Genomic DNA, 40,995 nt, shown 5'->3' on the forward strand with positions numbered 1-40,995 from the left:
CTCACGCGCGCCGTCCAGCGACGCTGAGACACCGTTCACCACAACCGTGAAATCCGTCGGCGCTGTTTTCTTGTCCACGACTTTCGCTTTGGCGCGGAAATATTGACCATCAAAAACCACACGATCGGACGAAGGGGTTACCAAACCACAGGACGCAACAAGTGCAGTCGCGGCGCAAACCACCACTGCCCGACCACAGGTTCTGATCCGGCGCGATTTCCCGGTGGCGTGATGAGTAAGTCCGAACATCAAAACGCAGCCACCATTGCCATAATCCCCAGGATGAACATGCATGCCCATCCGACAACATAAAGAACGCTCCGCAACCCTGAATTCGGTTTGCCAATTCCCTTGATGTGGATGACCAGCATCACCAATCGTGCCAACAGTGCGACCGAGGCCAGCAGATTTACCCAAAACGGACTGACCGCCATAAAGATGGCCGCAAAAGTTACCGCCACAAATGCCGGAAGGGTCTCTGTTCCATTCAGATATGCTCGGTTCAGACGATAGGTTTTGTCAGCATAGTCCTGCTCGGGCGTGGATCCAGGAGCCAACCCTTTTCCTTGCTTTGCCAGCGCAGTGAAGGGGGCGAGAAACAACACGACCAAGGTGAAAATCATCAGCGAAACAATCGCATGACCATATTCTGCAAATACATCCATAAGGTCTACTCCGCAGCCATTGCACCAAGGCGGCCCGACTTCTGGGCCTTGATACGGTCTTCGATCTCGTCCCGGAAATTACGGATCAGGCCCTGAATGGGCCAGGCCGCAGCATCGCCAAGCGCGCAGATCGTGTGCCCTTCGACCTGTTTGGTTACGTCAAACAGCATGTCGATCTCTTCCAGTTCGGCCTCGCCACGCACCAGACGGTCCATCACGCGCATCATCCAGCCGGTGCCTTCGCGACAGGGCGTACACTGACCACAGCTTTCGTGCTTGTAGAACTTGGACAGCCGCCAGATCGCCTTGATGATATCGGTGGACTTATCCATCACGATCACCGCGGCCGTCCCGAGGCCCGAGCCCAGATCGTTGCGCAGGTAATCAAAATCCATGATCGCGTCGCGCATGTTCTCGCCGCGCACACAAGGAACAGACGAGCCACCCGGAATCACCGCCAGCAGATTGTCCCAGCCGCCGCGAATGCCGCCACAATGGGTCTCGATCAGTTCCTCGAACGAGATCGACATCGCCTCTTCAACCACACAGGGGTTGTTCACATGGCCCGAGATCGCAAACAGTTTGGTGCCCGCGTTGTTCTGACGGCCAAAACCCGAAAACCAATCCGCGCCCCGGCGCAGGATGGTGGGCACAACAGCGATGGACTCCACATTGTTCACCGTGGTCGGGCAGCCATAAAGCCCCGCCCCCGCCGGGAACGGAGGTTTCATCCGCGGCATGCCCTTCTTACCCTCAAGGCTTTCGATCAGGGCGGTTTCTTCGCCACAGATATACGCGCCCGCGCCGTGATGCAGGAACAGGTCGAAATCCCAGCCCGAACCCGCGGCATTCTTGCCCAGCAGTCCGGCGTCATAGGCCTCGTCAATCGCGGCCTGCAATGCCTCACGCTCACGGATATATTCGCCGCGCAGGTAGATATAGCAGGTATGCGCATTCATCGCGAAAGAGGCGATCAGGCAGCCCTCGATCAACGTATGCGGATCATGGCGCATGATCTCGCGATCCTTGCAGGTGCCGGGTTCGGATTCGTCGGCATTCACAACCAGATAGGCCGGACGCCCGTCACTTTCTTTGGGCATGAACGACCATTTCAGACCGGTCGGAAATCCGGCACCGCCACGACCGCGCAGGCCCGAATCCTTCATCGTCTGGATGATCCAGTCGCGGCCCTTTTCAATCAGGCCAGCGGTGCCGTCCCAATGCCCGCGCGCCTGCGCACCACGCAATGTGCGCTCGTGCATCCCGTAGATGTTGGTAAAGATCCGGTCCTGATCCTTCAGCATCGCGTGCTACCCTTGATTATCCTGACGCATGCGCCAGAGTTGAAAAATGTTGACGCCCGCGTAGATGAAACCCGCCAAAGCAGCGAGATCAAACAACAACGCGTGGCGTGCCGTCAGTTGCAGTGCGGGACCAATGAAAAGGTTCATGGCAAGCCATAGCGCCATTGTCACCGCAATGACGATGCCGACATGACGGCCCTTTCGGGCTATGGCCTGTTCCTTATCCTTGTCCATTTCATCCCGATGCCCCGGATGGGCACCTATCTTAATCCTCGTAAGTGCCGTCTTCCTTGGCACGTTTGGCAAATTCGGTCTCTTCCCCCGAAGCAAGGCTGGTCGCCTGCTCGACCCAACCGTCGCGTTCGATCCGGCCTTTGAACTTCAGCCGCGCATCGACCCAGGCGATATTCCCTGCCGTCCAGTTTGAGATTTGGTCGTAGTGGTAGATGCCCAGATCGTTCAGCTTTTCTTCCAGCTTCGGCCCGACCCCTTTTAGCATCTTCAGATCATCGGCCTTGCCACCGCGCGCCTGCGCCAGCGTTTCGGGCTGATCTTCCTTGGCATCTTGGGCCTGTTTCACCGCCGACTTACCGGTTTCACGCTGTTTCGGAGGCTTCGGAGCCGTTTTGGTCGCTGTCGCCTTACCGTCCTTGCCCAACCACGGGGTCAGGATCGGAACCTCGGTCCCGTCTATACGCTTGACCGTGTCGCCCAGATCGGTCGCGATCTCAACACTGGCGTTGTACTTGGGCTTTCCAGCTTCGTATTCGTTCAGGCTGCTCAGGCCGCTCAGCGGTTCCGCCGCATAGCGCCCGTTCTGCGGACCCGGCGTCGGCACCTTGCCCGCCGCCAATTCGTCGATGATCTTGCCGAAGCTTTCGGCGGTCAGATCCTCATAATAGTCCTTACCGATCTGCGCCATCGGCGCGTTCGTGCAAGACCCGAGGCATTCCACCTCTTCCCAGCTCAGCTTGCCATCGGCGGACAACGCGTGCGGTTTCGCTGCAATCTTGTCCTTGCAGACCGCGATCAGGTCCTCAGCCCCACAGATCATGCAGGACGTCGTGCCACAGACCTGAATATGAGCAACAGAACCAACGGGTTGCAATTGAAACATGAAGTAGAACGAGGCGACCTCAAGCACGCGGATATAGGCCATGCCCAGCATGTCGGCGACGGATTCGATTGCCGGGCGGCTCAACCAGCCCTCTTGTTCCTGCGCGCGCCACAGCAGCGGGATCACTGCGCTGGCCTGACGGCCCTCGGGGTATTTGGTGATCTGCGCTTCGGCCCATTGCTGGTTGGCAGCGGTGAACGCAAAACTATCGGGTTGTTCGGGATGAAGACGGCGAAGCATTAGCGGTCAATCTCTCCAAATACGACGTCCATGGTGCCGATGATGGCGGCGACGTCGGCCAGTTGGTGGCCCTTGGCGACGTGGTCCATGGCTTGCAGATGCAGGAACCCCGGCGCTCGCAGTTTGGCGCGGTAGGGTTTGTTGGTGCCGTCGGCGACCAGATAGACGCCGAACTCACCCTTGGGGGCTTCGACGGCGGCATATACCTCGCCTGCGGGGACGTGGAAGCCTTCGGTATACAGCTTGAAGTGATGGATCAGGCTCTCCATCGAGGTCTTCATGTCCGAGCGTTTCGGCGGGGTGATCTTGCCGCGCGCCAGTACGTCTCCGGGGCATTCGCGGATCTTTGCGATCGCCTGACGGATGATCGACAGCGACTGGCGCATTTCCTCCATGCGCACCAGATAGCGGTCATAGCAGTCGCCATTCTTGCCGACGGGGATCTGAAATTCGAACTCGTCATAGCATTCGTAGGGCTGCGCGCGACGCAAATCCCAAGCCAGACCCGAGCCGCGCACCATCACGCCCGAGAAACCGTATTTCTGGATGTCATCCTCGGTCACAACGCCAATATCGGCGTTACGCTGTTTGAAGATGCGGTTTTCGGTCAGCAGACCGTCAATATCGTTCAGAACGGCGGGGAACTCGTGGCTCCATGCCTCGATATCGTCCAGCAGTTCGGGCGGCAGGTCTTGGTGCACACCACCGGGGCGGAAATACGCGGCGTGCAGGCGCGCGCCACAGGCGCGCTCATAGAACACCATCAGCTTTTCGCGTTCCTCGAATCCCCACAGAGGCGGCGTCAGCGCGCCCACATCCATCGCCTGCGTGGTCACGTTCAGCAGGTGGTTCAGAATGCGCCCGATCTCGGAATACAGAACCCGGATCAGCGAGCCACGGCGCGGCACTTCCACACCGGTCAGTTTCTCAATCGCCAGACACCAGGCATGTTCCTGATTCATCGGCGCGACGTAATCCAGACGGTCGAAATAGGGCAGGTTTTGCAGATAGGTCCGGCTTTCCATCAGCTTTTCTGTGCCACGGTGCAGAAGGCCGATATGAGGGTCGCAGCGTTCCACGATCTCGCCGTCCAGCTCAAGCACAAGACGCAAAACCCCGTGTGCCGCAGGGTGTTGCGGACCGAAGTTGATGTTGAAATTGCGGATCTTCTGTTCACCGCTCAGCGCGTCCGTGCTGCCGTCATCGTATCTTGAGCCGTCCATCAACGCCCTCGTTTCTTCTTCGCTTCGGCCCGAACCCGGACCTTTTCGGCTTCGGCCGCTTTCGCTGCGGCTCCTGCCAGCAACGCACCCAGCACGCCCAGAACAATCAGTTCCCCTGCCATGTCAGCGACGCTCCATCTCTTGCAGCTTCAGCGCCATCATCCACAGCAGGACAACCACGGCCGGAGAGATGATGCATGCAAACGCCCAGTTCTTGTTGATCCCAAAATGCGGTAGCAGCTTGATCATCGGTACAACCGTGGCGACCACCAGAACGATCCAGATCAGGAACTCAAACATGACGGCTACTCCTGTTTCTCATCCCCCGGCAGAATGTAATTCGCACCCTCCCATGGGGACATGAAGTCGAACTGCCGGTATTCCTGCACCAGGCTGACCGGTTCGTAGACGACACGCTTTTGCGCCTCGTCATACCGCACTTCGGTGTATCCGGTGGTGGGGAAATCCTTGCGCAGCGGATAGCCGCGAAACCCATAGTCGGTCAGGATGCGCCGCAAATCAGGGTGGCCCGAGAACAGGATGCCGAACATATCGAACACCTCACGCTCGAACCAGTTGGCCGAGGGGTGTACGTCGACGATCGAAGGCACCATGTCTTCTTCACGGATCGACACGCGCAGGCGGATGCGCTGGTTCTGGTACATCGACAGGAAGTGATAGACCACGTCGAACCGCTTGGCGCGTTCGGGGTAGTCAACGCCAGTAATGTCCACGAGGGTCGAGAACTTGCAGTTCTGATCCGACCGCAGGAATTCCACGAATTCCACAAGGCTTGACGGGGCGACATCGACGTTCAACTCGTCATGGGTCACATCCCAGGACAGAACGCAATCCGCCCGTTTCAGCTCCAACTGCGCGCCGAGTTCTTTGAGTGCTTCGCTCATCTGCCCTCTCCCTCAGCGTACGATGGTTCCGGTGCGGCGGATTTTCCGCTGCAATTGCATCAGACCGTATAGCAACGCCTCGGCCGTCGGAGGGCAGCCGGGCACGTAGATATCCACCGGAACGATGCGATCGCAACCACGCACGACGGAATAGGAATAGTGGTAATAGCCACCGCCATTGGCACAGGACCCCATCGAGATCACATAACGCGGCTCGGGCATCTGGTCGTAAACCTTGCGCAACGCCGGGGCCATCTTGTTGGTCAGGGTTCCGGCCACGATCATCACATCCGACTGACGCGGGGACGCGCGCGGCGCGATCCCGAACCGTTCCGCATCATACCGTGGCATTGAAGTGTGCATCATCTCAACCGCGCAGCAGGCCAGACCAAATGTCATCCAGTGTAGCGAACCGGTGCGCGCCCAGTTGATGATGTCCTCGGTCGAGGTCAGCAGAAAGCCTTTGTCCTGCAATTCAGCATTCAGGGCCTGGGTCGCGACTTCTTTGTCGACGCCTGCGGTATTTGCACCCGTCATCACTCCCATTCCAGGGCCCCTTTCTTCCATTCATAGGCAAAGCCAATGGTCAGAACGCCCAGGAAGACCATCATGGACCAGAACCCAACATCGCTGATGTCTTTGAAACCGACGGCCCAGGGGAACAGGAACGCAATCTCCAGATCGAAGATGATGAAGAGAATCGAAACCAGATAGAACCGAACATCAAACTTCATCCGCGCATCATCAAAGGCGTTGAAGCCACATTCATATGCACTGACCTTTTCAGGGTCGGGATTGCGGACGGCCAATACCACAGCAGCCAGAATCAGGACAATTCCAAGGCCCACGGCAACGGCAAGAAACACCAGGATCGGGAGGTACTCCCGCAACAGGTCTTCCACGTAAAGCTCCTTTCCTGCGCGCCGCCCGCAGCGACGCACCGTCAATTGGCGTGTTGACTGGACATTCTCTATCTGTGCGGGGTCAGAGGGTCAACCGAACAGAAGCGCGCAGGTCCCTAATTTTCCGTTTCCCTCTGTGGATATTGAGTGTGTTATTTCTCTTTGCGCGCCAAGCCTCTGCTGGAATTCAAACCTTACTGTTCCACACAGGTTTTCTTCTGTCGAAGAACGCACCGATTCCCTCTTGTGCTTCGTCGGTTTCCCAGCGGTCGACAAGCGCCCGGATCGTCCCGTCGATCACGGAATCGTCAATCGTTGGCCCGAGCATCTGCACCAAAGCCTTGGCCGAGGCCACGGCGCCGGGCGCGCAGGACAGATATGGTACAACCTCAGCCTCGACCGCCTCGGCCAGATCATCGGACGGGACAGCACGGGCAAGCAAGCCCAGCTCGACGGCCTCGGCCGCATCAAAAAGACGGGCCGACATGAAAACACGCCGTGCCCGCGCCTCGCCCATGCGCGCGACAACATAAGGGCCAATGGTCGCCGGGATCAGGCCCAAGCGCGTTTCCGTCAGGCCCAATTTCACGGTCTGGACGCCAATCGCCACGTCACATACCGCAGCCATTCCAACGCCGCCGCCAAAAGCGTTGCCCTGCACGGCCCCGATCAACGGTTTCGGCATCGTGTTCAAAGCTTGCAACATTTCGGCCAGCTTGCGCGCCTCGACAAAGCGCGTCTTTGGGTCCGCAGCCATTTGATCCTGCATCCAGCTCAGATCGCCCCCGGCGCAAAAGCTCTTGCCCGCGCCGGTCAGGACGACCACCCGCACCGCGTTGTCCTGTCCCAACTGTCCCGCGGCTTGTGTCAATTCCGATATCATCTGCGCTGACATGGCATTGTGTTTTTCCGGGCGGTCCAGCGTCAGGGTCGCGACGCCGCGCGGGTCCACAGAAATTGAAATCGTGTCAAACATGGCCTTCCTTATTCCCCCCGCATGGCGCGCGCCATCTGCGCGGCCTCTTCCACGATCTCAGGGTCAATGCCGGTCTCATATCCCAACCGCTGCAAGTGAGACACAACTGCCTCGGTCGCAACATTCCCGGCCGCACCCGGTGCGTAGGGGCACCCCCCCAAACCTCCGACCGCCGAATCGAACGTGCGCACGCCCAGCGCAAGGGCCGCATCTATATTGTCGATTGCCCGCCCGTTGGTGTCGTGGAAATGACCCGCCAGTCTGGTGACGGGCACCCGCTTTTGCACCGCCAAAAGCATATGCGCAACGGTATCAGGCGTGCCCTGTCCAACCGTGTCGCCCAAAGACACTTCGTAGCAGCCCAGCGCGAACAGTGTATCCGCGACCTCGGCGACCTTTTCGGGGTCTGTCGGGCCGTCATAGGGACAGTCCGTCACGCAAGAGACATAGCCCCGCACGGGAAGGTCAATATGCCGAGCAGCCTCCAGAATCGGGGTAAACCTCTCGATGGATTCTGCAATCGAGGCGTTGATATTGGCCTTAGAAAACCCCTCGGAGGCTGACGCGAATACAGCAATCTCATCTGCCTTGGCCGCCAGCGCATCTTCGTACCCGCGCATGTTCGGTGTCAGCGCGGCATAACGCACGCCGTCGGCGCGAGAGATCCCGGCCAGCACTTCGGCACTACCTGCCATCTGCGGCACCCATTTGGGCGAGACAAAGCTGGCCACTTCGATCCGGTTGAACCCGGCACGGCTCAGGCAATCGACCAGAGAAACCTTTTCGGCCACCGGGATTTCCCGCTTTTCATTCTGCAGCCCGTCGCGCGGCCCCACTTCAAAGATTTCAACCCGATCACCCATGGCTGCGTCCCTCCCTGATTGCCGCTGTGAACCCAACCTTGCCACGTTGCGTCCGCACGGGACAGATCATTCCTCCTCCAACCGGACCAGAGCGGCACCGGCCTCGACCTGTCCCCCAGCTTCGGCGAGCACTTCGGCAACCACGCCGTCACGCGCCGCCAACAAGGAATGCTCCATCTTCATGGCTTCCAGAACGGCCAGACGATCGCCTTCCTGAACGGTTTGCCCCACCTGCGCGAAAATGGCCTTTACCAATCCGGGCATCGGTGCCTCGATCACGTTGGTGTCGCCAAGGGCGCTTGCGTCACGGTCCAGCGGGTCGACGATATCGAACGTCTGACCGTAGTTCTCGAAAACCGTGATCCTCGACCCTGCCATGGCAACGCGCGGCATGGGCTGGCCACCCACGATCCATTTCCCAGCTTTTCGTTCGGCCAGAACCGAGTCGTCCCCCACCTGCCATAGCTGTCGGTCCGGTCCTTCGACCTGAACATCCAGATCAATCACGTCTTCGGCCATCAATTGGGTCGCACGATGCAGGGGTGCCCAAAGCGAGAACCCACTTTCTTCGTCCGTATCCACCAAACCCAGCGCCGTCATCGCCGCCGAAACACAGGTAGACGCCGCGACCGGAACCGGCTCGATCAACGCATCCAAGTCACGCCCGATCAGCCCTGTATCCACGTCCCCCGCCGCAAATCCGGGATGTCGCGTCAACGCCCCCAGAAACCCAAGGTTTGTCACGGTCCCGGCAACCTCGGTACGCGACAGCGCCCGGTGCAGTTGTTCCAACGCAATCTGGCGTGTTGGCCCGTGCACGATGACTTTGGCGATCATCGGATCGTACCAAGGGCTGATCGTATCACCCGCCCGAACGCCGCTATCTGCCCGACAAGTCGTCGGGAACTGTAAATGAGTCAGCGTGCCCGTCGCAGGCAGGAACCCCTTGGGCACATCTTCAGCGTAAAGCCGCGCCTCGAACGCGTGGCCTGTGATCGACAGTTCATTTTGTTTCCTTGGCAGCGTCTCGCCCGAAGCAACGCGCAGTTGCCATTCAACCAGATCGACGCCCGTAATGGCCTCGGTCACCGGATGTTCGACCTGCAGGCGCGTGTTCATTTCCATGAACCAGAACCGATCCGGCCGCAGCCCGTCCGAGGCATCGACGATAAACTCAACCGTGCCTGCGCCTTTGTAGCCAATCGCCTCGGCTGCCCTGACACCCGCCTGGCCCATGGCTTCGCGCATTTCGGACGTCATTCCGGGCGCAGGCGCTTCCTCGATCACCTTTTGATGACGCCTCTGCAACGAGCAGTCCCGCTCGAACAGATGCACGGCGTGCGTGCCATCTCCGAAAACCTGCACTTCGATATGGCGCGGTTTCGCGACGAACTTCTCGACCAGCACAGCATCGTTACCAAAGGCCGTACGCGCCTCCCCACGCGCGCTGTCCAAGGCCGACGCGAAATCCTCGGGCCGTTCGACCAGCCGCATCCCCTTGCCGCCGCCGCCAGCGACGGCCTTGATCAGCACAGGATAGCCAATGGTGTCCGCAGCACCGGCCAAATGCTCGGGGTCCTGATTGTCACCGTGATAGCCCGGCACAACCGGCACGCCCGCCTGCTCCATCAACACCTTGGCCGCGTCCTTGAGACCCATTTTGCGGATCGCATCGGCCGAGGGGCCAATGAAGGTTAATCCAGCCGCCTCAACCGCATCTACAAAATCCGGATTCTCGGACAAAAACCCATATCCGGGATGGATCGCCTGCGCGCCGGTGTCCAGCGCTGCCTGAATGATCACATCGCCCTTCAAATAGCTCTCAGCCGGGGCCGCACCGCCGATATGCACCGCCTCATCCGCCATTTGTACATGTTTGGCCGAGGCATCCGCGTCAGAGTAAACCGCAACGCAGGCCACGCCCAACTTCTGAGCGGTTTCCATTACGCGGCAAGCGATCTCGCCCCGGTTGGCAATCAGGATTTTGTTGAACATGTTTCTTACTCCGAAAGCCATTCACCAACTCGATTCAATCGAATCGGGTCCTCTTGAAAAACTCTGCAATCGTTACCGCCCAATGAACAAACCTGAACGATGTTTTGGCTAGCAATGACAAATGTATCTGAACATCCCATCGGAAACTCTGCGGCTACTTTCCCATTGAGAGTCAATTGGTACCGGGACCAAGCCGTCCCGCCACATATTCCGCTTGGCTTGGGTTCGTTCATGTATGTTCTTTGAACGGCTACTTTTCGTTTTGAACCCAAATTGCACGACAAGATTTCAACTGCACCTGCGTCTCTTCTTGAATCCGAGGTAGGCACATAAAACCCAGGGCGCCCTTCGGGAATTGGCGCATTTGCGTCAAATCGAACTGGAAACAAAGTAAGTTGCTTGGCACGCTCGTCACAAACCCAGCCAACAGCGGTTGACCATTGGTCCGCATTGGCAATTCCTCCACTTCCGACGAGAACGGAAAGAAACCAAGCTACAGCAATTGGCGTTGGCTTAAGATGCAGTTTCGTCATCTTACATCCTGAACACGCCGAAACGTGTCTCCTCGATCGGCGCGTTCAACGCCGCACTCAGCGACAGGGCCAGCACATCGCGCGATTTGCGCGGGTCGATGATGCCGTCATCCCAAAGCCGCGCCGAAGCATAGAGCGGGTGCGATTGCTCCTCGAACATCTCCAGCGTCGGGCGTTTGAATTCGGCCTCTTCCTCGTCGGACCATGTGCCGCCCTGCCGTTCGATCCCGTCGCGTTTGACAGTGGCCAGAACGCCCGCCGCCTGCTCTCCGCCCATCACGGAAATGCGCGAGTTCGGCCACGTCCACAGGAACCGAGGCTGATAGGCGCGACCCGCCATGCCATAGTTCCCCGCGCCGAACGAACCACCTACAAGCATTGTAATCTTCGGGACCGAGGTCGTCGCAACAGCTGTTACCATCTTGGCCCCATGCCGCGCGATGCCCTCGTTTTCATATTTTCGGCCCACCATGAACCCTGTGATGTTTTGCAGGAACACCAGCGGCGTCTTGCGTTGCGAGCACAGCTCGACAAAATGCGCACCCTTCTGTGCGGCCTCGGAAAACAGCACGCCGTTATTGGCGATGATCCCCACCGGACAGCCTTTGACATGGGCAAACCCGGTCACCAGCGTCTCACCAAACCGTGGCTTGAACTCATCGAAGCGAGAGCCGTCGACCAGACGTGCGATCACCTCGCGAATGTCATAGGGCGTGCGCAGATCGGCGGGGACAACCCCTAGGATTTCCTCGGGGTCATAGGCCGGGTCTTCGGGCACCTCGAACCGTAGGCCGGGCTTCAGCCCGGCACCACCCAACGACCCCACTGCCCGCCGTGCCAAAGCCAACGCGTGGGCGTCATCCTCGGCCAGATAATCCGCCACACCAGACAGGCGCGTATGGACATCACCGCCGCCCAGATCCTCGGCGCTGACCACCTCACCCGTCGCGGCCTTGACCAGAGGTGGTCCAGCCAGAAAGATCGTACCCTGTTCCTTGACGATGATCGTCACATCCGACATCGCAGGCACATAGGCCCCGCCCGCCGTACAAGACCCCATCACCACGGCGATCTGAGCAATCCCCTTCGCGCTCATCCGCGCTTGGTTATAGAAGATGCGGCCAAAGTGGTCGCGGTCGGGAAAGACCTCATCCTGATTGGGCAGGTTCGCACCGCCGCTGTCGACCAGATAGATGCAGGGCAGATGGTTTTCCTCGGCGATCTCCTGCGCGCGGAGGTGTTTTTTGACCGACATCGGGTAGTAAGTGCCGCCCTTCACGGTGGCGTCGTTGCACACCACCATGACCTCGCGCCCCTGCACCCGGCCAATCCCCGCGATCACCCCGGCGCAGGGCGCAGCGTTTTCGTACATCCCATGCGCCGCCGTCGCGCCGATTTCAAGGAACGGAGACCCCGGATCGAGCAGGTTCGCCACTCTGCGTCTGGGGAGCATCTTGCCCCGCGAGACGTGCCGCGCGCGGGATTTCTCACCACCCCCCATGCGGGCTGCTTCGGCTGCGGTCGAGATTTGCGCCAACGCGTCGAGATGGGCGGTTCGGTTGGTTTTGAAGTCCTCAGAGGTTACTATTGCCTTACTAGTGAGCTTCACTCTCTCTCCTCCCTCTGTTCTAGCCAATCAGCCAAAGACACTGCTCCGAGGTATCGCCCGAAGAGCACCAATGCAGCACATTCCGTTTCAAGGCTTGGTGAGTCACAACGATTGGCAACACTTGTATCCTTCACAAGTGCCAATCGTTTTTCGTAAAACTGTTTCTGAGGAGGCAAAGCATCCAAGCTTTCCGGAAGCGCATCAATGATAGCGCTGGACCGATGCGAGAAATTTTTCGCCAGGTCGTCGTAGCAGGAATGGCTGTCAGTGGAAAACCGGCAAAAGGTGGTAATCACCGCTATGCACTCTTGCGTTTTCCCGGCCTGATCCAGTTTACCTTCTGCGCTCGCAAGGCATCGTTCTGTCCATAAATAGGAGCTATCTTGGTCGGCCAAGCTCTTCTCCGGCACTGCAGCGCAGGCAACGGCAACCAAAGCCGCAAAATATAGGTTCTTCATTATTGCCTCCCCTCCCCAGCGGCCCGCGCCTTCAATTCCTTCCGAATAACCTTCCCCGTCACCGTCATCGGCAGTTCCTCCAGAAACGCCACCTCACGCGGATAGGAATATTGCGCCAGACGGTCCTTAACCCACTCCTGCAACTCTGTGCCCGACGCCTCGGCCCCCGGTTTCAACACCACATAGGCCTTCACGATCTCGGTCCTCAATGGGTCGGGCTTGCCGACCACGCCCACGGTTGCCACCGCCGGGTGGGTCAGCAGGCAATCTTCGATCTCGGCGGGACCGATGCGGTATCCGGCTGACGTAATTACGTCATCATCGCGCCCGACGAAGCGCAGATACTCGCCTTCCCAAACGCCTCGGTCTCCGGTGATCAGCCAATCGCCCCGGAATTTCTCAGCCGTCTCCTCAGGTCGGTTCCAATATTCCAACAGCATCGAGGCCGAGCCGCGCCGGATGGCCACGTCGCCCTCGTCATCGGTCGGATGACCATCCTCGTCGATCACCGCCACCTCATGCCCCGGCACCGCTTTGCCGATGCAGCCGGGGCGCACTGGGAAATCCTCGGCGCAGGAGGACACGACCATGTTGCACTCAGTCTGCCCGTAGAATTCGTTGATCGTCAGGCCAAAGGCCTGCTGTCCCCAGGCCAGCATCTCGGCCCCCAAAGGCTCGCCGCCCGAGGCGACCGAGCGCAGGCCGGGGATGACCTGATCCGCCGCTTTCAGCATCCGCAGCGCGGTGGGTGGAAAGAACACGTTGCGCACGCCGCCGCGCGCGACCACATCGGCGCAGGCCGCGGGGGTGAATTTCTCAAGCCGCGCCGCGACAACCGGGACGCCCAGCGCCAAGCCCGGCATCAAAACGTCAAACAGCCCGCCAATCCACGCCCAGTCAGCAGGCGTCCAAAGACAATCGCCGTCGCGCAGGTGATTGTGGCTTATGGACACGCCCGGCAAATGCCCCGTCAGAACCCGGTGCCCGTGCAGCGCCCCCTTGGGGCTTCCGGTTGTGCCCGAGGTATAGATCAGCACGGCCGGGTCCTCGGGGCCGGTATCAGCAAACGGAACCGGTTCATCCGAAGGCTCAATCCGGTCAACCCGCACTGCATGAGCCAAAGCACCCAACAGTTCCTCGCCTTCTGCGTCGGTCAAAACTATCTGCGCACCTGCGTCCTGAACCCGTGAGGCCAGCGCATCATGTTTGAACAGCTTGAAAAGCGGCACCGAGATCGCACCGATTTTCCAGATCGCCAAATGCGCCGCCGCGCACCAGGGCGACTGGCTGAGAAGCACGCCCACCCGGTCGCCGCGTTGCACGGTTGCCAGAAGATGGCGCGCAATTCCGTCCGCCATGCGTTGCAACCGGTCAAAGGTAACGTCGCCGCGAGAGTCCCCGGTCAGATCGCGGATCGCCACGCGGTCACCCGGTTGCGACAGGCATTGCTGCGCCATGTTCAACCGCTCGGGAATCAACCAGCTCCCATCAGTTTGCAATCCGGGTATGCACCTAGCGGGACACATCGGCAAAACCCCTTGTTTTCATGGCATTTCTCTGACGCCGGTCTCTTACTCCAATCACACAAACTTGATGCAGATCAGAGTTGGCAGCGGTCCGGTCGTGCAAAACGCCAGCATTAACAAAACTAAAGGCAGTAAAATGACCAACAAACTCGCCGCTTTGACCCTCTCCACTGCGCTTGTTGCGCTGGCTGTCCCAGCTTTCGCCCAATCTCAGGGTGACTGGACCGTCGGCCTTGGCTTGGGCTATCTCGACCCGAAATCCGACAACGGCACGCTGAGCAATGGCGCCAGCGTCGAGGTGGACTCGGACACGCGCCCGATCTTCACCGTAGAATACTTCGTTCGTGACAACCTTGGCATCGAACTGCTGGCCGCAACGCCGTTCAGCCATGACATCACTCTGGCTGGCAGCATCGACGGCGGAACCGTCAAGCACCTGCCGCCCACCCTGTCGCTGAACTATCACTTCCCGACCAACTCCGCCTGGAAGCCGTATGTTGGTGCCGGTATCAACTACACCATTTTCTTTGACGAAAGCTCGTCTCTGGGCGATCTGGAGCTGGATAACTCGGTTGGCGTCGCGCTGCAGGCTGGCCTTGACTATATGGTCACCGAGAAAGGTGCTGTGCGTCTGAACGTGCGTTGGTTCGACATCGACTCGGATGTCAGCCTGGACGGAAACGACCTCGGCACTGCCGAGATTGATCCGTGGCTGATCGGCGTTTCCTACGTCCATCGCTTCTGATCCTTCGAAGAAACGCCCCGCAGTTCCCTCGTCTGCGGGGCGTTTTTCCATCACAGCATCTCGCTCATCAGTTCCCGACCGATCAACATCCGGCGGATTTCACTGGTGCCCGCTCCGATCTCCATCAGCTTCGCGTCGCGGAAAATCCGGCTGACGGGTGAATCCGACAGGAACCCGGCCCCGCCCATCGCCTGCACAGCCTGATGCGCCTGCGTCATCGCGGCCTCGGACGCATAAAGACAACAGGCCGCAGCATCCTGACGAGTCACATCGCCACGATCACACGCTTTGGCCACTTCATACACATACGCCCGCGCCGAATTCATCGCCGTGTACATGTCGGCAATCTTGCCCTGCATAAGCTGGAAATTACCGATGGGCGTCCCAAATTGCTTACGTTCGGCCAGATAGGGCATGATTTCGTCCAGGCAGGCCGCCATGATGCCGGTGCCAATTCCGGCCAGCACCACGCGCTCATAATCCAGTCCGGACATCAGGACAGCAACACCCTTCCCTTCCTCGCCAAGCACGTTTTCAAACGGCACTTCAACGTCTTCAAAGATCAACTCCGCCGTATTAGACCCGCGCATCCCCAGCTTGTCGAAATGGGGTGAGGCGGAAAAGCCGGTCATCTCTTTTTCGATCAGAAAGGCGGTGATTCCGCGCGATCCAGCCTCTGGGTCGGTCTTGGCGTAAACGACCAGAGTATCCGCGTCCGGCCCGTTGGTAATCCAGTATTTGCTTCCATTCAGACGGTAGTGATCATTGCGCTTCTCGGCCCGCAATTTCATCGACACCACGTCGGACCCTGCCGACGCCTCGGACATCGCCAGCGCGCCCACATGCTCACCCGAGATCAGGCGCGGCAGGTATTTCGCCTTTTGCTCATCCGTCCCGTTCAGCTTGATCTGATTGACACACAGGTTCGAGTGCGCCCCGTAAGACAGCGATACCGAAGCCGACGCCCGAGCAACCTCTTCGACGGCAACGGTGTGGGCCAGGTATGACATGTCGGCCCCGCCGAATTCCTCGGGCACCGTTATGCCCAACATCCCCAAATCGCCCATTTCCTTCCAAAGCTCATTGGGGAATGCGTTCGAGGCATCAATCTCGGCGGCCATCGGCTTGACCCGCTCCTGCGCCCAGCGGTGAACCATTTCACGCAGGGCGTTCACATCCTCGCCCAGATCAAACTGCATGGTAGCCGCGAACATATGCGATCTCCTCTCTCGCATTAATGAACAGTTGTTCAATAAGTATCAGCGAATCTTTTCCGGGTCAACGACAGCCACACAGAAACACACCACCGGCCCGTCAGGGGCGGTGGTGTCAAAACATCAAGCGTGCGCTTTAAGCGCACTCCTTTGGATTACGATTGGTAGACGGCCCCGACCTCGGCGCGGATGATCCGCGCGATCAGGCGGCAATCCTCCAGTGAGAATGTCAGCGGCACACGCATGTCCATGATCCCAGCCAACACCCTGTCACTGTCGGGCAAAGGCGCGCTGTCGGCGTAGCGCCAGCTATCATAACGCGAGGTGAATCCGGTCGGCTCAGCCCCGCCGAACCACTTCAACTCGACCCCGCGCGCGGAGCAGCGGCGGATCACTTCGGCAATACGCTCGGGTGACCAGTCCAGCAGCAGGAACTGAATGGAGGAGCCGACATAGGTCTCACCCTCGGGCCGTTCGACGATCGTCAGGCCGGGCGTGCCGCGCAGACCATGTTCAATCTCGTCGTAACGCTCGTTCCACCGCCCCACCTGCCGATCCAGATCCCGCAGCTGAGGCCGCAGGATCGCGGCCCGCAGATTGTCCATCCGGCCCGAGACATTGGGGGTGGTGTATTTGATCCGCTCAAACACCTCCGGCCCCGGCGCGGCCAGATGACGTTCGTAAAGCATATATGACCCCGACAGCATCGTCGCCTTGGCCGCCAGTTCCTCATCATCAGTGATCAGCAAGCCGCCCTCGCCTGAGTTCACATGCTTATAGGTCTGGCAGGAATAACACCCGATGGCCCCCTGCCGCCCCGATAATTGCCCGCGCCATGCCGCGCCCATCGTATGCGCGCAATCCTCGATCACGGTCACGCCTGCGGCATCACACATCTGCATCAGCCGATCCATGTCGCACAAATGCCCGCGCATATGGCTGAGCATCAGAACTCGCGCCTGATCCAGCTTGGCCTCAAGATCGTCCAGATCAATCACCAGCCCCTCGGTCACGCCCACAAACACGGGCTTTGCCCCGACCGAGGCAATCGACCCCGGCACCGGGGCCAGCGTGAAGGCATTGGTCAGAACCGGATCACCGGGCTGCACACCCACCGCGCGCAATGCGGTCGCCAGCGCATAGCCGCCCGAGGACACGGCCAGGCAATATTTTGCCCCCATCTGCGCGGCAAATTCCTGCTCCAGCAAAGCAGTTTCACCCAACTCTCCGGCAGCCACGTTATAGCGATGCAATCGCCCGTGACGCAAAACCGCTAATGCGGCCTCGATCGCTTCGTCGGGGATGGGTTCCTGCTGCGTGAAACTGCCAGTGAATGTCTCGGTCATACGCCCGTTCTGAGGCCGCGCGTGCGCAGCGTCAAGGGCTTACGCCACCGCTCCGATCAGACTGGTCACAACCTCGGGCAGATCATCGAAGTGATGCAGTAGCGCCTCGGGCTCCAGCGCGGCCATATCTGCGCCCGACGGACCAAACGTGACCAACACCGACGGAACGCCAGCAGCGCGCGCCGTATTGCGGTCAGTGTCGGAATCTCCGATCAGCACGCAAAGATCAGGATGCCCCCCTGCCCGCCGCGCGGCCTCGCGCAGCGGTTCAGGATCGGGCTTGCGGACCGGCAGGGTGTCGGCCCCCACCAATGATGCGAACTGATCGCGCACGCCCATCTGCGATAACAACTGATCGGCCAGAGCTTCGGGCTTGTTCGTGCAAATCCCAACGCCATAGCCCGCGACCTTCAACGCCTCAACCGCGTCAAGTGCGCCGGGGTAAAAGTGCGTATGGGTGTCAATGGCCTGCGCATATGCGTCCAACAGCATTGGATAATATGCGTGAATGGTCTGCTCTTCATAGGCCCCGACCCGCTTCAACCCGTGCGTCAGCATCATCCGGCCACCCCGCAGCGCGACCGCAGCATCCTGCCCGTGAACCAGAACATCCCCGTGCCCCATATGGCGAAAACAGTGGTTCGCGGCCTCGAGCAAATCACCCGAGGTATCGGCCAAGGTCCCGTCCAAATCGAAGATAACCGTTCGCATCGTGCCTCCTGCTTCGGCGGTTTTTCGCCGCATCCTGTTGCAAACGGCAATCTTGTTTGATGGCTGAACCGCTTGCGCCTTTGCCCTCAGCGGATAAAACGGACCGCAACAAAACACAAAGAGAAAACGATTTCATGAGCACCGCCCTTGTCATCCTTGCCGCAGGTAAAGGCACCAGGATGAATTCGGACATCCCCAAAGTCCTTCATCCGATTGCCCAGATACCCATGCTGGTTCACACCATGCGCGCCGGAGCCGTGTTGTCGCCCGAACGTACCGTGATCGTCACCGGGCACGGGTCCGCGGCCGTGGCGAAAGTGGCAACCGCCGAAGACGAAACAGCCCGGATCGCGGAACAGACCGAACAGTTGGGCACGGCTCATGCCGTCGCGCAGGCGCGCGCTGCGCTCGAGGGGTTCGAGGGCGACGTGGTGGTTTTGTACGGTGACACTCCGTTCATTCAGCCCCAAACGCTGGAGCGCATGATCGAGGCACGCGCGCAGAACGATCTGGTTATCCTGGGATTCGAAGCCGCCGATCCAGCCCGCTATGGTCGCCTGATCATGAACGGAGATAATCTGGAGCGGATTGTGGAATTCAAAGATGCCTCATATGAAGAACGCGCGATAACCTTTTGTAATTCAGGACTTTTGGCGTGCGATTCAGAAGTTTTGTTTTCCCTGATCGACGCCGTGGATAACGACAACGCTGCCGAAGAATACTACCTGACCGACGTCGTCGAAATCGCCCGCAGCCGTGACCTGAAAGTCACCGCAGTCGCTTGTGACGAGGCCGAGACGCTGGGGATCAACTCGCGCGCCGACCTCGCTGCTGCCGACGCAGTATTCCAAACCCGTGCACGGTCGGAATTGCTGGACCTTGGAGTGACCTTAATGGCCCCCGAAACCGTCTATCTGGCCGCCGACACAATCATCGGACGCGACACGGTCATCGAACCCAATGTGGTATTCGGCCCCGGTGTCACTGTCGAAAGCGGCGCGACCATCCGGGCGTTTTCGCATCTGGAAGGGTGTCACGTCAGCCGTGGCGCTGTCGTTGGCCCCTATGCCCGCCTGCGCCCCGGCACCGAACTGGCCGAAGACACGCGCATCGGCAACTTTGTGGAAATCAAGAACGCCGAGATCGCTGAAGGCGCGAAGGTCAACCACCTGAGCTATATCGGCGACGCGACGGTCGGCGCGGCCACGAATATCGGCGCGGGTACGATCACCTGTAACTATGACGGGGTGTTGAAGCACAAAACGACCATTGGTCAGAACGTGTTCATCGGATCGAATACCATGCTGGTGGCGCCTGTGACCGTGGGCGACGGAGCCATGACAGCGACCGGCACGGTGGTCACGCGTGATGTGGAGCCTGATGCACTTGCCGTGGCACGCGCCAAGCAGGACAACAAACCCGGCTATGCGCGCAAATTGTTTGAAATGCTCAAGGCGAAGAAGGCTCGCCGCGACAAAGGAGCCTGACCGATGTGTGGAATTGTAGGCGTTCTGGGGCAGCACGAAGTCGCCCCTATCTTGGTCGAGGCGTTGAAACGTCTGGAATATCGCGGCTACGACAGTGCCGGGATCGCAACGGTTAATGGTGGCGACCTGGGGCGTCGCCGGGCCGTGGGCAAGCTGGTGAACCTCAGCGATCTGCTGGTGCATGATCCTTTGCCCGGCAAGTCAGGCATCGGCCATACACGCTGGGCCACCCATGGCGTACCCTCGGTGACGAATGCGCACCCGCATCAGGCGGGTCCCGTTGCCGTGGTTCATAACGGCATCGTCGAAAACTATCGCGATCTGCGCGCGGAACTGGCCGAACACGGCGTGGGCTTCGTGACCGAAACCGACACCGAAACCGTCGCGTTGCTGGCCGAGCACTACTTGTCTACGGGGCTTTCCCCGGTTGAGGCCGCCTTTAAGACGATTGACCGGCTGGAAGGCGCGTTTGCACTGGCCTTTCTGTTCGAGGGGCAAGAGGACCTGATCATCGCCGCCCGCAAAGGGTCGCCATTGGCGATCGGGCACGGGGATGACGAGATGTTCGTCGGTTCCGATGCCATTGCGCTGGCACCGCTGACGGACCGTATCACCTATCTTGAGGAAGGTGACCGCGCAGTGCTGACCCGTACTTCGCTGGAAATTCGCAACGAAGCGGGCGATCTGGTCAACCGCGAGGTCCGCCGGATCAAACTGGACACGGCGCGCGCCGACAAAGGCGGGCACAAGCACTTCATGGCCAAGGAAATCGCGGAACAGCCCGTGGTCGTGGCCGAAGCGATCCGTTCGTATCTGCGCACCGGCGGGGATGAGGTGGTTCTGCCCGCAGAGTTGAACTTTACCAAGCTCGACCGTCTGACGATGGTTGCTTGCGGCACTGCCTTTTATGCCTGTCTGACTGCCAAGTACTGGTTCGAGAAGCTGGCAAAGATGCCGGTCGAGGTCGATATCGCCAGCGAATTCCGGTACCGGGAACCTCCGATCAGTGACCGGACCGCCGCGCTGTTTGTTAGCCAGTCCGGTGAAACAGCGGATACGTTGGCGGCGCTTCGATACTGCGAAGGCAAGGCAGACAAGATCATTTCGGTGGTCAATGTCCCCGAAAGCTCAATCGCGCGTGAAAGCGATGTGGCCCTGCCCATTCATGCCGGGGTCGAGATCGGAGTGGCCTCGACCAAGGCGTTCACATGCCAGTTGAGCGTGTTGCTGATGCTTGCGCTGAAAGCCGCCTCGGACCGTGGGACGTTGACGACAGAAGAACTGTCCGACCACGCCGCCGCGTTGCGCGGCTTGCCAGCGGTTCTCAACGTCGCGCTGGAACAGAACGACGCCATCCGCGCATCCGCCCAACGCCTATCCGAGGCGCGCGATGTTCTGTTTCTGGGGCGTGGTCTGATGTATCCGCTGGCGATGGAAGGCGCGCTGAAGCTCAAGGAAATCAGTTATATACACGCCGAAGGTTATGCATCTGGCGAGCTGAAACACGGCCCCATCGCCCTGATCGACAAACACATGCCGGTGGTCGTCATGGCCCCGCGTGACGCGGTTTTCGACAAAACCATATCGAACATGCAGGAAGTCATGGCGCGCAAGGGTAAGGTCATTCTGGTCTCAGATGCAGACGGGATCGCCGAAGCAGATGACGGTGTCTGGGGCACGATCCGCATGCCGCTTGTTCACGAAAGCCTCGCGCCGATCCTCTATTCGGTTCCTGCGCAGTTGCTGGCGTATCACACGGCCGTCGCCAAGGGCACAGACGTGGACCAGCCGCGCAATCTGGCAAAATCTGTGACGGTGGAGTAGCGGCCGTGGACGCCTATCTGGATCAAATCAAGGCGCATGCCGATCCTGAGCGCGCCACGCAGATGGCGGCCTATCACAAGGCCGACCGCCCCTATTTAGGTGTCGCAAACCCGATCCTGAACGAGCTGACAAAAGCGTGGCGGCAGGATCTTGATGTGGCCTCTCGGGTCCGACTGGCGGATGATCTGTGGCAGACAAATATTCATGAGGCTCGCTTGGCCGCCGCCAAGTTGCTGACGCAGGCGCGTATTCGGCCGGATGATGCGGTTTGGGACGTGTTGCAAAGCTGGTTGCCGGATTTCGATGCCTGGGCCGTCGCGGACCATGCGTGCATGGCAATGCAAAAGCGACTGTCAGCCGATCCGGGCAGGCTGAATCAGGTCGAAAGTTGGACAACCTCTGACCACATGTGGACACGCCGCGCAGCATTGGTGGCGACCTTGCCATGGACCAAGCAAAACCACCCCAAGCCGGATGATCTGGACCGCCGGGACCGCATTTTGACCTGGGCTGCGGGATATGTCCCCGACCGTGATTGGTTCATCCAAAAAGCCGTCGCATGGTGGCTGCGCGAGCTTTCCAAGCACGACCCATCCCGCGTTGTCGCGTTCCTGCAAACATATGGGGACGCAATGAAGCCGTTTGCACGCAAAGAGGCCGGAAAATACCTGAAGGATCAGTTTGAGTAGATTTCGAGTTCTACCAATTCATCGAATGGCAGCAGCAATGCCCGCATCGCATCCAGCGATAACCGGCTGCCCCCACCTTCCGGCCCAGAAGCAGGCACCAGCGTAATGTAGGCCTGCGCGCCGGTCCTCGGAACCACCACCCGCCCGGTAAATTCGGTATCGACAAGAGGTGTTTCAAGCCACCTTCCCGGCGTTGTGGGGTCCCCCAGACTGGCCACCGTGGTTTTCGGCCCAACCCAACTGGGGGCGGAAACAGCAACAGGCTCGGGGTCAGCAACCTCTGCGACTTCCACCGCTTCGGGCTCGGCCTGGGCCTGCTCACCGTCACCGCCAAAGACGCGGTCTGTTGCGGACCGAACGGTGTCACACCCCGCAACACCTGCTAACAAAACGAAAAATGTAATTCTCATACCGATAATCTACCTGTCCAACGGCATCTGATCCAGACCAAAGCGCAGTTCGCCCTTGTCGCAGCCGGGTCGCCGCTTTACCTATGTGGCATGACTGCTGCTCCGCTTATCGACCCGTTTGCCCGTGCAATCACCTACTTGCGTGTTTCCGTCACGGACCGCTGCGACTTTCGCTGTGTTTATTGCATGTCCGAAGACATGAAGTTCCTGCCCAAAAAAGACCTTCTGACCTTGGAAGAGCTGGACCGGATGTGTTCAACCTTTGTCAACATGGGCGTCGAAAAACTGCGCATAACAGGGGGTGAGCCTTTGGTTCGCCGGAACATCATGGCGTTCTTCAACGCGATGACCCGCCATCTGGAGAGCGGCGCGCTGAAGGAGCTGACCCTTACAACCAACGGATCGCAACTTCATCGTTTCGCCGACGACCTCTATGCGGCTGGCGTGCGCCGCGTGAACATCTCGCTGGATACGCTGGACGAGGACAAATTCGCCCAGATCACACGCTGGGGACGCCTGAAACAGGTCTTGAAAGGCATCGACGCGGCTCAGAAGGCCGGGCTGCGTATCAAAATCAACGCCGTTGCCCTGAAAGGTTTCAACGAAGAGGAACTCCCCCACATCACGCAGTGGTGCGCCGAGCGCGACATGGACCTGACGTGGATAGAAGTCATGCCCATGGGTGACATCGGTAATGAAGACCGCCTAGATCAGTACTGGTCACTGAAAGACGTGCGCAAAGAGTACGAAAACCACTACACGGTCTCCGATCTGGCCGAACGCACGGGCGGACCTGCCCGCTATGTGCGGCTTGAGGAAACCGGACAGAAAATCGGGTTCATTACACCGCTGTCCCACAATTTCTGCGAAAGCTGCAACCGTGTACGCCTGACCTGTACCGGAGAATTGTATATGTGCCTTGGTCAGGAAGACATGGCTGACCTGCGCAGTTCCCTAAGGGATCACCCCAACACCGAGGAACCGCTGGAACAGGCGATCCGCGCGGCCATCAATCTGAAACCCAAGGGCCACGATTTCGACTATTCCCGCCAGTCCGTTGACGGAAAGATGAGCCGTCACATGAGTCACACAGGCGGCTGACATGCCCGATCGCTCAGAACGGCCAACGCTGCTCTACAACCTGTATTGCGGCCTGACCGGGGTTGTCGCGCCGATCGTTTGGCAAACGGTTCGCAAGAAAATGCAGGCCGCCGATGTCCCGGTCGAGCGTCAGCATGAGCGGCTGGGCCATGCAAGCCTGCCGCGACCGGGCGGCCAACTGATCTGGTTTCACGCTGCAAGCGTCGGGGAAACTCTGTCCGTCATCACCCTGATCAAACGCCTTGGCCAGCGCCTGCCCGAGGCCGAGTTCCTCATCACATCCGGCACACCAACCTCGGCCGCGTTGATCGCCAAGCGGATGCCCCCGCGTACGCGCCACCAATTCCCGCCACTGGACACGTCCGGGCCGGTTCAGAGTTTCCTGAACCATTGGCGACCCGATGCCGGCGTTTTCGTCGAAAGCGAAATCTGGCCCCGGCTCATCGTTGAAAGCGCCGATCGCAACATCCCACTGGCCCTGCTGAACGCCCGCCTGTCCGACAAATCCGTCGAAGGCTGGAAAAAACGACCGAAAACCGCGCGGTTCATCCTGGGCAAGTTCCAACTTTTCCTGACCCAAAATGACAAGGCGGCGGAAAATCTACGCCAGATGGGGGCCGCGCGCGAACGCGTTCAATCAGGCACCAACCTCAAGGCTATGTCCGACCCCTTGCCCGTTGACCAGAACACCCTTTCAGAGATCCAAAACCAGATTTCAGGCCGCCCGGTCTGGATCGCCAGTTCCACCCATCAAGGCGAGGAAGACGCCGTTCTCGCGGCACATGGGCAGTTGCTGAAGCAACGCCCCGACTTGCTGTTGCTTCTGATCCCCCGCCACCCTGAACGCCGAGACGAAGTCGCCGCGCTTATCACGCAAGCCGGGCTGACAGCCGCTTACCGCTCCTCAAACGAAGCGATCACAAACACAACACAAATCTATGTGGCGGATACTTTGGGGGAAACCGGCACGTGGTACGCAATCTGCCCCATCGTGTTCCTCGGCGGCTCATTGAAAGAAATCGGAGGGCATAATCCCTTCGAACCCGCACAAGCCGGGGCCGCGGTCATCACCGGATCCGGCTATTATAATTTCGCGGAAACTTTCGCGCCCCTGATCGAAACGGGAGGCGCGGTGGAGATAAACTCCGCCCCGCAACTGGCAGCAATCATTGACAAATGGCTCTCTGATCCAAGCGCACTGAATTCAGCCAAAGCCGCCTCAAAATCCTGCGTCAATACGCAGAAATCCGCCTTGGATGAAGTCGTCGAAACCCTGTGCAACAGGCTATCTTTACTGCCACGGGATCCCTCTTCATCTGGCTAAAAATATCCCGGGGGTGTGGGGGCAGCGCCCCCACGCACGTCGCCAGTCACGCAGCAGGCATTCGCTGTTCTACGATCTCTGCCCACCAACTGCACCCGGCGGGAATAGCCTCATCATTGAAATTGTATTCCGGATGGTGCACAGCCGCCGTGTCGCCGTTTCCAACCAGAATATAAGCCCCGGGCCGCTCCTCCAGCATGAAGGCAAAGTCCTCGCCTCCCATGACCAACGGCGCGTCGGCACAATCACCGGCCACGGATCGCGCGACATCGGCCGCAAAACCCGTCTGTTCTTCGCTGTTCACCATCACCGGATAACCGCGATAATAGGTAATATCTGCCTTCCCACCGAACGTGGCGGCGACCCCGTTGCAGATTTCTCCGATACGCTTCTCAGCCAGATCCCTCATCGCTTCGCTCATCGTGCGCACCGTCCCTCCCAGCTTGACTGTCTGCGGGATCACGTTGAACGCCGTCGAGGATGTTTCAAAAGACGTCACCGACACGACTACCTGATCAATGGGATCAGCATTGCGTGACGCTATTGTCTGCAGGGCCATGACCGCTTGCGCGGCAAGGACTGTCGTATCAACAGTTTCATGAGGCTTGGCCGCATGCCCCCCTTTGCCCTCAAACACGATATCGAACTGGTCAGTCGCGGCAAAAAAGGCGCCGGGGCGAATGGCAAAACTCCCGACCGGACGACCGGGCCAGTTGTGCATCCCATAGACCTCCTGAATGCCCCAGCGGTCCATCATCCCGTCTTCGCACATCTCGCGGCCGCCACCGCCGCCTTCCTCCGCGGGCTGAAAGATGACCACCACGGTGCCGTCAAAGTTCCGCGTTTCCGAGAGGTATTTCGCAGCCCCCAACAGCATCGCCGTATGCCCGTCGTGACCGCAGGCATGCATGGCACCGTCTGTCTTGGACGCATAGTCCAGCCCTGTCGCCTCATGAATAGGCAGCGCGTCCATATCCGCGCGCAGTCCGATCACCTTGCCTTTGGTATCGGCCTTGCCCTTGATGACGCCGACAACGCCCGTGCGCCCGATCCCGGTTACGACCTCGTCACAGCCAAATTCCCCGAGCTTTTCAGCAACCAGAGCGCTGGTGCGATGGGTTTCAAACAGGATTTCGGGATTTTGGTGGATATCACGCCGCCACTCGGTGATTTCATTTTGCAGTTCCGCAAAGCGGTTTTTAATCGGCATGTCTATCTCCCATATTTTCTTGTTCCCTGCTCTCGGCGGTCAATCCAGTGACGCGGGTCTCAGCGCACCGGACAAGATAACAATCATGATTGCAAGCGGCAGCAGGGCCGCGAAAGCCAACCGCAATGTAAGCATCTCTGCCAAAAACCCAATAAGCGGAGGGCCAATCAATAGCCCCCCGTATCCCAGTGTAGCCACGCTTGCGATCGCCTGACCGGGCGGGACATGTGGGTCCTTGGCCGCGCGACTAAAGGCCAATGGCATGATGACCGCATAACCAATACCCATCAACGCAAAGCCTGTAAGCGCCAGCAACGGCTGCGCTGCCGATACGACCCCCAAGACACCCAATGCCGCGCAAACACCGCCAAATCTGGCTGTCGCGACAGGCCCGAACCGAGAGATGACCAGCCCTCCGGCCAATCGGAACGCAACCATGGTGACCGAGAATACAGCGTAGCCCAAGGCCGCGACACTCTCGGCTGCACCCGTCACGTCCCGCAGGAAAATCGCGCTCCAGTCCGCGACCGCGCCCTCGCCCAATGCACCGCACAGGGCTGTGAAGCCAACAAGGATCAGCGCCCCGGATGGCAAGGCAAAAACCGCGCCGCCAGACGGCACCGCCCTGCGTGACGTCCAGCGCACCCAAGACAAAGCCAGCGCCAATCCAACCACGACACCGCCCGCCAGCAAAAAGTGCTGCATCACACTCATGCCAAGCTGCACCGCCCCGTAGCCACTAAGCGCACCCAGCCCGGCCCCAAGGCTCCACATCGCGTGAAACGAAGACATGACAGGCTTGTCATAGGCTTGCTCGACCTCGGCAGCCCACGCGTTCATCGCAACGTCCATCGACCCGTGAAACGCGCCAAATATGAACAAAAAGGCCGCCAACGCCCAAAAACTACCGGCAAAGGCCAGCAGAACCAGCGACAGAGTATAGAGAACCGCAATAACACGGGTGATGGAAACCGCCCCAAACTTGTCCGTCAGGCGACCGGTAATCGGAAAGGAACATACGGCGCCTGCTGCCATGAACAGCAGACCAAGCCCAAGCGCTTCGTGCGTCAGGTCCAGCCTGTCCCGAACCGCGGGAATACGCGATGCCCATATGCCGAACAACGCCCCATTCAGGATGAACATGGCGGCTACAGCCCGCCATGCGGCTACGATTCCAATCACGGGTCTACCCTCAGCTCTTCCCCTGCCCCGGTCAGTACTACAGACACGGCACAGAATGGCAAACGGGGTTTACTCCAACCGCTTGCGGATTTGCCGGATCGCGAACCACACGATCAGCACAACCGGAATCGTGACAATCGCCGTCAACATGCCTTTGCTAATCCCGGCCTTGGTCAACGGATACAACAGGTAGCTGACCAGCGAGACCGCATAATAGCTGATGGCAACCACAGACAACCCCTCAACCGTGTGCTGCAAGCGCAGAGCCAGATCAGCGCGACGGTCCATACTCTCCAAAAGCTTCTGGTTCTGTGCACTGCGTTCAACATCCACCCGCGTCCGCAACAGCTCACCCGCACGGATGGCCCGATCCGACAGGGCCTGCAAGCGCCGCTCGGTCGACTTCACCGTGCGGATCGCGGGGTCATAGCGCCGCATCATGAAATCGGCAAAGCTCTGGCGGCCCTCAAACCTCTGCTCGCGCAACACCTCAATGCGCTGATTGACGATGGCCTCATATGCACCGGTTGCGCCAAACCGGAACGAGCATCGGGCGGACAATGTCTCCAACTCAATCGACGTGGCCAGCAGGTCCGGCAAAAGATCGTCAGGATGGGCCGAATTGTCGGTCATCTGCCCCATAAGCTGCGTAAGCTGCGCGTCCAATTCACCGATCCGGGGCGTCAACTGCTTGACGCGGGCAAAGCCCAGCATCGACATCGCCTTATACGTTTCAATCTCGCAAAGGCGCTGAATGATCCGCCCCGTTCTGCGCCGTCCCGTGCCTTGGGTCACAAACAGCGCAAAGCGCATATGCCCAGCCGGATCAATCCGAAAGTCGCTGGCGCAAATGGCCGCATCATCTAACACCCTCGCCACCGCAAGGCTTTCAGGCTCGAACCAATCGGACAGAGACGCCTGCACCGCGGCGTCGCTTTCCAAATCCACAACCCGCATCATGGCCGAGGTCACGCGCTGCCCCGGACTGGCCATCAACCAGTCCGGTGGAAACACCTCAAAATCGGCAGGGTTGAAGGCTCGGTCGCTGACATTCTGCGTAATCGCTGTATATGTCACAAACTCGGTATGCTGCTCCCACTTGAGCCAATGACGGCCAATCTGCCCCGCGTAATGGGTGGCTTCGGGCTGCGGATGCGGCGCACCATGACGATCCAGCAGATTGATCAAATGCGTCATGTCTTCGCTTCGATCCCGCGCAACCGCCGCAGTCGGTTTCTTTATGGCCAGAAACACCACTGTGCAGGGGGTCGACGCAACCGGAAATGGCCGCGCGTGCAGTTCGTTGGCCAACGCATAGCGCAGTGGATGGTCATCAATGGGCGTCATTCAGGGCTCCGGGTCTGATCGGCGCACTATACGATACCTCAAAAATACATCAATTCTCTTTTTATTTCATATGCTTACAAGGATACAACGGTATACAAAACCGCTATCTCATTGATTTGGCTGCCACAGCTCAATCGGGTTTCCCTCTGGATCATGGATTCGGGCGAATTTTCCGACCTCACTGTCCCATTCGGCGCGTGTCTCAACAAGGATGCCGGCATCTTCAAGCTGCGCGATCATCGCGTCCAAGTCGTCGACTCGAAAGTTAATCATCCATTGCTGTTCGGTGCGTCCGAAATAATCCGTGTCCTGCGCAAAGGGCGCAAAAACCGTGTACCCGGCACTCTGTTTCCAAGGCAAAGGGTTGAGCTGGTTCACACCAAGATGCGTCTCATACCACCGTCCAAGCGCCTCTGGATCGCGCGCGCGGAAAAACAAACCGCCTATGCCATTCACTTTCTGCAAAACCAACCCATTCGCGATCAACTCCCGCCAAGAGTATCACATCCCGCCCGCTTCATCTGGCCAAAAATATCCTGGGGGGCCTTGGGGGGGCAAAGCCCCCGCCAAGCACAAAAAGAAAAGGGCGCCCGAAGGCAAGGCCCTATAGGTAAATGTTGAAAGAGGTTGAGAGTTCAGCCTCTTTCCTTTTGTGCTCAGATTGAGAAGTTCGAAAATTGCCGCCAACTATCAGACGTTCGATTTTGGTGCAGCGAAGGACCGCTTCGAGCCCAAAGGCGACTTAGGCTACGGGCGCAGCATTTGTCGTTTTGGGCGGAAAGCGGTCTTTCGCTGCACGTGCAATGGAAACCTTTCTTCGGGGGAAAGCGGGCGTTGGATTTCGTCCAATGCACGGGGGTGTTGCATTTAGACGCCAGGGAATTCGCCAATACCAGCAGTCGGCTTTCCAAGAACATGCTGTTTTTCTGTCTCAAATCTGAGCGTCCCGAAATCTCACAATTTAAATTTTTCGGGGAAAAGTCCGCACAAGAAACGTCTGATAAGATCAACAGAGCGTCGTCGTGAAAAACCCTGCATATCTGTTAGGTAATTGACCCACATACCTTCCAGCAAAGCCAGCGTTCCGGCAGTGGCATCGTCCACCAAGTTTGGGTCACGCTCGTTTTTTTGAGCTATCTCCTTAAACGCAAGCCGCAATGTCTCGACAAGTTTTTGATCCTGAGTGCTGCTGTAGCGGGCAATGCCTGGGTGTGAGCTCGCGATGCCGCGAAATGCATGCCAGATTTTTGTACTTCTTGGATTGAGCAGTGCTTCGGACAGATCCGCCTCGATCACAGCCATCACTCGGTCTTCGGGCGATGCATCCGAGCCCAGATCGGTCATTTTGTCCATCTCGGAATAATATTGGGCACTGAAATGCTGGGCTGCTGCCGTCAGCAAATTGTCCTTCCCGCCGAAATGCAAATGGATCATTCCGCGTGACAAACCAGAACGCTCGCAGATGCAGCTGACCGTCGTCTCGGTGACTCCAATATCCGCGATAGAGTCCAGAGTCGCCTTGATCAGAAGTTGCTTACTGGCATCTGGATCACGTTTCGAGCCACGTTTTCTTCCTCTAACGTTTTCCACTTTATTCAATAATTCCATTTCCTTGATGGCATCACTCAAGTCTTTCTCACAGGAAGATTGACACGAAAGACCGTTCTGGCGCAACATTTAATGGACGATCGTCCATTAGTGACTCGTGAAAATCCGGATGGGAGTTTGGGTAATCTTTCGTAGCGAAGCATCCCGGGGCTATACCCTCAGCGCACCAGCCACGGCTTATGTGGGCTTTCTGGTGGCGGCTCCGTTGTTGATCTTGATCGCCTATTCGTTCTGGACGCAAACCTACGTAACGCTCGACAAGACGCCGACACTAAAAAACTATAGCGACGCGTTTGCTGATCCTCTGGTTAGACACTTAATGCTAAGGTCGATCTGGATTGCCGGAGCAGTTACAGCAGTTACTGTCGCACTGGCATATCCCATCGCTTATTTCATCGCGATGAAGGCCCGTAAAAAGACCATCTGGCTTCTGCTCATCACCATTCCATTCTGGTCTAGCTACCTCCTGCGTGTATTTGCGTGGAAACTCATCCTGGGGTTCAACGGCGTAATGAATTCTGCACTGCTGATGCTTGGTCTGATCGACGAACCGCTCGACTTCCTTCTCTACAATGAATTTGCAGTCGTGCTGACGCTTGCCCATGCTTGGGCGCCATTTGCGATCCTGCCGATCTATGTCTCATTGCAGAAGATCGATCCGAGCTTACTAGAAGCCGCCACCGACCTCGGTAACAGCCCTTTTCAACGCTTCATGCGGGTGACGCTGCCACTAACCATCCCGGGGATCATTGCTGCTTGTCTGATCATATTTATTCCCACGGTAGGTGACTATGTGACCCCGGCACTGGTTGGCGGGTCGGATGGAAAGATGATCGCCAACCTTATTCAGGTGCAGTTCGGGGCCGCCAACAACTGGCCACTCGGCGCCACCCTTTCACTGATCGCGATGCTATCGGTTGGCTTTGTCGCTATAGTGTTTGTAATTACCGCCACCCGGCTAGGGAGGCGGATAAGATGAGACGCCCTTCGACCCTGACAGCCTACGCCTTTCTGTATTTGGTTTTTCTTTACCTGCCGGTCCTTTTTCTGCCCTTGTTTTCATTCAACAGCGGCACAATCGTTGCCTTTCCCATCAAGGGCTGGACGCTGGACTGGTATCGGAAGCTGGGCGAACAGGATACCTTGATCCAGGCCCTTTGGAATTCGCTTGGCGTCGGCACCGTCGTGGCACTTCTTTCTACCGCTATGGGATTGTTCGCCGCCCGCGCCTTTGTTCGGTACCGTTTTCGGGGTCAGCGTGCTGCAGAAGGTCTGGTGATGCTGCCTTTGGTTATACCGGGCATTATCGTCGCTTCTTCAATGCTGGTTCTGTTTTTGTTTATCGGTCTTAAGCCGTCTTTGCTGACCGTCGTTCTGGGTCATACATTTCTTGCGCTGCCGTTTTCCGTCTCGATCCTGAAGTCTGCGTTTGATGACTTCGATGCGTCGCTGGAGGAAGCATCATACGATCTAGGTGTCGGCGTGTTCGACACCTTCCGCCGCGTGACGCTTCCGGTCGTTTCCCCGGGTATCGTCGCAAGTTTGCTGGTCACTTTCACAGTCAGCTTCGACGAGTTCGTGCTCGCCTTTTTCCTGTCCGGCAACCAACCAACCTTGCCAGTCTACATCTGGAGTCAGATTCGTTTCCCCGCCAAGCTTCCAAACGTTTTGGCCTTAGGCTCTATCCTGCTGCTTTCATCGGTTCTACTTTTGGTGCTGGCCGAGTATTTCCGGCGCCGCTCATCCGCATCAGGGGTCCAATGACAGAAAAAAACATCATCGAACTCAGGGGCGTCGAGAAACGCTATGGCACTTTTCTTGCGGCTAGCGGGATCGACCTCGATCTCAAGGAAGGCGAGTTTTTCTCACTCCTCGGCCCATCGGGATGCGGCAAAACCACGGTATTGCGGATGATCGCTGGTTTCCAAGAGCCGACCAAAGGCACCGTACTGATCGACGGTCAGGATATGGATGGTGTGCCTGCCAACAACCGCCCGACGAACATGGTTTTTCAGAGCTACGCCATCTTCCCGCACCTGAATGTTGGAAACAACGTGGCTTATGGATTACGTGGCAAGGCCCCCAAGGCCGAAATCGACCAGCGTGTGGCCGAAGCCTTGGAAATGGTCGAACTGGGCGGTCTTGAGGATCGCGGCGCAAGTGAGCTGTCAGGCGGGCAGCGGCAAAGGGTGGCGCTCGCCCGTGCGCTGATCATGCGACCCAAAGTATTGTTGCTGGATGAGCCCTTGTCGGCCTTGGACAAGAAGCTGCGCGAGCAGATGCAATTTGAAATGCGTAATCTGCAGCAATCGCTGGGTATCACCTTTGTGATGGTCACACACGACCAATACGAGGCGATGACAATGTCTGACCGCATTGGCGTGATGTTCAATGGGCGGCTAAAGCAGGTGGATACGCCAACAACGCTTTACGCCCGGCCCTGCGATCAGCAGGTTGCCAGTTTCATCGGTGAGATGAACATTTTGCCTGCCCAGTTGCTTGAGGAAAATGGCGATACGCTTTCAATCGACGCGAAGGCCTTTGGCCAAATGGAGATTGAAAAAAACCCCAACGTCGCAACCAGCGCCCGAGATATGAACATCGGTATTCGACCCGAACAATTGGAAATCACCTCTGAAAAACCCGAAGACTATCCATCAACTGTTCAGGGCAAAGTCAGCAACGTCGCCTTCTATGGCGAGAACATTCACTACCACATTCAGGTTGCGGAAACCGACAAGCCGATCTCGGTCTCGGTTCCGAACTACTTTCACACGGTTGATTTCAATCGCGGCGACGCAGTTTGGCTGGGAGTCCAAAGCGCCAGCGTGATTGATCTTGGCACTGACACAGAATAAGACAATGGGAGGAAAAAAATTGAAACTTCAGGGAATTGCGGCCTTCGCATGTGCGACGGCAATAAGTACAGGAAGCGCCAGCGCCGGTGGAGCTGATCTGACGGTATTTGACTGGTCGGGATATGAAGACCCGGGATTCTTTGCCAGCTACATGGAAAAATACGGGAATGAAGCACCGAGCTATTCCTATTTCGGTAGCCAGGAAGAAGCCTTTACCAAGCTAAGCTCCGGATTTACAGCTGATTTAGCGCATCCTTGTTCCGACGCGGTCAGAAAATGGGTCGCAGCCGATCTGATTCAGCCGCTGGACGAAAGCAAGCTGACCAATTGGGCGGATGTGCTGCCCGAGATCAAGGAGGTCGACGCCATCGTTCTGGACGGCCAGCTTTACATGTTGCCGTTCGAATGGGGAAACACGGGCCTTATCTATCGCACCGACAAGATCTCGGGGGACGATATCTCACTGCAATTGCTGGCCGACCCGGCTTATGCCGGTAAGATCGCTATCCCGGATGCCGCATCATCTGCTTATGCGTTAGCGGCGCTGGCTACTGGAAATGCTGACGACTACACCAACTTGAGCGATGAGCAGTTCAAGGAAGCGTCTGACTTCCTGCGCTCGATCCACCCGAACATGCGCTTTTACTGGTCCGACGCAGGTCAGTTTGACCAGGCCATGACCAGCGGCGAGATCGAATTTGGTTGGGCCTGGAACCAGTCAGAACTAAACCTGATCTGGAATGAGGTGCCTGCCGCGATGATGCGAGACGTCGACAAGGGTATCGCGACCTGGGCGTGCGGCTACGTGCATCTGAAATCATCCACGACACCGGTCGATCAGGTCTATGATCTGTTGAACGCGCTTACCGACCCGGCCAGCGGTCAGTACATCATCGACAACTGGGGCTACCCGCATTCGAACGCAAAAGCGTTCGAAGTTGCCGATCAGGCCAACATCGAAGCCTATGGTTTCTCCGATCCAAAAAGCTTCTTCGAGGGCAGTTTGTTCTTTGATGCGGTGAACCCCGAGCTTGAGGCAAAAATGCTGGCGGAGTTTGAACGGATCAAAGCCGGCTTCTGATTCAACAGTATCTCCGGGGCCAACCAGCCCTGGAACACAAACACAGGAAAACGCGTGAACATGTCAGACGCGAACCCATATGCTATGCTCTTGGAACCGGTTCAGATCGGGCCAGTCACTGCCAGGAACCGCTTCTATCAGGTGCCTCATTGCACCGGGCTGGGGCACCTCCGACCAAGGGCGGATGCTGCCGTTCGTGGAATGAAGGCCGAAGGCGGGTGGGCGGTGGTTTCCAATCAGGAGACCGAGATTCACCCGACTTCTGACCTTTCTCCTTACGCCGAAGGGCGGCTATGGGACGCGCGCGATGTGCCCGCGTTGCGGCTGATGACAGACGCAGTGCATGCACATGGTGCGCTGGCGGCTATCCAGCTGGTTCATAACGGCAATCATGCGCAAAACCTGCTTACCCGCGCCCCGGTTCTTGCACCTTCCGAAATGTCTGTCGACACTACACACCCCAAGCAGGCGCGGGCTATGGATAAAGCCGACATTCGGGAATTTCGCCGTTGGCACCGCGAGGCCGCCTTGCGCGCGAAAGATGCCGGATTTGACATCATTTATGTGTATGCCGGGCACAACATGACATTGGCGCAACATTTCATGCTGCCGCATATGAACCAGCGTAGCGATGAATATGGTGGGTCGCTCGGAAATCGCGTGCGTCTGACACGTGAACTGCTGGAAGACACTCACGAAGCCGTGGGCGACAGCTGCGCTGTGGCGTTCCGTTTTGCTATTGATGAGATGATGGGTGCCGGGGGCATGCAGGTAGCAGAAGAAGGCCGCGCCGTTGTCGAGCTTTTGGCCGATCTTCCTGACCTATGGGATGTGAATGTGGCTGACTGGTCCAATGACAGTGCCACGACTCGTTTTCAGCCAGAGGACGGATATCAGAACGCGTTTCTGTCCCACGTTAAACAGATCACCCAAAAACCTGTGGTTGGTGTCGGTCGCCTGACATCCCCCGACATGATGCTGTCGATGGTCAAAAAAGGAATTGTCGACCTTATCGGTGCCGCGCGGCCATCCATTTCGGACCCTTTCATACCAAAAAAGATCGGGGAAGGCAGGATCGACGAAATCCGCGAATGCATCGGCTGCAATATCTGCGTGTCGTCGGACAATCTGGGTATCCCGATCCGATGCACTCAAAACCCCACGATGGGTGAGGAATGGCGACGCGGTTGGCACCCCGAGATCATCGCGCCGAAAAAGAGCAACGCGGATACTTTGGTTGTTGGCGGTGGCCCTGCCGGTCTTGAATGCGCCATGCAGTTGGCAAGGCGAGGATATCAGGTGACCTTGGCCGAAGCGTCAGCCGAATTGGGCGGGCGGGTTACGAAGGAAAGCAAACTTCCCGGCCTCGCAGCTTGGTCCCGGGTCGTCGACTATCGTCTGCATGATTTAAAGCAACGCGGCAACGTTCAGCTTTTCACTGACAGCAGGCTTGATGGCGATCAAGTGGCAGAGCTGGGCGTCGAACACGTCTTTGTGGCCACCGGCAGCCTTTGGCGAACCGACGGCATGGGCCGTAACACCCAGCGCCATGTGCCCCAGATCGAGCAAAGCGCCAATGTGCTGACGCCTGATGACATAATGAATGGTGTTCTACCGCCTGATGGCCCGGTCATGATCTATGATGACGATCATATCTATCTGGCAGGAGTGATCGCCGAAAAACTGGCGACGGCAGGATACCAGGTGGTCTTTGTCACGCCGGAGAATTTGGTTTCAGCTTACTCCATCAATACTTTGGAGCAGCCTCGCATTCAGGCCCGTCTGATGGAGCTTGGTATCGACATTCGTTGCAATCAGGTGCTGACGGCGGTTCAAGGTGACATGGCCCGCATCGGTTGTGCCTTTACTGGTCGCGAAATGGATATTCCATGTGCCTCGACAATTCTGGTCACTGAACGTCAGCGTGAGACGACGCTATATGACAGCTTGCGCGGGCTCAGGTTGAAAACCGTCGAACTTATTGGCGATGCCGCTTCTCCAGGGCTGATCGTCGACGCAGTCTTCGCGGGCCACCGCGCGGCCCGTGATTTTGAACGCCCCAAGGCAGAAGCAGACCAGGATTGGTTTCGCCGCGAGATAATCGATTTGGAGGAAACGAGATGAACAGCCGACCGTTTGAGTTGGATGCGCTGATAGCCTCGCACCAGTACGGCCACGCCCTGCCGCGCGAATTCTATACCTCCCAAGACATCTATAACTATGACATCGCCCGGGTCTGGAACCGCAACTGGCTTTGGGCAGGTCACGTCAGTCAAATCCCAAGCCCCGGTGACTACTTCCTGTTAGACTATGGCCCGGAGAGCATTATCGTTGTTCGCGACCGCGATGGCGACATTCGTGCTCATTTGAATGTCTGCCGCCATCGCGGATCTCGCGTCTGCACTGAACAATCCGGCAACGCCCGCGTTCTTGTTTGCCCCTACCACGCATGGACATATGAGCTATCAGGAAAACTTCGTGCAAGTCACAATATGGGGGAACAATTCGACCCGTCAAAGTTTGGGCTTCTTCCCGTTCAGGTGAGTGTCTTCAAGGGCCTGATCTTTGTCTGTGCCGATGCAAACACCCCATCACTTGATCCTGTCCTCAGCAAACTTGAGCCACTCGTCGAACCCTATGGCCTGAACGATTTGAAAGTAGCGCATACCGCGTCATTTCCTGTTCCCGCGAATTGGAAACTAGCGGTTGAGAACTACCTTGAATGCTACCACTGCGGGCCAGCTCACAAAGAGTATTCTCGCTCCCATAGCTTGAAATCACCGCAAGACATGGCTGGTTTGGTCGAACCGCTAAAGGCTAGGGCTGTAGAAGCCGGGCTGTCACCCAATGAATTGACTCTTGTCGGCGACGCTGCGCTGACCCCATTTACCAGCGGGTACTATCGTCGCTATCCGCTTTACCAAGGCTACAAAACCGGCAGCCAATCGGGCGAGGCACTTGCACCATTGCTTGGAACGCTCAAAGGCTTCGACGGTGGCGCAACTGACTTTGATATTGGTCCGTTGAATTGGTTCCTGATTTATTCGGATCACATGGTCGGCTACCGCTTCATTCCACGAGGCTTACAGGAAACCGACATTCAGGTGGTCTGGCTGGTTCGCGCTGACGCCGAAGAAGGCGAAGACTACGACAAAGAAGACCTGACCTGGCTTTGGCATGTCACATCTTTGGATGACGAACGCATCATTCGCCACAACCAGTCCGGCGTAAATTCTCAATACTTCCAACCGGGCCCCTTGGGCGAGATGGAAACCTCGATCCAGGACTTCTACGATTTCTATTTCAACATGATCAGCCCGGACCCAGAACAAAGGATGTCCGGTCATGGCTGACGCAAAATCACGCCGTCGCGGCGGCGGCGGACGCGCCGCGCGCATCAAGGTTCAACAGGCTACCACGGGCAATGAGGCCGTACGTGGAGGCCTAAGTGGCGGCCGCTATAAACCGCTGACCCAAGCAGATATGGAGAACATCCATCAAGCGGCCTTAACCGTTGTGGAAAACACGGGCGTTACCGACCATTTCCCGGAATTGCTTGATCTGGTGCTTCCCAAAGGCGCAGTTTTGAATGACCTCAATAGGCTGTGCTTCCCCCGCGCCCTTATGGAAGACATCCTGGCGGCTGCCGCCAGAGAGTTTTATGTCTATGCCCGCGGTGAGCGTGCAGGCAAAGACGACATGCATTGCTCGGCCGAGAGTGTCTATTTCGCCAACTCTGGCACCGCCGTCACAACCTTCGATTCCGAGACCAAGTCCTATCGTCCATCGGTTCTGCGCGACGTTTATGATTTCACCCGACTAGTGGACCGCTTGGACAACATCCATATGCTGGGCGACACAGTTTTGGCCACCGACGTGACCGATGATTTCGCTCACGACATGAACACCATATATGCGATGCTCGCAGGCAGCCAAAAGCCTGCCTGTCTGACCTTTCGCGACCGCAGCCATATCCCGCATGCCATCCGCATGTTTGATTTGGCTCACGGTGGTGAAGGGGCTTTCATGAAGAAGCCAAGCGTCATATTTGGCGGCTGCCCAATGGTTTCCCCCTTGCGGATCGGCAAGGAGAACATGGAAATCCTGATTGATACTGCCAAACTTGGTCTAACTGTCGATCTGGCCGTGCCTCCTCAGGCCGGGGCCACAGCCCCCGCGACGCTTGCGGGAACACTGGTGCAAACCGTGGCCGAAACGCTGGCCTGTGTTGCCATTGTAAACCTCATCACACCGGGCTGTCCGGTCTGCTTTGCCGCCTGGCCCTTCATCACAGACCTGCGTAGCGGATCGTTCACCGGCGGCAGCGGTGAACAGGCTCTCATCGGGGCGGCAGCCATTCAGATGGGCAATTTCTACGGCCTTCCCACATCCGTTGGCGCAGGCATGACCGATGCAAAAATACCCGACGCGCAATACGGGTTGGAAAAAGCACTGACCTTCACGCTTGCCGCCCATGCCGGTGCCAATCGTTTGTGCGAGTTCGGCGGTATGATGGGTAGCCTGATGGGATGCAGCTTTGAAAGTATGGTCATCGATGACGAAGCGGGTGGTATGATCCTGCGATCGTTGCGCGGGATAGAGGTCACGGATGAAACCATGGCGGTAGATGTGATCCACCAGTGTGCCATCGACCCAGGTCATTTCCTCGGTAACCCTCACACGCTGAACTATATGAACACCGAATTTGTCTACCCGCGGCTCATGGATCGTGAGCGTACAGATACATGGGAAAACGAAGGCAAAACTGATCTATTGGACCGCGCCCGTGACAAGGCCAATTCCATTCTCGACAGCCATTTCCCCAACTACTTCGGCGCCTCAGACGCTCAGGTGCGCGAAGAGTTCCCAATTGTGATGAGCGCAGAAAGCATGGCCCGCCGTGGATAACTCTAACGCCAAGCACTGGGACAACGACCATTTCCTGCACCCGTGGGAAGGAATGGCAACTTTGGGCAAAAGCGACCGCACTTTTATCGAAGGTGCCAGCGGCATCCATGTGGTTAACGAAATAGGCGAACGCTTGATCGACGGACCAGGCGGGATGTGGTGCACTCAGATCGGTTATGGGCGAGAGGAGATGGCCGAGGCCATGGCTGAGCAGGCTCGAAACCTCGCCTATTTCTCTCCCTTCAACAACGCCAACTCAACTGCCGCGCTGTTCGCACGCGAAATCGCCAAACGTGCGCCGGGCGACTTGAACAATGTCTTTTTTACCACCGGCGGTTCGACTGCGGTGGATACGGCCATCCGCTTTGTCCACTTTCGAAACAACCTTTTGGGTCGGCCCGAGAAAAAGAAGATCATTTCAAGGCAAAAAGCCTATCACGGAAGCACTTATCTGGCGGCCAGCGTCAGTGGAAAAGAGCGTGACAGGCTTTGGCTAGACAAGGCGGATGACCTCGCACATTTCCTGCCCGACGTGAATCCGCTCTACCGTTCACCTGGTCAAAGCGACGAGAGTTTTCTAAAGGAGAAAATTTCCGATCTTGAAAACGCCATTGTAGCTCTTGGCCCCGAAAACGTTGCCGCTTTTATCGCCGAACCGGTTCTGGCATCTGGCGGCGTGATCGTGCCGCCGAATGGATACCACAAAGGCTGCCTAAACATCTGCAAGAAGTATGATGTTCTTTATATCTCCGACGAAGTGGTGACGGCATTTGGGCGATTGGGCCATTGGTTTTCGTCAGATGCTGTTTTCGGCATTCAGCCTGACATAATCACTTGTGCCAAAGGAATGACATCTGGGTATGCGCCGATGGGTGCCGCGGTTATCTCTGACCGATTGATCGCAGACGTTGGAGGAAAAGATGCGACCTTCTCAAATGGCTACACCTATTCTGGTCATCCGGTTAGCGCGGCTGCGGGTTTGAAGAGCATTGAGATCATAGAGCGGGAAAAACTTCTCGAACACGTTCAAAAGGTCGCTCCGGTTTTTCAGGATCAGCTGCAGCATTTGCGACAGATTGATATCGTTGCCGATGTGCGCGGGATGGGGTTGATGGGATGCGTACAATGCTCAGTCGATGGTGATCCCCGGAGTGATCTGGGATGCGACTACGAGATTGGCGGCCAGATCGATATAGAATGCCAAAAACGTGGGTTATTAGTTCGACCTATTATCAACATGTGTGTTCTTTCACCGCCCCTTATCATCAGCGAAAGTGAAATTGAGCAGATGTTTTCTATCTTGCGCAAGGGGCTTGAAGCGACACGAACGTGGCTTGGCGGAATCAGTGAACAATGAAGAGCTTGCGCCACTGTTGCGGATGTCCGCAGACCGGTATGCCACCGCAGCATTTGAATTCCGTCCTAAATGTCCGCAACGGGCCGTTGTCACACATCCCGACAAAATGACTTATCGGCAGCTTTGTCCGCAGAGCGGTCATTGGAGTCCCATGGAGTGAGTGTCCGCTTTGTCCGCAGAGCAGCCTTAGCGTAACGCAAAAACGAACGGCGTTTTTTTTGCTTGCCGAGTTCAGAAACTGAAGAGATCCCGATCATACACAAAGCCCTTTGCAATA

The 40,995-nt window shown here is 57.8% G+C and carries 42 protein-coding genes (1 of these 42 only partly in view); 14 read left to right on the forward strand and 28 right to left on the reverse strand.

All coding sequences use genetic code 11. The features are described from left to right. From ACR0MS_RS04325 to ACR0MS_RS04410, 18 genes are all read right to left on the reverse strand, one after another. Window positions 1-249, reverse strand: partial view of a hypothetical protein gene (locus tag ACR0MS_RS04325; protein WP_480568720.1) — the 5' portion only. Its footprint begins 147 nt before the window's first position; the window shows 249 of its 396 coding nt (coding positions 1-249); its start codon is at window positions 247-249; the stop codon falls past the left edge of the window. Continuing rightward, on the reverse strand, window positions 249-665 hold the full coding sequence (locus tag ACR0MS_RS04330) for an MAPEG family protein (protein ID WP_480568717.1): 417 nt from the start codon (window positions 663-665) through the stop codon (window positions 249-251). Before ACR0MS_RS04330 ends, ACR0MS_RS04325 begins: the two co-directional genes overlap by 1 nt. A gap of 5 nt (window positions 666-670) precedes the next feature. After that, the gene (nuoF, locus tag ACR0MS_RS04335) at window positions 671-1,969 is read right to left on the reverse strand and encodes an NADH-quinone oxidoreductase subunit NuoF (protein WP_480568714.1); all 1,299 of its coding nucleotides are present in this window, start codon (window positions 1,967-1,969) and stop codon (window positions 671-673) included. Window positions 1,970-1,975: 6 nt separating this feature from the next. Beyond that, window positions 1,976-2,203: a DUF5337 domain-containing protein gene (locus ACR0MS_RS04340; RefSeq protein ID WP_480568711.1), complete on the reverse strand. Its 228-nt coding sequence runs from the start codon at window positions 2,201-2,203 to the stop codon at window positions 1,976-1,978. A 31-nt stretch (window positions 2,204-2,234) separates the two neighbouring features. Continuing rightward, window positions 2,235-3,326, reverse strand: a complete 1,092-nt coding sequence (gene nuoE, locus ACR0MS_RS04345) for an NADH-quinone oxidoreductase subunit NuoE (RefSeq protein ID WP_480568708.1) — start codon at window positions 3,324-3,326, stop codon at window positions 2,235-2,237. After that, window positions 3,326-4,549 carry an NADH-quinone oxidoreductase subunit D gene (locus tag ACR0MS_RS04350; protein WP_480568705.1) on the reverse strand — a complete coding sequence of 408 codons (1,224 nt, stop codon included), beginning with the start codon at window positions 4,547-4,549 and terminating at the stop codon, window positions 3,326-3,328. Before ACR0MS_RS04350 ends, nuoE begins: the two co-directional genes overlap by 1 nt. Then, complete coding sequence (locus ACR0MS_RS04355; RefSeq protein ID WP_480568702.1) at window positions 4,549-4,671, reverse strand: hypothetical protein; 123 nt, start codon at window positions 4,669-4,671, stop codon at window positions 4,549-4,551. The genes ACR0MS_RS04350 and ACR0MS_RS04355 overlap by 1 nt, the downstream gene beginning before the upstream one ends. A gap of 1 nt (window position 4,672) precedes the next feature. After that, on the reverse strand, window positions 4,673-4,849 hold the full coding sequence (locus ACR0MS_RS04360; RefSeq protein WP_480568699.1) for a hypothetical protein: 177 nt from the start codon (window positions 4,847-4,849) through the stop codon (window positions 4,673-4,675). A 5-nt stretch (window positions 4,850-4,854) separates the two neighbouring features. Continuing rightward, on the reverse strand, window positions 4,855-5,454 hold the full coding sequence (locus ACR0MS_RS04365; RefSeq protein ID WP_480568696.1) for an NADH-quinone oxidoreductase subunit C: 600 nt from the start codon (window positions 5,452-5,454) through the stop codon (window positions 4,855-4,857). A 12-nt stretch (window positions 5,455-5,466) separates the two neighbouring features. Then, on the reverse strand, window positions 5,467-6,000 hold the full coding sequence (locus ACR0MS_RS04370; protein WP_037307875.1) for a NuoB/complex I 20 kDa subunit family protein: 534 nt from the start codon (window positions 5,998-6,000) through the stop codon (window positions 5,467-5,469). Next, window positions 5,991-6,356 (reverse strand): NADH-quinone oxidoreductase subunit A, encoded by a 366-nt coding sequence (locus tag ACR0MS_RS04375; RefSeq protein WP_050602775.1) that lies wholly within the window; start codon window positions 6,354-6,356, stop codon window positions 5,991-5,993. Before ACR0MS_RS04375 ends, ACR0MS_RS04370 begins: the two co-directional genes overlap by 10 nt. A 187-nt stretch (window positions 6,357-6,543) precedes the next feature. Further along, window positions 6,544-7,332 carry a crotonase/enoyl-CoA hydratase family protein gene (locus ACR0MS_RS04380; RefSeq protein ID WP_480568692.1) on the reverse strand — a complete coding sequence of 263 codons (789 nt, stop codon included), beginning with the start codon at window positions 7,330-7,332 and terminating at the stop codon, window positions 6,544-6,546. Window positions 7,333-7,340: 8 nt separating this feature from the next. Next, window positions 7,341-8,195 carry a hydroxymethylglutaryl-CoA lyase gene (locus ACR0MS_RS04385; RefSeq protein ID WP_480568689.1) on the reverse strand — a complete coding sequence of 285 codons (855 nt, stop codon included), beginning with the start codon at window positions 8,193-8,195 and terminating at the stop codon, window positions 7,341-7,343. 66 nt (window positions 8,196-8,261) lie between these two features. Continuing rightward, window positions 8,262-10,190 (reverse strand): acetyl/propionyl/methylcrotonyl-CoA carboxylase subunit alpha, encoded by a 1,929-nt coding sequence (locus ACR0MS_RS04390; RefSeq protein WP_480568686.1) that lies wholly within the window; start codon window positions 10,188-10,190, stop codon window positions 8,262-8,264. Between the two features lie 5 nt (window positions 10,191-10,195). Beyond that, window positions 10,196-10,723 carry a hypothetical protein gene (locus ACR0MS_RS04395; RefSeq protein WP_480568683.1) on the reverse strand — a complete coding sequence of 176 codons (528 nt, stop codon included), beginning with the start codon at window positions 10,721-10,723 and terminating at the stop codon, window positions 10,196-10,198. Window position 10,724: 1 nt separating this feature from the next. Then, entirely contained in the window at window positions 10,725-12,332 is a 1,608-nt protein-coding gene (locus ACR0MS_RS04400; protein WP_480568680.1) for a carboxyl transferase domain-containing protein, read from the reverse strand. Next, window positions 12,329-12,790 carry a hypothetical protein gene (locus ACR0MS_RS04405; protein ID WP_480568677.1) on the reverse strand — a complete coding sequence of 154 codons (462 nt, stop codon included), beginning with the start codon at window positions 12,788-12,790 and terminating at the stop codon, window positions 12,329-12,331. The genes ACR0MS_RS04400 and ACR0MS_RS04405 overlap by 4 nt, the downstream gene beginning before the upstream one ends. Then, on the reverse strand, window positions 12,790-14,316 hold the full coding sequence (locus ACR0MS_RS04410) for an AMP-binding protein (protein ID WP_480568674.1): 1,527 nt from the start codon (window positions 14,314-14,316) through the stop codon (window positions 12,790-12,792). Before ACR0MS_RS04410 ends, ACR0MS_RS04405 begins: the two co-directional genes overlap by 1 nt. Before the next feature lie 136 nt (window positions 14,317-14,452). Here ACR0MS_RS04410 and ACR0MS_RS04415 point away from each other — a divergent pair, with 136 nt between their 5' ends. After that, window positions 14,453-15,061: an OmpW/AlkL family protein gene (locus tag ACR0MS_RS04415; RefSeq protein WP_480568671.1), complete on the forward strand. Its 609-nt coding sequence runs from the start codon at window positions 14,453-14,455 to the stop codon at window positions 15,059-15,061. 50 nt (window positions 15,062-15,111) lie between these two features. Here the strand turns inward: ACR0MS_RS04415 and ACR0MS_RS04420 are convergent, their stop codons facing one another. The 3 genes from ACR0MS_RS04420 to ACR0MS_RS04430 all read right to left on the reverse strand — a co-directional run bounded on the left by ACR0MS_RS04420 (window position 15,112) and on the right by ACR0MS_RS04430 (window position 18,332). Further along, a complete protein-coding gene (locus ACR0MS_RS04420) occupies window positions 15,112-16,275 on the reverse strand; it encodes an isovaleryl-CoA dehydrogenase (RefSeq protein ID WP_480568668.1) in 1,164 nt (387 codons plus the stop codon). 155 nt (window positions 16,276-16,430) lie between these two features. Beyond that, complete coding sequence (locus ACR0MS_RS04425) at window positions 16,431-17,621, reverse strand: DegT/DnrJ/EryC1/StrS family aminotransferase (RefSeq protein WP_480568666.1); 1,191 nt, start codon at window positions 17,619-17,621, stop codon at window positions 16,431-16,433. 39 nt (window positions 17,622-17,660) lie between these two features. Beyond that, on the reverse strand, window positions 17,661-18,332 hold the full coding sequence (locus ACR0MS_RS04430) for an HAD-IA family hydrolase (RefSeq protein ID WP_480568663.1): 672 nt from the start codon (window positions 18,330-18,332) through the stop codon (window positions 17,661-17,663). Window positions 18,333-18,466: 134 nt separating this feature from the next. Between ACR0MS_RS04430 and glmU the strand changes: the two genes are divergently transcribed. From glmU to ACR0MS_RS04445, 3 genes are read left to right on the forward strand one after another with little or no spacing between them, the layout of a single operon-like run. Then, complete coding sequence (glmU, locus tag ACR0MS_RS04435; RefSeq protein WP_480568660.1) at window positions 18,467-19,819, forward strand: bifunctional UDP-N-acetylglucosamine diphosphorylase/glucosamine-1-phosphate N-acetyltransferase GlmU; 1,353 nt, start codon at window positions 18,467-18,469, stop codon at window positions 19,817-19,819. Between the two features lie 3 nt (window positions 19,820-19,822). After that, window positions 19,823-21,643, forward strand: coding sequence for a glutamine--fructose-6-phosphate transaminase (isomerizing) (gene glmS, locus ACR0MS_RS04440; RefSeq protein WP_480568657.1), 1,821 nt, complete (start codon window positions 19,823-19,825; stop codon window positions 21,641-21,643). Window positions 21,644-21,648: 5 nt separating this feature from the next. After that, window positions 21,649-22,332 carry a DNA alkylation repair protein gene (locus ACR0MS_RS04445; protein WP_480568653.1) on the forward strand — a complete coding sequence of 228 codons (684 nt, stop codon included), beginning with the start codon at window positions 21,649-21,651 and terminating at the stop codon, window positions 22,330-22,332. Here the strand turns inward: ACR0MS_RS04445 and ACR0MS_RS04450 are convergent. Further along, window positions 22,320-22,742 (reverse strand): hypothetical protein, encoded by a 423-nt coding sequence (locus ACR0MS_RS04450; RefSeq protein ID WP_480568650.1) that lies wholly within the window; start codon window positions 22,740-22,742, stop codon window positions 22,320-22,322. The two genes, ACR0MS_RS04445 and ACR0MS_RS04450, sit on opposite strands and share 13 nt — an antisense overlap. A gap of 90 nt (window positions 22,743-22,832) precedes the next feature. On the opposite strand from ACR0MS_RS04450, the gene moaA reads away from it, so the two are divergent. Continuing rightward, on the forward strand, window positions 22,833-23,843 hold the full coding sequence (moaA, locus tag ACR0MS_RS04455) for a GTP 3',8-cyclase MoaA (RefSeq protein WP_170384286.1): 1,011 nt from the start codon (window positions 22,833-22,835) through the stop codon (window positions 23,841-23,843). A 1-nt stretch (window position 23,844) separates the two neighbouring features. Next, window positions 23,845-25,167, forward strand: coding sequence for a 3-deoxy-D-manno-octulosonic acid transferase (locus ACR0MS_RS04460; protein WP_480568646.1), 1,323 nt, complete (start codon window positions 23,845-23,847; stop codon window positions 25,165-25,167). A 46-nt stretch (window positions 25,168-25,213) separates the two neighbouring features. Here the strand turns inward: ACR0MS_RS04460 and ACR0MS_RS04465 are convergent, their stop codons facing one another. The 5 genes from ACR0MS_RS04465 to ACR0MS_RS04485 form a co-directional block, all read right to left on the reverse strand. Next, window positions 25,214-26,377 carry a M20 aminoacylase family protein gene (locus ACR0MS_RS04465; RefSeq protein ID WP_480568643.1) on the reverse strand — a complete coding sequence of 388 codons (1,164 nt, stop codon included), beginning with the start codon at window positions 26,375-26,377 and terminating at the stop codon, window positions 25,214-25,216. Window positions 26,378-26,416: 39 nt separating this feature from the next. Further along, a complete protein-coding gene (locus ACR0MS_RS04470; protein ID WP_480568640.1) occupies window positions 26,417-27,559 on the reverse strand; it encodes an MFS transporter in 1,143 nt (380 codons plus the stop codon). A 69-nt stretch (window positions 27,560-27,628) separates the two neighbouring features. Beyond that, a complete protein-coding gene (locus tag ACR0MS_RS04475) occupies window positions 27,629-28,906 on the reverse strand; it encodes a DUF3422 family protein (protein WP_480568637.1) in 1,278 nt (425 codons plus the stop codon). 108 nt (window positions 28,907-29,014) lie between these two features. Beyond that, window positions 29,015-29,371: a VOC family protein gene (locus tag ACR0MS_RS04480; protein WP_480568635.1), complete on the reverse strand. Its 357-nt coding sequence runs from the start codon at window positions 29,369-29,371 to the stop codon at window positions 29,015-29,017. A gap of 489 nt (window positions 29,372-29,860) precedes the next feature. Continuing rightward, on the reverse strand, window positions 29,861-30,535 hold the full coding sequence (locus tag ACR0MS_RS04485) for a TetR family transcriptional regulator C-terminal domain-containing protein (RefSeq protein ID WP_254428729.1): 675 nt from the start codon (window positions 30,533-30,535) through the stop codon (window positions 29,861-29,863). Between the two features lie 88 nt (window positions 30,536-30,623). Between ACR0MS_RS04485 and ACR0MS_RS04490 the strand changes: the two genes are divergently transcribed. The 8 genes from ACR0MS_RS04490 to ACR0MS_RS04525 are packed head-to-tail and all read left to right on the forward strand — an operon-like array spanning window position 30,624 to window position 40,718. Next, window positions 30,624-31,493, forward strand: a complete 870-nt coding sequence (locus ACR0MS_RS04490) for an ABC transporter permease (RefSeq protein WP_170549885.1) — start codon at window positions 30,624-30,626, stop codon at window positions 31,491-31,493. Next, window positions 31,490-32,278 (forward strand): ABC transporter permease, encoded by a 789-nt coding sequence (locus ACR0MS_RS04495; protein WP_170752062.1) that lies wholly within the window; start codon window positions 31,490-31,492, stop codon window positions 32,276-32,278. Before ACR0MS_RS04490 ends, ACR0MS_RS04495 begins: the two co-directional genes overlap by 4 nt. Next, complete coding sequence (locus ACR0MS_RS04500) at window positions 32,275-33,372, forward strand: ABC transporter ATP-binding protein (protein ID WP_170752059.1); 1,098 nt, start codon at window positions 32,275-32,277, stop codon at window positions 33,370-33,372. The genes ACR0MS_RS04495 and ACR0MS_RS04500 overlap by 4 nt, the downstream gene beginning before the upstream one ends. Window positions 33,373-33,391: 19 nt before the next feature. Then, window positions 33,392-34,453, forward strand: a complete 1,062-nt coding sequence (locus ACR0MS_RS04505) for an extracellular solute-binding protein (RefSeq protein ID WP_234899375.1) — start codon at window positions 33,392-33,394, stop codon at window positions 34,451-34,453. 60 nt (window positions 34,454-34,513) lie between these two features. Next, window positions 34,514-36,577: an oxidoreductase gene (locus ACR0MS_RS04510; RefSeq protein ID WP_480569748.1), complete on the forward strand. Its 2,064-nt coding sequence runs from the start codon at window positions 34,514-34,516 to the stop codon at window positions 36,575-36,577. Further along, complete coding sequence (locus ACR0MS_RS04515) at window positions 36,574-37,806, forward strand: aromatic ring-hydroxylating oxygenase subunit alpha (protein WP_171125941.1); 1,233 nt, start codon at window positions 36,574-36,576, stop codon at window positions 37,804-37,806. Before ACR0MS_RS04510 ends, ACR0MS_RS04515 begins: the two co-directional genes overlap by 4 nt. Continuing rightward, window positions 37,799-39,361, forward strand: coding sequence for a trimethylamine methyltransferase family protein (locus ACR0MS_RS04520; RefSeq protein ID WP_480568627.1), 1,563 nt, complete (start codon window positions 37,799-37,801; stop codon window positions 39,359-39,361). Before ACR0MS_RS04515 ends, ACR0MS_RS04520 begins: the two co-directional genes overlap by 8 nt. Next, on the forward strand, window positions 39,354-40,718 hold the full coding sequence (locus ACR0MS_RS04525; protein WP_170752049.1) for an aminotransferase: 1,365 nt from the start codon (window positions 39,354-39,356) through the stop codon (window positions 40,716-40,718). Before ACR0MS_RS04520 ends, ACR0MS_RS04525 begins: the two co-directional genes overlap by 8 nt. 89 nt (window positions 40,719-40,807) lie before the next feature. Here ACR0MS_RS04525 and ACR0MS_RS04530 read toward each other — a convergent pair. Beyond that, window positions 40,808-40,995, reverse strand: a 188-nt coding sequence (locus ACR0MS_RS04530; RefSeq protein WP_480578871.1) for a hypothetical protein, incomplete at its 5' end; no start/stop codon positions are given.

This window comes from Ruegeria sp. CJ2 (genome assembly GCF_056536745.1).

Bases quoted from the DNA above. Each gene is read 5' to 3' on its own strand.
- ACR0MS_RS04510 (WP_480569748.1), top strand. From the start codon at position 34,514: ATGTCAGACGCGAACCCATATGCTATGCTCTTGGAACCGGTTCAGATC.
- ACR0MS_RS04450 (WP_480568650.1), bottom strand. From the start codon at position 22,742: ATGAGAATTACATTTTTCGTTTTGTTAGCAGGTGTTGCGGGGTGTGAC.
- ACR0MS_RS04390 (WP_480568686.1), bottom strand. From the start codon at position 10,190: ATGTTCAACAAAATCCTGATTGCCAACCGGGGCGAGATCGCTTGCCGC.
- ACR0MS_RS04350 (WP_480568705.1), bottom strand. From the start codon at position 4,549: ATGGACGGCTCAAGATACGATGACGGCAGCACGGACGCGCTGAGCGGT.
- nuoE (WP_480568708.1), bottom strand. From the start codon at position 3,326: ATGCTTCGCCGTCTTCATCCCGAACAACCCGATAGTTTTGCGTTCACC.
- moaA (WP_170384286.1), top strand. From the start codon at position 22,833: ATGACTGCTGCTCCGCTTATCGACCCGTTTGCCCGTGCAATCACCTAC.
- ACR0MS_RS04340 (WP_480568711.1), bottom strand. From the start codon at position 2,203: ATGGACAAGGATAAGGAACAGGCCATAGCCCGAAAGGGCCGTCATGTC.
- ACR0MS_RS04330 (WP_480568717.1), bottom strand. From the start codon at position 665: ATGGATGTATTTGCAGAATATGGTCATGCGATTGTTTCGCTGATGATT.
- ACR0MS_RS04415 (WP_480568671.1), top strand. From the start codon at position 14,453: ATGACCAACAAACTCGCCGCTTTGACCCTCTCCACTGCGCTTGTTGCG.
- ACR0MS_RS04380 (WP_480568692.1), bottom strand. From the start codon at position 7,332: ATGTTTGACACGATTTCAATTTCTGTGGACCCGCGCGGCGTCGCGACC.
- ACR0MS_RS04495 (WP_170752062.1), top strand. From the start codon at position 31,490: ATGAGACGCCCTTCGACCCTGACAGCCTACGCCTTTCTGTATTTGGTT.
- glmS (WP_480568657.1), top strand. From the start codon at position 19,823: ATGTGTGGAATTGTAGGCGTTCTGGGGCAGCACGAAGTCGCCCCTATC.
- ACR0MS_RS04410 (WP_480568674.1), bottom strand. From the start codon at position 14,316: ATGTGTCCCGCTAGGTGCATACCCGGATTGCAAACTGATGGGAGCTGG.
- ACR0MS_RS04500 (WP_170752059.1), top strand. From the start codon at position 32,275: ATGACAGAAAAAAACATCATCGAACTCAGGGGCGTCGAGAAACGCTAT.
- ACR0MS_RS04490 (WP_170549885.1), top strand. From the start codon at position 30,624: ATGGGAGTTTGGGTAATCTTTCGTAGCGAAGCATCCCGGGGCTATACC.
- ACR0MS_RS04520 (WP_480568627.1), top strand. From the start codon at position 37,799: ATGGCTGACGCAAAATCACGCCGTCGCGGCGGCGGCGGACGCGCCGCG.
- ACR0MS_RS04460 (WP_480568646.1), top strand. From the start codon at position 23,845: ATGCCCGATCGCTCAGAACGGCCAACGCTGCTCTACAACCTGTATTGC.
- ACR0MS_RS04425 (WP_480568666.1), bottom strand. From the start codon at position 17,621: ATGACCGAGACATTCACTGGCAGTTTCACGCAGCAGGAACCCATCCCC.
- nuoF (WP_480568714.1), bottom strand. From the start codon at position 1,969: ATGCTGAAGGATCAGGACCGGATCTTTACCAACATCTACGGGATGCAC.
- ACR0MS_RS04370 (WP_037307875.1), bottom strand. From the start codon at position 6,000: ATGGGAGTGATGACGGGTGCAAATACCGCAGGCGTCGACAAAGAAGTC.
- ACR0MS_RS04465 (WP_480568643.1), bottom strand. From the start codon at position 26,377: ATGCCGATTAAAAACCGCTTTGCGGAACTGCAAAATGAAATCACCGAG.
- ACR0MS_RS04395 (WP_480568683.1), bottom strand. From the start codon at position 10,723: ATGACGAAACTGCATCTTAAGCCAACGCCAATTGCTGTAGCTTGGTTT.
- ACR0MS_RS04365 (WP_480568696.1), bottom strand. From the start codon at position 5,454: ATGAGCGAAGCACTCAAAGAACTCGGCGCGCAGTTGGAGCTGAAACGG.
- ACR0MS_RS04385 (WP_480568689.1), bottom strand. From the start codon at position 8,195: ATGGGTGATCGGGTTGAAATCTTTGAAGTGGGGCCGCGCGACGGGCTG.
- ACR0MS_RS04355 (WP_480568702.1), bottom strand. From the start codon at position 4,671: ATGGCAGGGGAACTGATTGTTCTGGGCGTGCTGGGTGCGTTGCTGGCA.
- ACR0MS_RS04515 (WP_171125941.1), top strand. From the start codon at position 36,574: ATGAACAGCCGACCGTTTGAGTTGGATGCGCTGATAGCCTCGCACCAG.
- ACR0MS_RS04405 (WP_480568677.1), bottom strand. From the start codon at position 12,790: ATGAAGAACCTATATTTTGCGGCTTTGGTTGCCGTTGCCTGCGCTGCA.
- ACR0MS_RS04475 (WP_480568637.1), bottom strand. From the start codon at position 28,906: ATGACGCCCATTGATGACCATCCACTGCGCTATGCGTTGGCCAACGAA.
- ACR0MS_RS04420 (WP_480568668.1), bottom strand. From the start codon at position 16,275: ATGTTCGCGGCTACCATGCAGTTTGATCTGGGCGAGGATGTGAACGCC.
- ACR0MS_RS04430 (WP_480568663.1), bottom strand. From the start codon at position 18,332: ATGCGAACGGTTATCTTCGATTTGGACGGGACCTTGGCCGATACCTCG.
- glmU (WP_480568660.1), top strand. From the start codon at position 18,467: ATGAGCACCGCCCTTGTCATCCTTGCCGCAGGTAAAGGCACCAGGATG.
- ACR0MS_RS04360 (WP_480568699.1), bottom strand. From the start codon at position 4,849: ATGTTTGAGTTCCTGATCTGGATCGTTCTGGTGGTCGCCACGGTTGTA.